This is a genomic window from Pseudomonas fluorescens (assembly GCF_000968015.1).
Classification (GTDB): domain Bacteria; phylum Pseudomonadota; class Gammaproteobacteria; order Pseudomonadales; family Pseudomonadaceae; genus Aquipseudomonas; species Aquipseudomonas fluorescens_W.
The window spans coordinates 57672-105571 of the sequence record NZ_LACH01000061.1 but is presented as its reverse complement, the minus strand read 5'-3'; the positions used below and the strand labels follow the sequence as shown (position 1 = coordinate 105571).

The following is a 47900-nucleotide window of genomic DNA, read 5'->3' as shown; positions in this document are numbered from 1 at the left end:
CGGTAATCCGTGAAGAACCAATAAAAAGCCCCACCAGACTCATCACCTGGCGGGGCTTTGGTAACTCAAGAACCGCTGCTTAAGCGACGTTCATGGTCTTGTGCGTATCAATCAAATGCTGCACCACACCCGGATCCGCGAGGGTGGAGATATCCCCCAACCCATCGTATTCAGCCGTGGCAATCTTGCGCAGAATCCGGCGCATGATTTTGCCCGAACGGGTTTTCGGCAGGCCCGGCGCCCACTGGATGACATCCGGCGAAGCAATCGGACCAATCTCTTTACGGACCCAGTTTTTCAGCTCCAGACGCAGCTGCTCGCTCGGCTCTTCGCCACCGATCAACGTGACATAGACATAGATGCCCTGCCCTTTGATGTCGTGCGGCACACCGACCACCGCTGCTTCGGCGACTTTCGGGTGGGCGACCATCGCGCTTTCGATCTCGGCGGTGCCCATGCGGTGGCCGGACACGTTGAGCACGTCATCCACGCGACCGGTGATCCAGTAGTAACCATCTTCGTCACGACGCGCACCGTCACCGGTGAAATACATGCCGCGGAAGGTCTTGAAGTAAGTATCGACGAAGCGGTCATGGTCGCCGTACAGGGTGCGCGCCTGGCCTGGCCACGAATCGAGAATCACCAGGTTGCCCTCGGCAACGCCTTCGAGGATGTTGCCCAGATTGTCCACCAGTGCCGGCACCACGCCAAAGAACGGACGTGCCGCCGAACCCGGCTTGAGGCCATGAGCGCCCGGCAGCGGGCTCATCATGTTGCCGCCGGTTTCGGTCTGCCACCACGTGTCGACGATCGGGCAACGGGATTGGCCGACGTTCTTGTAGTACCAGTCCCACGCTTCCGGGTTGATCGGTTCACCGACCGAACCCAACAGACGCAAGCTGCTGCCATCAGCGCCTTCAACAGCGGCTTTGCCCGACGCCATCATCGCGCGGATCGCGGTTGGCGCGGTGTAGAGGATGTTGACCTTGTGCTTGTCGACGATCTTCGCCACCCGGGTGATGTCCGGATAGTTCGGCACGCCTTCGAACAGCACGGTGGTCGCGCCGTTGGCCAATGGGCCGTAGACGATATAAGTGTGGCCGGTGACCCAACCGACGTCGGCGGTGCACCAGTATATTTCGCCCGGGCGGTAGTCGAACACGCGCTCGTGGGTCATCGCGGCGTAAAGCAGATAACCGCCGGTGGTGTGCTGCACGCCTTTAGGCTTGCCGGTCGAACCGGAGGTATAAAGGATGAACAGCGCTTCTTCAGCACCCATTTCTTTTGGCGCACACACAGTGCCCGCCACTTTCATCAGGTCTTCGAACCAGATGTCGCGATGCTGGTTCCACTTAATGTCGCCACCGGTGCGCTTGCACACGATGACTTTCTGAATGCTGCTGGTTTCCGGGTTGGTCAGCGCGTCGTCGACGTTGGACTTGAGCGGGATCTTCTTGCCGGCACGAACACCTTCATCAGCCGTGATCACCACTTTGGATTTGCAGTCGATGATCCGGCCAGCCAGGGCTTCCGGCGAGAAACCACCGAACACCACCGAGTGAATCGCGCCGATCCGGGTACAGGCCAGCATAGCGACCACGGCTTCGGGAATCATCGGCATATAAATAGTCACCACGTCGCCGCGGTGCACATCCTGGCCACGCAGGGCGTTGGCGAACTTGCAAACTTCTTCGTGCAGCTCGCGATAGGTGATGTTGCGGCTTTCGGCTGGGTCATCCCCTTCCCAAATAATCGCGATTTGATCGCCGCGCTCGGCCAGATGACGGTCGAGGCAGTTGTAGGAAACGTTCAGGGTGCCGTCGGCGAACCATTTGATGTCGACATGGTGATCGTCGAAAGAAGTCTGTTTCACCGTGGTGAAAGGCTTGATCCAGTCGAGGCGCTTGGCTTGCTCGCGCCAGAAGCCGTCCGGGTTAACGACGGACTGCTGGTACATGGCCTTGTAGGTCGCCTCATCAGTCAGCGTGTTGGCCGCAACCTCGGGACGAACGGGATACAGAGAAGCCGCACTCATCTTTGTTACCTCGGTGGAATAGTTGTTTTTGTATGACCCAGTTGTAGCCGGGCCGGGCCTATAGAACCATTCGACGATGGTAGTAACAAGCCCCTACAAAATGTGGCTATACCTCGCCGACGCGCTCAAGCTTGGCTATTTAGGGCCCCTGTAGGAGCTGCCGCAGGCTGCGATCTTTTTGATTTTCAATGGCCGCCAAGATCAAAAGATCGCAGCCTGCGGCAGCTCCTACAGAGATTGTTACGAAATTCGCCAATAGTGTTTATCAAAAGCACGCCTATATGAATGTAAACCCCACGCCTAAAATCAGCCTCGCCAACAAGGCAACGTGATTAACCAAGTTGCAGCCCCCACGAAGGCAGTTAATCCAAAACCAGTACTTAAGTTCTACACGCAACCCCAAAAAGGTTGCGTGACCCCATTCGACCTCTAAAAGGTAAATCTGAAATGAAAGCTTTATTAGTTCTGGCCCTCAGCAGCCTGTGCGCAACCGCCATGGCAGACGAGGTCCCGACTGATGTCGCGCAGCAACAACCCGCCATCGAGGAATACACTTACTCCACTCACCTGGACATCGCCAAAGTTATCTCCATGAGCGAAATCCCGAATGTGTGTGAAGTTGTTCCGGCGAAAATGGAATACGACGACTCCAAAGGCCAACGCCACATTCTGCGCTACAGCGTCATGGGTAACGGCTGCTCTAACGGCTAATCACCCGTTCTTACTCTCCCAAGGTTCGACCCACCCGCCCGCTATTAAGGCAGATGAAGCGCCGAACCTTACATATCGATAAATACGATTTATTTAAGCGTTTATTTGCGCTTTTTAATCAATTTTACTGGCGTAGTATCAATTCCACACCCAAGGCACAAAACGCCAACGAACCTGGAGCCACTACCATGAAAACCAAACTGATCCTCGCCCTGACCCTCTCTGTCCTGGCCGCTAACACCTTCGCCGCTGACGGCTACGACCGCACTGGCTCGGCTGCTTACACCACGCAAGCGGCTGTCGCTTCTGACGGTTACGACCATACCGGCTCGGCGTCTTTCGCCTCCGATGGCTCCGATCACACAGGCGCTGCCAAGCTCGCTTCTGACGGTTTTGATCACACCGGCGCTGCCAAAGTCGCTGCCGATGGTGCGGACCACGTGGGTGCAGCTCGCCTCAGCTGATCATCAAGCGTGACTTTACAGCCCGACCTCGGTCGGGCTTAGTTGTGTCTGGAGCCATCGAAAACCGACTCAAAACACAACATGTAGTGAAAAAGGCGATTTTCTGGCTGTTTTTTGAACAAAAAAATTGCCCGCCAAATTTTATGAAAAAAAATCTGCACCTGCGACATCCAGCCAAAGCCCTGTAAACCCTCGCTCCGACCGAAAAACCCGCCTTCTCGTCCGCCCCATGCGCGGATTCGCCCCACCACGAGCGCAAAAATTTCCCTATAATGCCGCCTTAAACGGGCCTGCAATATTCCCTTACAGGGATAACAGCCAGTCTGAAGCCCACGCCGAAGTCTTCACCGATTTCTGCGCCCCTCAGAGGCTCTCGGAACCCCGTACAAAATTATGTTTATTTGCCTGCGTGTACCGCTGCAAAAAACGCTATCCAACGCGGCCAGTAAGGTCGTGTGAAAAACCAACCTATCAGTTTTCACACGAGCATCTGGCCCTCACGCAGGAGACGACACGTCATGCTGAGCTGGGACGAATTCGACAAAGAAGACAGCGGCGAAACCGTTGTAAAAGGCGCCAACGCTGGGCACGCAACTGAAGCCAACATGGACCGCCTCGACACCGCTGGTGGCGTCGCGGCTCAAGAAGCCCGCGCTGTAACCGCGTCCGACTCCGCCGCAATCGCCCGTGCAAAAGCTGCCCTGGACAACCTCGACATCGCCGAAGGCCTGGCCGAACTCGAAGGCGCCTCCGCCCGTGTGGCTGTCGACGAAAAGCGCATGATCAACTGCCGCGCCGACCTCAACCAGCTCGTACCCTTCAAGTACGACTGGGCCTGGCAGAAATACCTGGACGGCTGCGCAAACCACTGGATGCCGCAAGAAGTCAACATGACCGCCGACATCGCCCTCTGGAAAGACCCGGAAGGTCTGACCGACGACGAGCGCCGCATCGTGATGCGCAACCTCGGCTTCTTCTCCACCGCCGACTCCCTGGTTGCCAACAACCTGGTCCTGGCCGTGTACCGCCTGATCACCAACCCGGAATGCCGCCAGTACATCCTGCGCCAGGCATTCGAAGAGGCGATCCACACACACGCCTATCAGTACTGCATCGAATCGTTGGCCATGGATGAAGGCGAGATCTTCAACATGTACCACGAGATCCCATCGGTCGCGAAAAAAGCCACCTGGGGCCTGAAATACACCCGTTCGATCTCCGATCCGAAGTTCGAAACCGGCACCGTCGAAACCGACAAAGAGCTGCTGCGCAACCTGATCGCCTACTACTGCGTTCTGGAAGGCATCTTCTTCTACTGCGGCTTCACCCAGATCCTCTCCATGGGCCGCCGCAACAAAATGACCGGCGTCGCCGAGCAGTTCCAATACATCCTGCGCGACGAATCCATGCACCTGAACTTCGGCATCGACGTGATCAACCAGATCAAAATCGAAAACCCACACTTGTGGGACGCTGAAATGAAGGAAGAAGCTTCGCAGATGATCCTGCAGGGCACTCAGCTGGAAATCGAATACGCTCGCGACACCATGCCTCGCGGCGTGTTGGGCATGAACGCGGCGATGATGGAGGACTACCTCAAGTTCATCGCTAACCGTCGTTTGAGCCAGATCGGTTTGAAGGAAGAGTATCCAGGGACGACTAACCCGTTCCCTTGGATGAGCGAGATCATGGACTTGAAGAAAGAGAAGAACTTCTTTGAGACTCGGGTTATTGAGTATCAGACTGGTGGGGCGTTGAGCTGGGATTGATTATTTAATGTAAACACCGAAAGGGATTGTCGCAAGGCCGTCCCTTTTTTATATACATTCGATTCATCATTTAAATGTATAGCACAAAACCCTGATGGGTTTTCTAAGTCAGCAGAACAACTACGAAACATTGCAACACAGTTGATCCAGCCACGCACAAAAGCCAAACTAGGTTTTCGCCCCTCTTGCTAAAGTCTTGCGGACTGAAGCTCATCCTCTGTAATCTTGGTATGTAGTTGCCCGTCTATAAGCGCAGCAATTTTCTCCGCCACTCTTTCGACATTTGACAGTACTGACATCGAAAAAACTCGTCCACATAGAGAGTCTTATAATACACCTTGCTATTTCCATTTATACTTGTTTCAGCCGGGGCAGCCCTAGACTTACGCTTCAGAACTTTATCAATATAGAGTCGACTCAATTCGACACCCAATACATGTGCATTATCTCGGGCATTTAAATTTGAAAGCAGGTAAGCGCTTCCTATATTTTTGTTCCAGTAAGGCTTAACTATTATAGTGTGCAGTACCCTCATACCACAATCTATCAACTCACCGATCAGAGCGGCCTCTCCGTCATTTAAGCCGAATCCTGACCATTCCCCTTTGCCAAATGGATATTTGTGCTTCGCCTCCAAAATGATTATTTTCTCATCAACAAGAAGCACACGATCAATATTCCAAACACCCGAAAACCAAGGCTGAATAATGCAATTAACAAGATACCTGGTTAGGGCTACGCGTTCTTTTGTGCGCCCCGCATGCACATTGCTCAAATGACCGTAAAATGCACCAAGCTGCCTTGCCTGGTCTCTTACCGAATCATTAACTTTATGCTCTCTTAAACTGGCACTCCCAATCTTACTAACAATATCTATGAGCGGGGCATACTTATCCTCTTTTGCTACAGATGGATACGGCTTTGCGTAAAATATATTTTCGCTAGAATCCCAAACAACAACGTAGACCTCGCACTTTATAGCCAATGCACGCAAGTACCTCCGCAACCCGACTTCAGCCCCTCTATCCCATACAAAAGCAACAAGCTTATCCCCGCTATCTTTCGCCACGAACGTCTCAATATTTAATGTAACGACTTCTCTATCTAGATACCTCGAAACCCTTCCCATCACCTGATCAAAAATATCCTCGAACACCATTCCTTCAGCAATAGTATGCTTATCCAAGGATAGAAACTTGAAAATCTGTTCTAGCGTTTCGAAACTCAAGTCGACTTTATCAAAATTACTCACCCGCCCCTCCACACATACTATTAAAATTAAAGCACAACCACAGTTTTCAAACTTATTCAGCGCACTATATAAATAGCTTTAAAATTTCTCTATTGATACCGACCGTTCTCCATCTGGCCTTGCCCCTTGAATGGATGGCACTAAGGTGCGGGGAGATTTCAGCGAGCATGATGCCCTCGAGCGCTCTCTTAGTTAAAGGATAAATACCTAGACCGGTGCGATCTAGCCAGGCTATATCCGATCGAGGCTCAATCAAGGAAATATTGGCTAATTTCGTTTCATGGGCAGCTGAGTGCGACTTTGCCCCACCGGCTCTACTACACAATCAGGTAAGCGTGTAAAAAGCCGTTTGATAAACGATACATGTGTGGCAGCATGCCATCAACCTAGTTTTTGCTGACCGTTATTTTCAAACTCATCTGTGTGTGTAGGGATACCAATGTCAAATATTATGACGGAACCGCGATACGACCGGTGCAGGGACTATATCGACCTGTGCCGGCAGCAGAATCAGGAATGGCAAGAGTTACTGTCCCCCGGTAAGACCGAAGAGGAACTGGATCAGTGGCTGGACATGCAGATGAGGTTCTATTTCTGGCCTTCGCTTGGGAACACGTCGGCCGAACGACGCCAGTGCTGGCATGAGCTAGTGGCCGGCAAACAGGCTGCAGAACAGCGGGCCGTCGAGACGAGTCGTCCCCTGGTTGCGGTGGGGATTGAGGAAACTGAGCCGGACATCATGGTGGCTGCTTCGGCGAGATCGGCTTGGCAACTGTACCAGAAGCATCTCTTTGACCAAGGCTGGAAAAAGACAGCCGTCACTAACATCGGAGCCTCTGCACTGAAAACGCTGCGGTATATGCGGCGGAATAGCCCAGAGCCTGTAAAAGGGCTTATTGTCGGGCATGTGCAGTCCGGCAAAACGGCAAGCATGGCCGGGCTTATCGCAATGGCCGCTGACAATCGGTGGAACCTGTTCATTGTATTGACCGGGACGTTGGAGAATCTCCGCGTGCAGACACGCGACCGGCTCTTTAACGACCTTGTCCGTCCCGGCAATCTGAATTGGCGACTGATCAACCATCCAAGCCCCGACAGCCCCCCGGAATACCAAGCCCGGAACATGAACTTCACCAGCAACAGCGATGACCGCCATCTGATTGTGTGCCTGAAAAACCCCGCACGACTGGAGAGGCTGATTGGCTGGATCAAGGAGCTCCAAGCGGGCATGGGCAACATGCGTATTGTAGTAATCGATGACGAAGCCGATCAGGCCGGTATTAATACTGCAGACGTGTCCTCAGAGGAGCGCACGCGAATCAACAAGCTTATCGTCGAGCTTGTGAATTTGTCCGCGCAGAGCGTGAACTACATCGCCTATACGGCGACACCAGCGGCGAACTTTCTCAATGAAGGGCCTGGGGAAGGTCTGTATCCGGAAAATTTCATCATTGCCCTGAAACAGTCCGACGAACATTTCGGCCCGGTCCAGATTTTTGGAAACTCGGACACGGGGCAAGAGGCACTGGGTATCGTACGTACCGTCAGTAAAGATGATCTTGAGCGGATCAGTGCTGTGCACGATGGCAACATCAGTGAGCTCCCAAAAAGCCTAGAAGACAGCGTGTTGTGGTTCCTTTGCTGCGTAGCCGCCATGCGGGTAAGAGGCTTTTCCCGGCCTGTAAGCATGTTGGTTCATACCAGTTCAAGACAAGCTCACCACACCGGCGTGGACGAAGCGATAAAGTCGATGTTGGAGCGTTTTGCTACACAGCACGGAACTAACCCCGAAGGTTTCAAGCGACAGTGCCAGCAGTTCTGGGAACGGGTTACCGCAGATTTGGATGTCACGGATTTCGCAACTCGGTTTCCCCTGTATGGCCGGCTGGAGGCTATCGAAGCCTGCCCAGACTTTGATGAGATTTACCCAGAGTTTGAGGCTTTACTAGCTGAGGTGACCGCCATCCAGCTGGATAAAGCGGGAGCCCTCCGTTACCACCGTGGGGTGCATGTTTGCGTAGATAACTGCGCCAATAATGGAATCAATGATGAAAACGAAATGCGGCGGCTGTTTTATCCGCAGACACCAGCGAACGGCGGGCCCGACTTTGCTACCGCGTTCATTGTCATCGGTGGGGGCACGTTATCCCGCGGGCTGACAATTGAAAACCTAGTAAGCACCTTTTTCTTGCGTGGCTCAGCCCAAGCAGACTCGTTGATGCAGATGGGCCGATGGTTTGGCTACCGAAAAGGCTACGAACTGCTCCCGCGTATCTGGATGCCGGAAGAGACGCTCGGAAAATTCGAATTCATGGCGCAGGCAGAAGAGGATCTTCGCGATGAGTTGGAGCGTTGTGAGCGCCAAGGTACCAAGCCGTCAGAATTTGGCCCCCGGGTGCGGATCAATCCCCGGATGAGTTGGTTGCGCCCTACCGCCAAAAACAGGATGCAGCGTGCCATCGGCGCCATGTATGACTTTTCCGGCGTTAATCGGCAAACAACCCTATTTCACGATGGCGCCGGATCCGGAAATATTCACCGCGAGAACTTCGAGTTTACTGGGCGCTTCCTGCGTGCCCGGGGCAAGGGCACCATTGGTGGATTTGGCAGCCAGGTGTGGAGAGGTGTGGAGGTGAGTGATGTGTCGGAGTTCTTGCGCGGATTCACATTCCACCCTGCCAGTCAGTTCTTCTCGGATATTTCTCCATTTTTGGAGTGGCTGAAAGAGCACGCCAAGAAGGCCGGCTTTAATACTTGGAACGTTGTGGTTGCTGGCACTGAGGCCAAAGCTGGTGGCGGTTGGGGATTGCCGGGGGTGAATGTAGGGCGGGTGACTCGAACCCGTTTAGGCCAAGAGCGTAGTGATGGCGCCGTATCAATTGGTGCGCTGAGGGACCCGCGGGACTTGCTGGCCGATCTCGACAGTGAAGTATCAGATATTCCTTCAGGCAAGGCATTTACCAATACCTACATTGAAAGTCTCAGGAAAAAGCACGGAGTCGGCCACGTTCCTCAATTGCTGCTCTATCTCATTGACAAGGACAGCAAGCCAAAATCACGGCCTACTAGCGAAGCACCTAAAGATTCTGAGGTGCCGCAGTTCGACCGGTCCCGTCAGCCACTGGCGGCGCAGGCAGATATTGTCGGGGTCAGCATTTGGCTGCCCGGCGCCAACATCGGCAAACAGAAGAACTTTGTCACCCATGTCACCGTTAACATTCCCGCCGCGTTCACAGATGGCGAAGTCGAGCGGGCATAAGAAAATTCAGAGGAAAACTGAGTGTGAAGTACCACGGATTGACGTTAAGACCCATGCAGGAGTCCGGCGCGTTTTTGTTGCGGGCCATGCAGAATGAGGACATGCCACGCCTCGACCTACTGGTCAGAGAGTCTGTCCAAAATTCACTGGATGCAGCCGTCGATAAACTATCGGGAGGCCGTGTTTGTGTAGACTTTTCTTTCCGTGAGCATTCCACCGCCGCGGTGACGGACTGGTTCCATGATGGTATTGACGTACCAGCGCTGCATGAGCGCTTCCCCGCGGGTGGGCGCTTGTTGGAGATTCGTGACTCACGCACAGAAGGCCTAGGCGGTCCGCTCAGATTTTCGCAGGTGAATGGCGCTAGTCAGCATGGCAACTTGCTCAAACTGGTATTCGAGATCGGACGCACCAGGGATGACGAGAGCGCTGGCGGCTCGTGGGGATTGGGCAAAACATGTTACTTCCGCATGGCGCTGGGATTTGTCCTGTATTACTCGCGTATTCACACCGAACAGGGCTATCAGGAACGCTTGGTGGCGAGCATCGTAGAAGACGAAGCCAGCCAAGCGAAAATCCAGCGAAATACGCAAACCGGGATTGCTTGGTGGGGCGAAGATAACAGCCAGGAACCGGTCCCGGTTACGGACACTTCACACATCGCACCCGTGTTGGCTGCACTAGGCGTACGTCCCTTTCAGGGGGAGGAAACTGGGACGGTGATCGTCATTCCGTTTCTTAAAGACGACCTGATTGCCGATGAGGAGCCTAGAGAGGATGGGCAAGTGCCACGCACACCTTGGTGGTGTGAAAGTTACGACACTTACACCGAAGTTGCGCTGCAGCGCTGGTTCGCTGCAAGGCTCAACAACCCCTCGTTCCCCAATGGGCCATGGCTGGATGCACGGGTAAACGGCCGAGCAGTGCTCCGTGCCGAAATGCTCCCTGTCTTTCAGGTGATGCAGTCGCTTTATAACCGCGCCGCGGCAGATCAAGTTCTCGACGACGACTACCTAGAAAGGCTGGCATTGGAGGAGTCTGATCTAATGTGCAGGCCCGTGAACGTTCGTAACGAGTTCGAAGGTACTAGTCGTGCAGGTACGCTGGCAGCGGTAATTCTGAGCTGTGACCAATTGGGCATGGGGGCACCGAATAACGAGCCTGGCCCTGGGGCCTGCGTATTCGGGCGCATGGACACCTCCCCGCCCTATCGCCCGATTGTCACTTACGTGCGAAAACCGGGCATGAACATATGCTGGGACGACAGCACGGAAAGTCGAAGCTGGTCTGGTGGCCTGCCTAGCGCTGCCGCTGGGGGGCATCTGATTGCTGTGTTCGTGCCGTTCCATGACCAAGTGCTGGTGAAAAGGAAGCTACTGCCAGTTGCAGAAAGCCGCGCACTGACCCTCGAGGCATATCTGCGCAGTTGTGAGCGCTCGGACCATACCGAGTGGGTCGATAAAAGTGGGGGGCGAATTGTCGAGAGAATCCGCACCAACACCGGGCGAGCGCTTAAAGACTTCGGTGGCAAATCTGTTCCAGTTTCCGATGTAAAACCGGCTGTACGGCTCGCGCGCAATCTGGCTGACCTTGTAATGCCCAAACGCGGCTTCGGCCTTGACGGGCGCTCTGGCCGTCCTCCACAACAGAACAGTCCGCGATCCGGAGTGCACCCGAAAACTTCGAACCCTACTATCTATATCGAGCACATTGAACACTCTGGAGGCAGTATCGTTGTCTATTGGTCGCTTACGTGGGGGTCTGCTAACCCATCCAGCGACCGTGTGATTGATCTGCGCATCGATTCCGAGGCCGGCACGATTACAGACAGACAGTGGACCGACGACGCCTTGGGTGAATTTCCATTTCGGATCGGAGACTGCACGATCGAATCAAAGGGCGCTATAACGCAGGTAACTGCGTACGCTCATATTCGGATTCAGGCAACGGCTGCGCAGCCTCCTGCTTCCGTAACAGGCCATCTTCGTATAGACATCGCGGCACCCTCTGGAGGCACTCTACGTCCGACACTACACGTGAGCCTTGCAGAGAATGCAGAGGTGATGCTGTGAGCAGACTAATCATGCCGTACCGGATTCTACCGGCTAATCTGCCTGCCGACTTCCAGCTGGGTGCGCAATTCACCTTCACCTCGCAAGGGCCCAACCCTAAAGCAGAGGAGATCCGTGACCGCCAATACTCACTTGGAAAAGACAGCGACTGGAGTGCGGATGATCATGATCTGGTTGTTCACTGCCAGCTGGAGAACATCCATCCTCTGGCGGCACTGTTCGGAAAAGAAGGCATAGCTGCGCCCGACGCCGAACTGGTAATCGCGCTGGAGTGGACTTCGGCGGATTCAGGGTGGCGGCAATTTAGCGCCCCCCTCCGCCTAACCCACGAGCAGTGTATACAAAGGGACGTAGCGCGACTCATCAGGCTCCAGATTGAGCGCGCGACAATGCGTGGCTGCGGACACCTGACGCTTATGCTAATGCTTGGGCAGCCAGGCAGCGCCGCGACCAACCCTGCTTGGGCGCAAGTAGCCGGCGCTCACTTGGGCGCGTTGACTGAGCGTGTGGAAGTGGTAATTGATGGTGACGGCTCACTGTTTCCAGTTCTGGAAGAGGCTCGGACCGCCGAAGGCGCGCTGTGGGAGTTGCGCGCCAACTGGACCGACGCGTTCGAAGAACCGTTTTCCAGTGAATACATCGCCCTTCTGCTGAACCGGGACCATGAGCTGTACAACGCGCTTTATGAGCGAAAGTCTGAGTCTGGCCGCCAAACACCCTTGATGAGGCAAGTACTTTCATCATGGATCGCGCTGTTTGTGTACAAAGTCAAAGATGAAATTGGTGACGAACTTGAAGCGCTGGTCGGGCGCCCAGACATCACAAATGAACTAGGCAGCGTTGCAGATGCCGCGGCAGCTTTTGTCCGGCTCGGGGCCTTGGATACGACATCGCCAGAAAAACTGTTTGCATCAGCGCAGTGCTGGCTCGACCGGCGTGTAGCACCGGAGGTTGAACAATGAAATGGCCCACACTTAGTGTGACCATGGCACAGCGGCGCTTTAGCGAGATGGCAGAGCACGATGGTTTCGAGGCCGTGGGGCTTACCGCAGAGCTCGAGGCGTTCCGTGATGAGCTCCTGCGTGAAGTAGAGCCCTTTGAAGGCTTATTGAAACAGAACCCTGGTGCATTCGATGTGGCGTGCGGTCTTGTGCTGTACCGAGTCTTGGGCCAAGCCGGGTTTGACTTGCGAGCAGCTGCCGACAACGGAGTATGGCGCTTTCTTTCGGTCAAGCTGTTGCCTGATCTGGTAGCAAAACGGTGGGAGCATACGCCGGAAAGCCGGTTCTTCAGCGGTCGTAGCCGCATCTGGTTGCGCGCTATCTGGTGGACGGTACACCTGACTTGGCAAGGTTCAGAAGCGCGGACGCGGGAGATTCTCGCGACGGTGACAACCGATACCATCGTACAACTGGTAGAACGGCCTGGCAGGGCTGGATTCAGGGTTGAGCTCACCCGGCAGCTGTTCGCGGAACGCAGCCAACGCAACCCCTCGCAGGAGCAGTTCCGAGCAATCATGAGGCTGAACACCGCCCGGATCCTGATCCTTGAACCTTCGCTTCATGAAAGCGGGACACTAGGTTATGTCCGTCGGCTGTTCAATGATGCAGGCTGCCCAAACCTTTTGAAGGTCCGAGCATATCTAAAAGGTGAATCCCCCCATGAACCTGCTTGAAGAAATCCGTTTTGGTTTTGCCAATTTAGGCAAAAACGGCTTGATGTTACCGATCAACCACATGCCCGGTAGCGCGCCTGCTTGGGTATTCAGTGAAGGATCAGTGTTTGGCGTGGCTGTCGAACTGAATGATGACCGACTGGTGGCTGAGACTTTTACCGGATCCCAATTGATATCGGTCGATCGAATCGTTGGCGGGGAGGCACGCCGCTTGCTGCGCCTTGAGTCCAGCCTTCAGTCGTTGCGAAACGAATTCGCGGTCATTTGTGCCCATATGATTACACCGGGGGAGAATGACTGCTTGCGAAGGGAATTGCTTGCCGAGCCTTCAGCGTGGTGGAAAAAATGGCGCCACCTGCTGGGTAATTCGCTAGCAGCCAAGAGCAGCTACGGGGCGCTTGCCGAGATGCTCACCATCGAGAAGTTGATGAACCAAGGGATGGAAGTGCAATGGCACGGTCCGTCCGGTGGTGTGGTCGATGTGTGGACGCCATCTACTGGGTACGAAGTAAAAGCAACCGTCAGCCGGTACGATTCCTGTATTCACGTGGCTGGGCAATTCCAATTGGCGCTGGCTTCTGTAGGTCTGCTGAATCTGATCCACTACCGTTTCGAACCGTCCACGTCCGGCGACTCCATTGATTCTGTTGCGCAGCGTCTGATCAACGCTGGGTTCGACTCAGAAGAACTGACCCAGTCACTGGCACGAATTGGCTTCCATCCTGGCAGTTCAACACGACGTGAAACTTTCATAGTGCTGGAATCGCGGGTATTTCCGGTGGACGCCGACTTTCCAAGAATTGTCCCGGATAGCTTTTCAGGTGGAAACTTGCCCGCGGGGATCGTGCGTGTTGAGTACCAAGTTGACCTAGCTGGGCTTGTTCACCAGCCGTTTTAATACATGTAAGAGGTTGGCCATCCTTTTTTGGCAACTCATAGAGAACGGCCAACTCTGCATATTCGACATTAAGTTGCTGCTGGCTGACTTCATGCTATTAGGCCTTTGCCGGTTTCGACGCACGAATTGCAAGTACCACTCCACATTAGTCAAAAAAAGAACACCCGATTTACATAAAAAAATAAAAGCAATATTAATAAATCTTACACCGAAGCCTGCCTAACCAACTCTACGAACTCGCCAAGACACATCAACCACTTTTTTTGCGTGTCCGTATATGTCGCTTTAATTTTTTCCGGTACTACCAGGTTCAAACGATGAGATTGCATTTCCATAGTCTGATGTTCACTAATTGCCGGCTCCATAGTAATCAGGTGTTTTACGGGAATTCTGTGCGCCTCGGTCAAGACTTGGCGCCAACGATCTTTACATGTTGTCTTCGCGCCTAGCATTATTAGTTTCCCAACAGGAAACTCAGGGTCGCGATACTCAGAAAATCCCGGAAAAATAAAATCAGGTCTAGAATTATTTTCGGTTACGAAACCTTTACCTCGCCCCTGTTGAAAGCGCAAACCGTGCAATCGGAAGATTTCGTCTAAATGCCCCTCAAACGCGTGTCCTACCCTGGATTTCCGACGGTTTTGCACGCTCAAAGAGAAACTGATGAACTCATCAACATCGTCACCCTCCTCGCCAAAGCCACTGCGAAGTTGCTCCTGAACCAAATGCCGCTCGTAGATACGAAATAGTTTTTCTTCATGCTCCATCCAATCAACAATGGTCTGATCAGGGCAAGCTAGAGGGTCGACTATCTCTTCAATAGACTTTCTCGCATAAACCGAGAATGCAGATGTTGTTGGAAAAGCCTTCCCACCAAACAAATTAACGAGTTGTTCAAGCCAAACGTCATCACCAGTTTCAACTGGACTTACTTCAACACCTAACTCCTCTAACATTAATCGTAATGGTAAAAGCAACTGAACAGAGTCCAGCGTTCCCGAGGTGAAGCTTTCGTCTACGTGATTCAGGCCGAACAGAAACCGCAATTGACTTTCAATCGTGCTACCTGCTGGTGTAAATATCATTAGCAATGAACCGTCACGCATTTTCGCTACAAGATGGAAATCTCCCTCTTCGAGCAGCTCGGTTACCGCATTCGTATTGTAATAGAGTCGAAACTCAGCACTTCGATGAGGCTGCTTTCGCCGACAGTCGTACCAAGTGACCATACCCTCGCTGATGTCGGGCGCAACAGACTCATCTGTGAAATAAATTTGCTTTGCTTTGAATCGATATTCCTCGTTCTTCCCGGGAGTACCTAGATATTGCTTAAATCCTGCAGCAGGAAGGCCGCCAATTTCATGTTGATGAGAACGCCCGGGATCTGCATCCACTGCGCTCAAATATTTGGCAGCTACACCTTCGAAGTAATCGCTAATGCGGTCGCTGAACATGCGTTTTCATCTATCTGTAAATGTTCATTACCGTTTATCAGCCACTCAGCTATGAGGTCAATCAATAAAAGGGATTTTTCTCTCGTCATTGACCTTACCGCACACTCCCAAACGACAAGAACCCTCCACCCTTGGTCCAACAGGGAGGCCTCCTGAGATCTGTCCCTGATCTGATTTTTACCTATTTTCTCTAGCCAAAAATCAGGTCGTGTCTGGGGGATTTTGAAATATCGACAGGTGTGTCCATGCCAAAAGCAGCCGTGTACAAATACTACTGCATTGTATTTTGGTAGAACCAGATCAGGCTTACCGGGAAGGTGTTTAACGTGCAAGCGGAAGCGAAAGCCCCGCGCATGCAATGCTTTACGGACTAAAACCTCTGGTTTGGTGTTTTTACCATGAATGCCAGACATCATTCTGGAGCGTGTAGCTACATCCACGACGTCGACCAAGACCCTACCCCTAATGTCATCGATAGCTCAATGCCTTTGTATACCTTGAGGGGTAATACCCTCAAGGTTGGATTTGAGCTATTTGATGCATCAGCGAATACCGACTACATCGAGCCGGCGCGCATACGCGCCAGATCTACGGTCGGGGCTAAACGCATCCCTCAGTCAGGAAGGGCAAACTCCAGCTGTGGTCGCTCCGCGTCACCAGTCTTTTCCTTTGCAGCCAAAATACGCTCCTTCATCAGACGAGCAACAGCTTCAAAAACCGGGACCGCTACCGAGTTACCGAATTGACGGTACGCTTGGGTGTCGGATACAGGTATCACAAAGGTGCTTTCGCCAGGCTTGTCGAATCCCATCAAACGAGAACATTCGTGAGGAGTGAGTCGACGAGGGCGATTGATCTGATTCAGCTCGCTGTTGAAATCCAGGCTTTCCACAAAACCGCGGTCAACCAGGATTTCCGAACCGTCCTTGTGGTATCTCGCCGAGAGCGTGCGAGCCACGTCGTTTGGACGGGTCAAGCCAAAGCCAAAGCCATTGCCCTTCTCCCGGTGCTTCGCGGCGTAGCGATAGAGATAGTCCCAAAGCTTCGGCGTGAGGATGTATTTTTCATCCACATGCTTATCAAGCAAATCACCAAAGCTAGGCCGCTGCTTTGGTATCAATTTGCTGATGTCACGCAACGTGAAGCCTTGGTGAACATTCAGGTCACGACGGAAACCTACCAGCACAATTCGCTCACGATGCTGCGGCACGAAATGCTTGGCATCAATGACCTTGGGGTCTGAACCCTTCGGCGCGTTTACATCTGCGACCTCATAGCCCAACTCATCCAACGCTTCGCAAATGATGCGAAACGTATTGCCCTTGTCATGGCTTTTCAGGTTTTTCACGTTTTCAAGCAGGAATGCGGCTGGCCGCTTCGCGGCAATGATCCGGGCCACGTCGAAAAACAGAGTGCCTTGGGTCTCACACTCGAAACCGTGTTTACGCCCCAAGGAGTTCTTCTTGGAAACACCTGCAAGGGAGAATGGCTGGCACGGGAAACCAGCCAACAGGACATCGTGATCAGGGATTTCGCGATCAATGTTCTTGTAGGCTTCCTCGTCACTGATCTCGGGCTTGTCTGAAAGCGTGACCGAGCGAATATCGAGATTGAAGCGATGGCGAACCGGATCACAAAAGTGGTTCGCCTTGTAGGTTTTCACTGCGTACTTGTTCCACTCGGATGTGAACAGGCATTCGCCACCGATGGCTTCAAAACCTTTTCTGATGCCGCCGATGCCGGCGAAAAGATCGATGAAGGTAAAGGAGGGTTTGTGATTCAAACGCTTGGGTAGCAGCGCTTCCAGACGAGTGAATTCAATGTGGGAAAGCTTCGGCGAAGCCTTGCCTTTGACCCACCGATTGATCGTTTCACGGCACCAATGGGTTGGGCTGACATCGTTGAGAATCTCGGCGAGCTGACCTTGATCGTAAATCTCAAGCAGCTTGTGCAATAGCGCAAGATCAGTCACGGGATGAGTGTCCGGTTCATAGGAGCCCGAAGTCATTTCGCTCAAGGATTCAAAAGATGGCGTTTCAAAAAGATTCATGAGCCCGAAATTCCTCTGGGTCAAAGCTGTGACGAATGGTCACCATTCTAGCCCTGTAAACCTCAAAGTAAATGAAATTCCTTCGGATCCGTGACATGCGGCTTAGCAACACGGATTGGGGCAAAAATAGAAATTAACAGCGACCAAACACTGGATATAAACACAGCATAATTTACTCTCAGCCGTTGTCCAGATTTCGGTTTTGTTTCTTTAAAGGTAGGAAAAGTCGCTGGTTGACGATTCCCCCTGATCAACCTAACCTCGCCTCCGAGCCTAAGAAACTCTACAAACCAGAGCGGTCCTCCGCACCCGACAGTCATGCGGCTTTTTTTCGTCTGCGGTTTCTCTACGTCTGCGAGAAAATCCCCGTTATGTCGGGAGTGGGCGAATACAAGACCCGAAAGGGGAATATGTCCGGCCCGTCTCTGGTGGGTTTCTTAGCTCCCGACACCCATAACGAATGCCCTAAGAAAGCAGCCAGAGGTAAAGGAAATGCCTGATTTCACAACCTTCACGATGAAGGTGAATCGCTGTATCTGTAGATCTGTTCCCATGCTTCCGCGTCAGGAGGCACGCCATGTCTGAACCACTTTTACCAACTCTGTTCACCCGCCATAAATCGAACCTGCATGCGCTTCTGGTAGAGAACCAGGCGTGGTTCTGTGCTCATGAGCTAGGCCGGTTGATGGGCAAATATCTAGATGAGCGCATGCTGCGCAAACTCGACGCGGATCAGCGGCAGATGATGTGCGTGCAGACCTATGACACGGCCGCCGAACACTTGATGGTGAGTGAGTCCGGTGTGTATGCACTTTTGGTCTATCACTACTGTCCCGAGTATCGCCAGCTTCGTGAGTGGCTGACGCATCAGGTTGTGCCTGCGTTGCGTGATGCCCGTCCGGTGCGTTCGGTCGAGCGTCCGACGTTGAGTGTGCTGAGTTGGCCGCAGATGTCGCTCAGCATGCTGCATTGGCAGGATGAGCCGTGGATTCGGTTGCGGGATATGCCCTGCTTGTTAGCGGACGATCCGTTCAATCGTAAGGAATCCTGGTGGCGCAGGACTTCGCGGTTGCTGCGAGGATATTGATTGTTCACAAATCCGCTGTTTTGAGTTTTCAGGCAGCGGATTTTTATTGGATGAGTAAACTGGGGCTGCTGCGCAGCCCAGCGGGAGCAAGCTCCCTCGCCACAGTGAGTTGTGTTGCCACTGGGTCAGCGCGGGGTATTTAGACCGAGCTGGTGTTGGGAATCGCGAGCAAGCTCGCTCCCACAACGTTTGGTGTGATGCCGCTGATTTTGCGCTGTGTTGAAAACAGTAAATGCAACCCACCCCGCCTCCCGCTATTAATACCCTTCCCACTCAAGGACCCGAGCCCACCATGAAATTCGACCTCGCCTACTGCCTCAGCCTCGACGACAAGCTGTCGATCTATGACGTGCGCGATTTGAATTTCGACGAAACCATGGAATTCGATTCCGCCAAGGAACACTTCCAATGCCCCAACGATGCCTGTCGTTTGGCGTTCGATGCGGCGAATGTGTTGACGACGTTCAACGCCAAAAACGTGAATTACGTCCGCACCCCGCACTTCAAGAACACGCCCAGCACCCGGCATGTGGCGGATTGTCCTTATGTCAGTCTCAAGGCGTCGGCGTCAGGTGTGGATGCGGACGGTGCGGAAACGGATGACAGTCGCGAGGAGCATTTCCCGTCGGAGTTGTTGCTGACGCGGCGTGAGTATGTGCGTAAGCCATCGAACCCGGCGGTGGGGGCTGACGTGATGCGGGACGATCCGAAACCCTCTTCAGCGGCCAGTGACGTCGAGCACCCGAGCCGCGAATCAGCGCCGGACAAGACCAGTGTCTTCGCCCATCCGGTGGAGTGTTTTGTGTCGAACTTCGAGGACAAGGAGTTGCTCAAGCGCATGCCGCTGAAGATTGGCGAGCACACGGCGCCTTATGGGTCGTTCTTCAAGAAGATCGAGTATCTGCAGGACAACAAGGGGCTGATTTACTGGGGCAAGATCAAGGAGATCAAGGATTACACGCAGAGCTTTCGCATCGACTTCGAACAAAAGGTCTGGTTCAAGCAAGCAGACGAGACGAAGAAGCCTTATTCAGTCAACGTTTATCTGAGCAAAAAGCTGATCGACAACTACCGCAAGCGCAAAGCGTTTCTGGAAGAGATCAAGCACGCCAGCGAGAGCGGGAAAGAGTTGTATTGCTTCTTTTACGGTGTGACGCCGGAGTTGAAGCAGGTGCCGAGCAAGAAAAACCCCGAACAGACGTTCGGGGTGTTCAGTGCAAATATTGAGAACCTGGATCACTTTATTGTTCGGGAAGCGCCGGGGTTGGAGGCGAAGTAACTGCGATTAACTCAGGCACAGGCTGAGCACCACCACCACCAGCAAACCAACATACACCCGCGCATGGGTTCGATCCGGTATCCGCCCAATCCAAGGCGTCGCCACCCGAATCCCCACCAGCGATCCCACCGTCAAAACCGCAAACGCCAGCACATCCACATAACCGACAAACCACGGCCCCAGATCAAACTCGGTGAAACCGGCCATGGCCATGTAAGTCAGCGTCCCGGCCAGCGCCACGGGCAAACTCAGCGGGTTGGCCATGGACGTCGCCTGGGACATGCTCAACCCACAACGCCGCAATAACGGCACGGTCATGACGCTGCCGCCTACGCCGAGAAACGTGGCGATGGTGCCGATTCCTACACCACCGCCAGACGCTTCTGCCCTTCGCAATCGCCGTGGGATGGCTGTGTCGGACGCTGTGAGAAAGCCGCGTCGCAACAGGCAATCCGCGATGGTCACGGCCAGGTATGCGATGAAGGCATAGCGAATCACCTCGCCACTTGCCCACATCGCCGCGACGGCGCCGACTACCGCGCCCACGCCGATAAACCCGCCCAACGGCCACAGGTAATGACGAATGAGATTACCGGCGCGGCGGTGTTTTCCGGTGGCGATCGTTGCGTTGACGATCATCACGCAGGTCGAGGTGGCCACAGCAATATGCATCGCCGATTGGCTGACAGGGTCGTCTGTGCCGTGGCTGGTCATTAGCATGCGGTACAGCAATGGCACGACGACGAAACCGCCGCCGAAACCGAACAGCACCGCGGTGATGCCGGTCATGCAGCCGAAGAATGCGAGCAGGAGATAGAACATGGGTGTCGTCCGTTAGTTGAGTGCGGTCGACGATAGAACGATGCGCCTTGGCCTGCTTCAGTAAGTCAGCCAATAATGTTCGCGTTTACGCCAACCGCTGGGACTGCTCGATGCGCAATGTTTCGATTGATCTGCTGGACCACACGCCACGGCCGGTGGTGGCCATCGGTACGGATTATTCCCACGGCCAATTGTTGCCTCGTCATACACATCGGCGGGCGCAATTGTTGTACGGCGCCACCGGGGTAATGCAGGTCAGCACGCTCGACGGCAGTTGGGTGGTGCCGCCGCAGCGGGCGGTGTGGATTCCGCCGGGGGTGGCGCATGAGGTGCTGATGCTGGGGGTGAGCACACGCAGTGTGTATATCGAGCCGGGGGCGGTGGATCTGGGGGATCGTTGCCAGGTGATCAGCGTTTCGCCATTGATGCGGCACTTGCTGATGGAGGCGGTGGAGATCCCGCTGGCGTATGACGAGCGCGGGCGCGACGGTACGCTGATCGGCTTGCTGCTGCATGAACTGGCGCGCAGCACTCACCTGCCGTTGCACATTCCGCTGCCCGTCGATGCGCGGCTGCTCGCGTTGTGCCAGGGCTTTGTGCAGCGGCCCGACGCTCACCAGTCGCCACAGCAATGGGCCGATCAATTGCACATCAGCCTGCGAACTTTCAATCGCCTGTTCCGCCAACAGACGGGTCTGAGTTTCAGCCAATGGCGGCAGCGGGCCTGCGTGGTACTGGCTCTGGCGCGGTTGGTGGTGGGCGAACCGGTGACGCGCATTGCCCTGGATTTTGGCTATGACAGCCCGGCGGCGTTCTCCACGATGTTCCGCCGCGTACTAGGACAGGCGCCGACGGCCTGGCTGGACGGGACGAGATAGAACCGATCAAAAAATGAGTTTGATTCGGGCTCAAAACAACTGTACAAAAACACAGTATTTTTTGAATCAGCACTCTTGAGCCCGGAGAACACCATGGCCTCTCTTGCGATGAAAATCACCCTGGAACGTATCGCCCTTTTCCAATTCACCCCCGCGCATAGCGTTCAGGCCCGAGCGATGCTGGGTTGGAGTGTGAAGGAACTGTCTCGGGAATCCGGGGTTTCGGTGGACGCAATTCAGCGATTTGAGGATGAACGCGATGTGCTGGATGTTACGCGGCTGGCGTTGGCCTATCGGTTTGAATCGGAGGGGTTGGTGTTCTTCCCAGGGTTCGCGCCGGGTCGAGGGATGAATGTGAAAGGGTCTACGCCTGATCCAGTGGGGCGGGCGGATTATGCGATGGTTGAGTGAGGTGTCAGCGAATGAATGAAGTCGATGGAAGCGACAGCTGTGTTTATGAGGCGCTGGGATATCCCGATGCGAGTGAGATGCGGGCCAAATCTGAATACGTTATGAAGATTGGCATATTTCTCGAAACTGGTCGGCTGAGCAAGACTGAGGCGGCACAAAAGCTCGGACTGTCTCAGGAGGAGCTGAATGAAATGCTCCGCGGAAAATTTCGCGATTTGACCGTGGCAAAGATCTCGGAATATCTAAACCTGCTACTGGATGAACGCAGCTAGTTTAGTTGTGAAATTCGGGCCGCTCCCGTGGGTCGGCCCGGCCGCACATTATCAGGCGTTCTGAGGCTCAACCTGCTCGCCAACATTTTCCATCTCCGACCACCAGGCACTACCCCGCTGCGGATACATCACATTGAACGCCTGACCCATCTGCGGCGTGGTGATTGAGACATTCCGCTCCCAGGCCAACGCCAGAATACGGTCGAAGGGTTCAAACCAGGCATGCATCGACAAATCGAACGTGCCGTTGTGAATCGGCAATAACCAGCGACCTTTGAGGTCGATGTGCGCTTGCAGGGTTTGCTCCGGCTGCATGTGCACATGCGGCCACTCGACGTTGTAGGCACCGGTTTCCATGAGCGTCAGGTCGAATGGGCCGTACTGTTCGCCGATGCGTTTGAAGCCATCGAAATAACCGCTGTCGCCGCTGAAGAAGATTCGCGTGTCACCGTCGATCATCACCCACGAGGCCCACAGCGTGCTGTTGCCATCGAACAGACCGCGACCGGAAAAGTGCTGCGAAGGGGTGGCGATGAACTGAATACCGTCGACCTCAGTGCCCTGCCACCAGTCCAGTTGTCGGACTTTGCTGGCGTCGATGCCCCATTTGATCAGCGTGTCGCCCACGCCCAGCGGTGTGAGGAAGTACTGGGTCTTGTCCGCCAGTTCGAGCACCGCTTGATAATCGAGGTGGTCGTAGTGATCGTGGGACAGGATCACCGCTTCGATCGGCGGCAGTTCTTCGAGGCTGATTGGCGGCTGGTGAAAGCGTTTCGGGCCGGCCCATTGCACCGGTGAGGCGCGCTCGGCGAAGACCGGGTCGGTGATCCAGAATTTGTCCCGCAGTTTCAGCAGTACGGTGGAATGACCAAGTCGGTAAACGCTGTGGTTGGGGGCGGCGATCAACGCTGCCTGAGTCAGGGTTTGCACCGGGACAGACGCCGTCGGGCGGGTGTTACGCGGTTTGTGGAAGATCATGTTCCACATGATGCGCACCATTTTGCGAAAGCCTTCGCGTTGCACGGGCGCATGGTTTCGGAAGTGCCCTTCTGCCTGACGGGAGGCTTCAGGTGTGGAGGCGTTGTCCGCAGGGGAAGTTGAAGTGGCCATGACTGAATGACTCCAGGAAAACCTCATGATTCGCAGTTTTCCGCTTGGGACGATAAATGGCCAAGGCACGCACGCATCAGCCGGAGATTCTATTGTTCTCTGCGCAGGATTAAGGAAGTATTACACTGCACAGTGTAGTTTCTAGGTTGCATCAAAGCCGATCACAAGTAAACTGCCAAGTGTAATTCTCACTTCTTCCTGCCGAAGCGTACTTATGACAGCTCCACAGCGCCTCACCGACCGAAAACGCGAAGCCATCATTCAGGCTGCGATTGCCGAATTCCGTGCCAACGGTTTCGATATCACCAGCATGGACAAGATCGCCGCCACCGCTGGCGTGTCGAAGCGCACGGTGTACAACCATTTCCCCAGCAAGGAAGAGTTGTTCGCCGAAATCCTCAATCAATTATGGGCGCGGGTGACGTCAGAACAAGAAACGCCCTACCACCCTGACCAGCCGCTGCGCGACCAGATGCGCCGGATGCTGATTGCGAAATTGCAGATGATGGGCGATGACAATTTTCTCGACCTGGCGCGAGTGGCCATCGCCGCCACCATCCATTCCCCTGAGCGCGCGCAGAACATGGTCGCCCGAATGGGTGAGCGCGAAGAAGGCCTGACTGTGTGGATCCGCGCCGCTCAAGCCGATGGCCGTTTGAAACCGGTCGCCCCCGAATTCGCCGCCCAACAGATTCAGGGAATGCTCAAATCCTTTGCGTTCTGGCCGCAGATTTCCATGGGCCTGCCCGGCCTGTCAGCCGAGATGCAGGCCACGGTGGTGGATTCGGCGCTGGACATGTTCCTGGCCTGTTATCAGCTCTGAATCGAGTTGCAATAAATGACAAGGTCTACCGATTTACCGATCACAGGTCGCGATGAATAAAACACCGCAATGTGTTTCAGAATGAAACTGACGCTGGGGCTATAGTGAGCCTCAGTCCCAGCGCCATGCAGAGAGCACCATGACCACCACGACTTCCGACACTCAACCCGCCCTCCCCGTCGACCATCTGCGCTTTCATCGCCCCCACGCCCACCTTGCGCCCACGTTCGGCAACGACAAGTTCGCCCTGCGTGCCGAGGCCTTTGCGCGGTTCTTCGGCACGCCGACCTTTCTCGGTGCGCAAACGCTGATCGTGGTGTTATGGGTTTGCCTCAATCTGTTTGGCGTGGCGCACTTCGATCTCTACCCGTTCATCCTGCTCAACCTGGCGTTCAGCCTGCAATCGGCGTATGCCGCGCCGTTGATTCTGCTGGCCCAGACCCGTCAGGCCGCGCGGGACAAAGCCCAGTCCGACGCCGACGCCCTGCACCGCGAAACCCTGGCCGTCGCCAACAGTGAACGTCAGGCGCAAGCGGCACAGAACACCGCGCAACTGCTGGAGTTGCTCGAACAAAACACCCGACTCACCGAAATGACCAAGGCCCTCACCGAACGCATCGAAAGCCTGACCTCGGAAATGCATCAGCACTTCGTGCGCAAGGATCAGCCGAAGGTTTAGCACTCGATCAAGGCAATCGAAGCGCCCGCCCCAATTCATCGAACAACGTCACCACCGAGCGCAAGGCGCGGCAGTCCGGGCGGGTCAGCAACCAGAGCGCCGTGTCGTAACCGTATAGCGGCTCGCTCAACGGTTGCAGCCCGTCACCGATGAGGAAGTCCGGCAATGCCGCGACACCAAGCCCGGCCCGCACCAACTCAGTCACCGACAACATGCTGTTGCAGCGATAACCCGGGGTGACGCCGGGCAACTGCTGACGGCGCCACACGACGGTGGGGTGATCGGGGAGGAAGTCGTCCGGGGCAATCCAGATCAGCGAGGCCAGGTCTTCGGAATCGACCGATTTCAGGTACGCCTCGCTGGCGCAGACTCGATAGGAAACCTGGGCCAATCGCCGCCCCACCAAGTGCTCGGGCGGTGTGCGAGTCAGGCGCAAGGCGATATCGGCATCCCGGCGGCTGAGGTTGGCGAAGTCATTGGAGGTACTCAACTCGAGGGTCAGCGCCGGGTAGCCGGGCATGAACGTCGCCAACGCCGGCAGCAGCAAGCCTTGCAAGACAGAATCGGTGCAGGTCAGGCGCACCGTGCCGCTGATGACTTCACCGCCCTGCTCCACGCCAATGCGCGCCGCCTCCAGCGCCTGTTCGGCCCGCTCAGCTTGCTCGGCCAAGGTTTGCGCCAAGGTGGTGGGCAAGTAGCCGGCGCGGCTCTTTTCAAACAGCTGCTGGCCCAGCGCGGCTTCCAGTCGGCGCACCGCGCGAAATACTGTCGAGACGTCGACCTTCAACAGCGTCGACGCCCGGGCCAGAGAGCCGCCGCGCACCAGCGCGAGGATCAGGGACAGGTCGGGGTAATCCAGTCGATAGTGCGTCGATGCATTGATCAATTGGGATAACGCCAATATTGAGTGCGTGAACGCCAATCTATAGTGGGTGCCAGGAATCAACAAGCGTGGAGCGCACTCATGGAAAACCGCCCAATCCGCATCGCCCTGATCGGCGATTACGACCCGCACGTCACCGCTCACCAGGCCATCCCCATCGCCCTCGGCATGGCCGCTGAACAGGCGAATACAGACGTGCAGTTCCAGTGGTTGGCCACCGACCGCATCAGCGCCGATGCGCCATTGGCTGATTTCGACGGTTTCTGGTGCGTGCCCGCCAGCCCTTACCGCGATATGGACGGTGCTTTGCGGGCGATTCGGTTTGCCCGCGAACAGCAACGACCCTTCCTGGGTACCTGTGGCGGTTTTCAACACGCCGTACTCGAATACGCCCGACATGTTCTGGGCTGGGAAGATGCCGAACACGGCGAGACATCGCCCGATGCGACGCGAGCGCTGATCACGCCACTGACCTGTTCTCTGGTGGAGGCCGTCGACAACATTCATCTGGTTGAAGGCTCGTTGATCGCCGAGGCGTACGAAAGCGCCGAGATTGTCGAGGGATATCACTGCCGCTATGGCGTTAATCCAGCGTTCGAACGTGAGTTGTTGACCCAACAGCTGTGCGCCGTTGGACACGATGCTTCGGGCGACTTGCGGGCGGTGGAACTCAATGGGCATCCGTTTTTCGTCGCGACGCTGTTCCAACCTGAACGCGTAGCACTCAAGGGCAAGCTGCCGCCGCTGGTCCGTGCGTTGGTCGCAGCTTGCAAGAGGCAGAAGTCATGATCGCCAAGACTCCGCCAGCGCCTTACTACGCGGTGATTTTTACTTCTCTGCGCACCGACGGTGATCACGGTTACGAGCAGGCCGCCAAGCGCATGGTCGAACTGGCCCGTGAGCAACCTGGTTTCCTGGGTGTGGAATCGGCTCGGGGTGAAGACGGGCTCGGGATAACGGTGTCCTACTGGGCCAGCGAAGCGGCGATCCTGGCGTGGAAACATCATCCCGAACACAGTGAGATACGCGAGCGCGGGCGGTCGACCTGGTATTCGTCTTGTCATACGCGGGTGTGCAGGGTTGAGCGGGCGTATGCGTTCAAGCAGTGAGTGGTTGTGGTGTTCTCAGGGCCGCCATCGCGAGCAAGCTCGCTCCCACATGGGTTATGTGTCGATCACAAGACCCATGTGGGAGATTCTATGTTGCAGAGCCACCACAGCCACCGCAACAGCTCTGCACCAAACTGCGCACCGCCGAAATCTCTGGCACTTCCCGCCGATTCATGTACACCCGCAACGGCTCGGTGATGTTGATCCGATCATCGATGTTCTGATCCAGCAACAACTGAATCAACTCACGCTTGAGCGTCATGACTTGCGCGGAACCTGGGGCCCAGACGAATTCGCTGGTGGGAATAATGCCGTCATCCGCCACGTCCATGCCGAAGGCGTCTTCGCTGAAACGAACGATGTACTGGCCGGTCTTGCGATTGAGGCCGACGAAGCCTTTGAGTTGGTCGGCGGCCTGGCAGATGAGCTCGGAAGTGATGCGCATGATAAACCTCACAGAAGGTCGCAAAGGACCGGTGATCGATGGTTTACACGCAGGGCAAGCGGATGGGCGTTCCCTCTGCCGGGGTAACTGCCGGGGCCAAGAGTACTGCAAAGAAGCGCACAAAAGCGCTGAAAAAATCTGCTTTAAACACGTTTATGTCGGTCTGGCGATAGCGCAAGCGGCGCTCAGTTGTTAAAAGATACGTCTTTGAAAATCTGCGAAAGGACCTCGACCATGCCTGTTACCTTCACCAAGAGTGCCCTGCTGCTGAGTCTGATGCTGGGTCTCGGCCAGGCACAGGCCGCCAGCGAGCCAAGCCCCACCGCACTGGCCACCCGCATGGGCATTCCGCATCCGGCCGTGATCGCCCACCGTGGCGCGTCCTTCGATGCACCGGAATCCACCGCCGCCGCCTACAAACTGGCCCGCGATCTGGGTGCCGATTACCTGGAGCTGGACCTGCAACGCAGCAAGGATGGCGTGCTCTTCGCCCTGCACGACAACAACCTGCAACGCACCACCGACGTCGCCAGCAAATTCCCTGAACGCAAGGACCGCCCGGCCAACGAGTTCACCCTCGCCGAGCTGAAAACCCTCGATGCCGGCAGCTGGTTCAACACCGCCTACCCGGATCGCGCGCGTCCTGCGTACGTCGGTCTGAAAGTTCTGACCCTCGACGAAATCATCGATATTGCCCAAGGCAACCCGCTGCACAAGCCTGGCCTGTACATCGAAACCAAAGAGCCGAAGCAGTTTCCCGGGATCGAGCGCGACCTCAAGGAAAAACTCCAGGATCGCGGCTGGTTGAGCCCGGCCGGTTCGAAACTGGCGAAGAGCGATCTGGCGGTCGGCCAGGGCAAAGGTAAAGTCGTGCTGCAAACCTTCGAGAAGAGCAGCCTCGAACTGCTCGAGAAAGAAATGCCGAAAGTGCCGAAAATCCTGTTGTTGTGGGTCGGTGAAGGCAGTATCGAGCCGAAATCCAAGGTGACGTTTGCCGAGTCCGGCGACAAGGACAAAGCCACTTACTACGCCAAACAGCAACCGAAAGACAAAGCCGAGTTCCAGCAATGGGTCGAGTACGCCAAAGCCCAGGGCGCGATCGGCACCGGCCCATCTGCCGCGCTGACCAAGGGTGGCGATCAGAGCTATTCGGACCTGGTGCAACCCTGGATGAACCAGTACACCCACGATCAGGGCTTATTGGTGCACGTGTACACCATCGACGATGCCGTGGATTACCAGAAAGTCATGGACGCCGGCGTCGACGGCATCTTCACCAACCGCGCCAGCGAACTGCTCAAGTTCTACAAACGCCCGGCGGCGGCCAGTGTTGCGCAGTTGCTGCAGAACAACGGTTACTGATGAAAGAGGGAGCGATCTTCGCTCAGTCGCGCTCGGAGAATTAAGGGTGGATTAAGTTGCGCCGGTTAGCCTGATCCCACTTAAACAGCTCATCCAAGGATAGAACCTCATGAACACCCTGACTGCCCTGTTCACTGCCGCTGCGCTGACCCTCACCGCTGGCCTGGCCCAAGCCGATGTCCGCGTCGACCAGATCCCCGAGCTGGTCAAAAACGGCAAGATCAAGCCATTGGAAGAAATGAACCAGGCTGCGCTGAAACTGCATCCGGGTGCGACCATCACCGACACGGATCTGGATAACCATTTCAACAACTATAAATACGAAGTCGAACTGAAAGCCGCTGACGGCACCGAGTGGGACGTGGATTTCGATGCCGCCACCGGCAAAGTCCTGAGCGACAAACAAGACACCTGATGCACAAACACCAAGCCGCACGATCTTCGGATCGTGCGGCTTTTTTGCACGTCAAATTCAGGTAATCAAGTTGCGCCAACGCCGCGTCAGCCCGCTAGAATCCCACCACACTGTTCATGCAGGGATAGATTGAAATGGGGCAAGCAGCGGCAGCAGATATCGCCACGATCGGTCGGATCAGCGCGGTGCCAGCGATTCTTCAAGTGATCCGAGAACTGACGGGGCTGCGCTTCGCCGCCGTGGCCCGGGTCACCGAAAATTCCTGGACGGCGTGTGCTGTGTTTGATCAACTGAATTTCGGTTTGCAGGTCGGCGGCGAACTGGATCTTGTCACGACCCTGTGCCACGAAATTCGTCAGTCGCATCATTCGGTGGTCATCGACAAGGCCAGTGAAGACCCGCTTTACCGCGATCACCACACCCCTCGCCTCTATCAGTTCGAAAGCTACATCGCCGTGCCGATTTTCCGCACCGATGGACGCTTTTTCGGCACCATCTGCGCCCTTGACCCCAACCCTGCGAACCTCAAATCCAGCACGATCCAGAGCACCATGGAGTCCTTCGCCCGAATGTTGGCGCTGCAGATCGAGGCCGAAGAAAACCTGCAAAAGACCGAAGCAGCGCTGCGCAAGGAACGGGAAACCGCCGAGCTGCGCGAACAGTTCATCGCCGTGCTCGGGCATGATCTGCGCAACCCCTTGTTCGCCATCAGCGCCGGCGCCGAAATGCTCCTGCGCAAACTACCCGATCCGGCGAATCAGCAGCGGGCTAGGCAAATTCTCACCAGCGCCCGCCGTGCGGCCAAACTGGTCGATGACGTTCTGGATTTCGCTCGCGGCTCTTTGGGTCGTGGCATTCCCGTGAACATCGAGCCGTGCCCGGATCTTGAGGATGCATTGCGGCACGTGATTTCTGAAGTTCAGAGCGTCCATCCCGACCGCCCCCTTCAATCGTCCATCGACGACCTGCACGGCGTTCAGTGTGATCGCGAGCGGGTCGCGCAGTTACTCTCCAATCTGGTGGCGAACGCGGTTGCTCATGGCGATCCCGACGGCCCGATCGAAATCAGCGCGCAGATCAATGAGGGACAATTCGTGCTGAGCGTGAACAATCAGGGGGTGATTGCGCAGGATACGCTGCCCCATCTGTTCCGGCCCTACTCGCGATCGGCCAGCGGAAAACCGCAGGCCGGCCTCGGGTTGGGGTTGTACATTGCCAGTCAGATTGCGCAGTCCCATGGCGGAAAACTGGATGTGGTCTCGACCGAGCAACAGGGCACGACGTTTACTTTCAGCCTTCCAGCACGGAGTTAAGCGCTCGTACTGACCAAGGAGCCGGAGGTACTGCCACCTTCATCCTGCAACGCCTGCAACAACGCCGCCGTCGCGGTCTGCAACGAAGCTGAAGTGGCCGCCATCTGCGACTGAGCCGCCGCGACGTCCGCCGCTTTGGCTTCGGCGCTTTCCTGTTTGGCCTGGGCCGCTTGCAGTTGCTGTTGTTGTTCCTGCAATTGCTTTTGCAGCTCGGCGATCTGCTTGCGCAGTTCTTTCACCGTATCGGATTCTTCGCTGCTGCTGGCACTGCTGCCGCTCGCTGCAGGGGCGCCGCCGGCGGATACCTTGGTGGTGTCGCTGGACGCCTCAGCGGTTGCCGTGACTGACGTGTCTTCGGTGCTGTCGCTGACGGCAGTCTTGTTCGAAGCAGTCGTGGCTGTCGGGGTGATCGAAACAGAAGTGATGCTGACCATGGCGGTTTTCCATTGGGTTTATGGGATTACCGTGGTCATCGACATCGATACTGCGGACTTGAGATCGACTGTGTACCGACTCGGTAAGTAAACCGGTACACAGCCCTTCCCGTTACGCGCTTAAACGTGCCGTTACTTCATTCAACTGCCCCGACAACCCGTGCAGGTTGTGGCTGGCCGCTTCGGTGCGCTGCACGTTATCCAGATTGGTGCTGGCGATGCTGGTGATCTCGGTAAGGTTGCGCGAGATGTCTTCGGCCACCGACGTCTGCTCTTCCGCGGCGGTGGCGATCTGGCGGTTCATGTCGCGGATGGCTTCCACGGCAAGGGTGATGCGCTCCAGCATGGCGCCGGCCTGAGTCACTTGCTCGACACTTTCCTCACTGCGCGACTGACCGCTTTCAATCGCCTGAGCGGCGTCCACCGCACCGGTTTGCACCGTTTGAATGATCTGGTTGATCTCGATGATCGACGCCGCCGTGCGCTGGGCCAGGCTGCGGACTTCATCGGCCACCACCGCAAAACCGCGCCCGGCTTCACCGGCACGGGCTGCTTCGATGGCGGCATTGAGCGCCAGCAGATTGGTTTGCTCGGCGATGCCGCGAATCACTTCCAGCACCTTGCCGATGCGCCCGCTGTCGGTTTCCAGACGACGGATGACCGTGGCGGTATTGGCGATTTCGCCGCGCATTTGGGTGATGGTGTGAATGGTGCCCTGCATGACCTTTTCGCCCTGCTGGGCTGACTGGTCGGCATCATCGGCGGCACGTGCCGCATCGGCAGCGTGACGTGCGACTTCTTGCGCGGTAGCGGACATTTCGTTCATCGCCGTGGCCACCTGATCGGTGCGGTTGAACTGTTCGTTAGTGCCGCTGGCCATCAGGGTGGCGATGGAATTCAGTTCACCGCTGGCACTGTCCAGATCCGAGGCGCTGCGCTGCAAACGGCTGAAGGTTTCGGCAAGAAAATCGCGCAGGGTATTGGCGGCCATCGCCAGTTTGCCCAGTTCGTCCTGACGGGTGCTGGCCACGCGTTCGGCAAACTTGCCTTGGCTGAGTTGCGCCACGTACTCGATCAGTTTGCGAATCGGTTCCACCAGGTTGCGGTTGATCAGCCACAGACTCAACAGGCCGATCAACAGACCCGAGGCGAGCATCACTATGATCCCCAGCAACACGGTGCGTTCGGCGTCGGCGCTGATCAGTTTCGATTGCTCGGCACCCTGCTTGCGCAATTCGCTGACCAACTCGCTCATCTGATCGCTGGTTGCGCGATCCACACCTTTGACCGCCGTGTCACCAGCCGTTGGCTCGGCGCCTGCCGCCACGTAGGCGTCACGGCCCTTCTGATAAGCCGCGCCCAACAGACGATGTTCGTCCCGCAGGCGTTCGATACGAGTCTTGAATGACGGCTCGATACCCTTCTGTCCGGCCAGTTCACCGAGGATGCCCTGCACGTCGCGCTGACGGTCTTCGAATTGCTTCCAGTATTTGTCCAGATCCGCAGGCTGCTTGCCGCGTAGCAGGACGTTTTTCCACTCCTGTACCTGCACCTTGAATTGCAGGTTGGCTTCATCGATCAATTGCGAGGTGTGCAGCGGGCCTTCGATCAAATTCGCGTAGCTCTGAACACCGCTGGACAGAAAGTGAAAGCAGGCCAGGGCGATCAACAGCATCGCGAACAGACTGCCGCTCAGCAGGGCGAGAATTTGCGTTCTCAAAGACTTTTGCAAAAACATCGGGAGGTACTCATGACAGGAATGAGGCACGCCGGGTGAGGCGTGAAAGAAGTCCGGACATCCCTGTCTGCGACCTTGGTTCGTGACCAAAGCCGTGCAAGTTAACGTCAGCGTAATCGGCGTCCCAGAGCCGTTCTTGAATGAATTCCGACCATCGGTACGGCCACTATTTAGCCGCCATCCAACTGTCACAAAACCGTCAAAACTCCTTGCGATGATGCGGCTCAAGTGAACCTGTGAAACCCGCGACAGGCGCCTCCTCACAGCGAGACCTCATGAACCACAGCATCGACCAAAGCCATCGCGACACGGACCTGTTCGGTCTGCTGTACGGTTTCAGTTTTCGCCCCGGCGAGCGCGGGCGGGAGCTCGATTCGGCCAAGGCCTTGCAGTGTCTGCAGCACCCCGGCGACAACGACGAATTTCTCTGGCTGCACCTGAATCTGGCCCACGCCGCCTGCGAACGCTGGATGAAAAGCCATCTGGAATTGCCCGACGAATTTTTCGAAGCGCTGCATGAGGGCTCCCGTTCGACGCGCATCGAGCATGTGGATTCGGCGTTGCTGGCGGTGGTCAACGACGTGGTGTTCAACCTCAGTAGCATGGTCTCGTCCGATGTGTCGACGTTGTGGGTCTGCGCCCGCAGTCGGCTGATCGTCAGCGCACGCCTGCAACCGCTGCACTCGGTGGACAAGCTGCGCTCGTCGGTGAAGGCCGGTGAGTGCTTTCGCTCGCCGCTGGAGTTGCTGGTGCATCTGCTGCGCGATCAGGGCGAAGTGCTGACCCAGATCGTGCGCAAGACCAGCCTCAGCGTCGATCAGATCGAAGATGAGTTGCTGTCCTCGCGGCTGTCGACCAACCGGGCTGAGCTGGGCGCCAACCGACGGGTGCTCGTGCGCCTGCAACGCTTGTTGGCGCTGGAACCGGGTTCGTTGCTGCGCCTGCTCAATCGCCCGCCGCAGTGGTTGCAGAAGGAGGACGTCAAGGAGCTGCGCAAATCCACCGAGGAGTTCGCGCTGATCATCAACGACCTCACGGCGCTGGGCGAACGGATCAAGCTGTTGCAGGAAGAAATCGCCGCCAACCTCAACGAACAGAGCAACCGCACGCTGTTCACCCTGACCGTGGTCACGGTGCTGGCGTTGCCGATCAACATCATCGCCGGGTTCTTTGGCATGAACGTTGGTGGGGTGCCGCTTTCCGGCGACCCGGAAGGGTTCTGGATTCTGGTGGCATTGGTCGCGACGTTTACCGTGATCGCCGGGCGTTGGGCGTTTCGCAAGCGACAGGATTATTAGGATCAAAGGATCGCAGCCTCGTTTCACTCGACAGCTCCTACATTGGAATGCGATCCCCTGTAGGAGCTGTCGAGTGAAACGAGGCTGCGATCTTTTGATTCTGCCTTTAAAAACCCCAAACACTGACCCAGCGCAGCCTCTCTGTAACATTCAGCAACGATCATGGGCGACACTCCCTCTCCCCTCAGGATTGTCCGTCATGGCTACTCCTTCCTTCTCCGCCGCCCAGGCGCCCGCCAGTAGCGCCAAACCGCAACTCGATAAAAAGCCCGGCCTGCTGACCATCGTGATTTTCTTCGCCGTGCTGGGCAGCGGGCTGTTGTTCACCGCCTACAGCCTGATGCACGACATGAACGAACTCGGCACCGTGGTCACCACCTGGACGCCGTTTCTGCTGTTGGGCGTTGCGCTGCTGATTGCCCTCGGCTTTGAGTTCGTCAACGGTTTCCACGACACCGCCAACGCCGTGGCCACGGTGATTTACACCAACTCCTTGCCGCCGAATTTCGCGGTAGCCTGGTCCGGGTTCTTCAACTTCCTCGGGGTGCTGTTGTCCAGCGGCGCGGTAGCGTTCGGCATCATCGCCCTGCTGCCGGTGGAGCTGATTCTGCAAGTCGGTTCCTCCGCCGGTTTCGCGATGATCTTCGCCCTGTTGATCGCCGCGATCCTGTGGAACCTCGGCACGTGGTGGTTGGGCTTGCCGGCGTCTTCGTCGCACACCCTGATCGGCTCGATCATCGGCGTCGGCGTGGCCAATGCCCTGATGCACGGTCGCGACGGCACCAGCGGCGTAGACTGGGCGCAGGCAACCAAAGTCGGCTATGCGCTGTTGCTGTCGCCGCTGATCGGCTTCGCGTTTGCTGCGCTGTTACTGCTGGCTTTGCGGGCTTTCGTGAAGAATCGTGCGCTGTATAAAGCACCCAAGGGCGACACTCCGCCACCGTGGTGGATTCGCGGCATGCTGATCCTGACTTGCACCGGCGTGTCTTTCGCCCACGGTTCCAACGATGGCCAGAAAGGCATGGGCCTGATCATGCTGATTCTGGTCGGTACGCTGCCGATGGCTTACGCGCTGAACCGCACCATGCCGGCCGACCAGGCGCTGCAGTTTGCCGCCGTGGCTGAAGTCACCCAGCAAGCGCTGGTCAAAAGTGCGCCGCTGCCCGCGCCGGCCGACCCGCGTCCGGTACTGTCCGATTACGTGCGCAGCAAGGAAGTCACACCACAACTGATCCCCGCCCTCGCCGCGTTGACCGGCAATATCGGGAACGAAGTGAAGGGCTACGGCTCGCTCTCGAAAGTCCCGGCCGAGGCCATGGGCAACGTGCGTAACGACATGTACCTGACCAGCGAAACCATTCGCCTGATGGACAAAAACAAGGTCGGCAACTTCGACGCCGACACCACCAACAAGCTGCAACTGTTCAAGCAGCAGATCGACAACGCCACGCGGTTCATTCCGCTGTGGGTAAAAATCGCGGTGGCCATTGCCTTGGGGTTGGGCACCATGGTCGGCTGGAAACGTATCGTGGTGACGGTCGGCGAGAAGATCGGCAAGACCCACCTGACTTACGCGCAAGGCGCTTCGGCGGAAACCGTCGCGATGCTGACCATCGGTGCGGCGGACATGTTCGGCCTGCCGGTCTCAACCACTCACGTACTGTCATCGGGGGTGGCCGGGACCATGGTCGCCAACGGCGGCGGCTTGCAGATGAAGACCATCCGCAACCTGCTGATGGCCTGGGTGTTGACGTTGCCGGCGGCGATTCTGTTGTCGGGCAGTTTGTATTGGTTGTTCACCAAGCTGTTCTAAGGTCAGGTGGTGTTTTTGTAAATGCCATCAATATCAAAAGATCGCAGCCTCGTTTCACTCGACAGCTCCTACAGGGATCGCATTCCAACGTAGGAGCTGTCGAGTGAAACGAGGCTGCGATCTTTTGCTTTTATCCCGAGACAGCCTGGCGCATCACCACCCGCTCGCGCACCACGTCATAGACCCAGTGGTAGACGTAGGTGTACGGCAGGAAAAACAGCAACACGCCGATATCCAGCACGAACGCTTGCCACAGACTGACCTTTAGCCACCAGGCGATCAACGGCACACCCACCGCGACCAGACCGCCTTCGAACAACAGCGCATGGACAACACGTACCCACGCGTTGTGCACGATGTCGTAGTGTTTGAGCGCACGGTCGAACAATCCGTTGAAGACCACGTTCCAGACCAGGGCAAGTGCCGCAAGTGCCATGGTCACGACGCCCATGTCGAGCATCGGTTTGTCCATGATCCACGCCAACAACGGGGTACAGATCAGGATGGCCAGCAATTCGAAACCAATGGCCTGGAAAATACGTTCAGTGATGGATTTGTGGGTGCTCATGGCCAGACTCCTCTGAGTGACTGTGGTTGCCATGATCCTTCTTCATACCGATACTTCATAACCAATAACCATCGATCAAGGCGATAGTTCATGGCCTCTCAAGAAGTGTTGCAGGCGTTTGTACAGGCAGCGACTCAAGGCTCGTTTTCCGCCGCAGCGCGCAAACTGGGCCGCAGTCAGTCGACCATCAGCGCCGCCGTGGCCAGCCTTGAAATCGACTTGAACCTGACGCTGTTCGACCGCAGCAGCCGCAAACCGAGCCTGACCCCGGCCGGGCACGTGATGCTGCAACGGGCCGAGGAAATCCTGGCCGCCACCAGCCGACTGGAAATGACTGCCAGCCAATTGTCCCAAGGGGTCGAGCCAAAACTGACCGTGGCGATTTCCGACACGTATCAGTCCGACCGATTCGAAGCGGCGCTCACTGCTTTCGAGCAGCGTTATCCGGATCTGGAACTTGAATGCCTGATCGCCGAGTGCGATGACCTGATGGCCTTGGTGCAACGGGGTCGGGCGCATGTGGCCTTCGCCGAAAAGCAAGACAGTTACCCGCCGGACCTGGTCAGTTCAACCGTCGAGGAACGGACCGAGATTGCTCTGTTCGTGTCCCGCGAGCATCCGTTGGCGGCGCTGAACCACATCGATCAAGACGTGCTGCAACAACACCGGGAGCTGCGTCTGGCGACGATCGTCAATCCGTATGAAAGCCGTGCGAAGGGGCGCGTCTGGTCGGCGCCGAGTTATCTGATGCTGCTGGAAATGGCCCAGGGTGGATTCGGCTGGGCACCGTTGCCGCGGTGGCTGGTGGAGCGATTTGGACCAGGGACGTTGCAGGAACTGGAGGTGCGCGGCTGGCCGAAACCGGTGTTCGTCGATGCACTGTGGTCGCGGCTGCACCCGCCAGGGCCGGCGGGGAGTTGGTTGCTTGGCAAGATGTTGGAATAGCGGTGCCACCATCGCGAGCAAGCTCGCTCCCACAGTTGACCAAGTTCCTTCAACAGAAATGCGGTCGAATGTGGGAGCGAGCTTGCTCGCGATGGGGCCCGCAAGATCACATCACTCCAACGCCCGCAACCGGCCCTCGATAAACCGCCGCTCCGGCACTTGCTGCGTCAACTCCAACGCCCGCTCATAAGCCGCCCGCGCCTCATCAATCCTTCCCAGCTGCCGACAAAACTCCGCCCGCGCCGCGTGCGCCAAGTGGTAATCCAGCAAATCCCCCCGCGCCAGAATCCCTTCAACCAACGTCAGCCCCGCCAACGGCCCATCCCGTTTGGAGATCGCCGCCGCACGGTTCAGTTCGATCACTGGCGAAGGCGCCGCCCGCAACAGCACGTCATACAGACCCACAATCTCCAGCCAGTCCGTTTCCGCCGCCGTGGGCGCTTCGGCATGCGACGCCGCTATCGCTGCTTGCAGGCAATACGGACCGAATTGCCGAGTCGTCAGCGCCCGCTCCACCAATGCGCAACCTTCTTCGATCATTGAAGCGTCCCACAACGAACGGTCCTGCTCATCCAGCACGACCAACTCCCCGCTCGCCGACGTCCGCGCCGGGCGTCGGGACTCGTGCAACAGCATCAGCGCCAGCAGCCCCATCACCTCGGGTTCGGGCAGCAGTTCCATCAACAGACGACCGAGCCGAATCGCCTCGCGGGTCAAATCCTCACGGGTCAGTTCCGCGCCCATGGACGCCGAATAGCCTTCGTTGAACACCAGGTAAATAACCCGCAGCACGCTGTCCAGGCGCTCGGGCAATTCCGCCAGGGTTGGCACTTGATAAGGAATTTTTGCGTCACGGATTTTTGCTTTAGCCCGCACGATACGCTGGGCAATGGTCGCTGGCGCCGACAGAAAGGCCCGGGCGATTTCTTCCGTGGTCAGGTCGCAGACTTCCCGCAGCGTCAACGGCACCTGGGCGTCCGCCGCGAGTGCCGGGTGGCAACAGGTGAAGATCAGGCGCAGGCGATCGTCTTCCACGTCTTCGTCACTCCAGTCGGCCTGCTCCAGCGCCTCCAGTTGAGCGATCAACATCGGTTGCGACGCGATGAAGCGTGCACGCCGACGCAACACATCGATGGCCTTGAAGCGCCCCGTGGACACGAGCCAGGTGCGCGGATTGTCCGGCACACCGTCACGCTGCCAGCGCTCGACCGCGACGAAAAACGCCTCGTGCAAGGCTTCTTCGGCGAGGTCGAAATCGCCGAGCAAACGGATCAGGGTCGCCAGAATCCGCCGTGAGTCCTCGCGGTAAACCTGCTCAACCTGCGCTCGTACCGACTCGGCCGACATCAGGCGCCGGGATTCAACTGGCGAACGGGACGTACCTCGACACAGCCGACCCGGGCCGCCGGGATGTTGCCGGCGACCTGGATGGCTTCATTGAGATCCTTGGCATCGATCAGGTAAAAGCCGGCCAATTGCTCCTTGGTTTCGGCGAACGGGCCGTCGGTGATAGACATTTTCCCGTTGCGCATGCGCACGGTGGTCGCGGTCTGCACCGACTCCAGCGCCTCGGCGGCGACCATTCGACCGCTGCCCTGGATCGCCTCGGCGTAGGCCATGCATTCAGCGTCATTCGGGCTTTCGGGCAACGAGTGCAACTCGTGCTCGTTGCTGTAGACCAGGCATAAATACTTCATGGGGCTCTCCTGAATCGAACGGATCAACTATGGCTGCTGATTGACGCTTTCGCGACATTCCCGACGAATCGGCCTGACGCTCAGGGTTCCAGGTTGAACAGCACCGTGCCGCTCATCATGTCGAACGGGGCCGACCAGTGTTCGTGGACGATGCGCCAGTGCCCATCGTCGCGCCGATAGCAGGCAGTTACGCGCATCCAGCAGGCCTGGGTTTCGCCCTTCTCGTTGGTGCCGCCGCAATGGGCCAGCCAATGGGCGAAGGCGATGTGCTCGTCCGCGACGATGTTCATATGGTCGAAGTCGAACGTGTGCGCGCCCTGGCACATTTCCATGCATTCCTGCCAATGCGCGCGGTAGGCAGCTTTGCCCCGAAATTGCAGGGCTTTGACCGCGTCATAGGAGACGATGTCCTCGGCATACAGGGGCATGAGTTTCTCGACATCCTTGGCGATGACCGCCTGACGATAGGTGTCGATCAAGGCCTGGATTTCGTGGGTAGCGTTCATGGTGGTTCTCCGTGGTTTTTGTTGTGAAGACACCCTTAGTCGTCTGGCAAAAAGCCAAATCGACAGTCAAATAAAAAATAATCCATGGACGCAAACTCGTTAGAATTCGAAACACATTTTGTTGGAAAAAGGACACTCCAGTGACAGCCCGACTCGTGCCTTACGACAGCCTGAACGCGCTCCAGCGCCAGCAGGTCGAGGCCATTGAAGTTCATAAAGAACAAATCAGGTTCTCCGGCGACATCCACGGTGCGTTGCACACCTTGCTGTCCAAACCCGGCCCCGGCGTCAAAGGATTCGCCCTGCTGGCCGAGGATGTTCCCGTGGCCTTTCTGCTGCTCAAGCGCCCGCCCGTGCTGCCGGCGTGGGCCGATGAACACAGCGCCACCCTTCACGCACTGCAAGTCGATCATCGGGCTCAGGGCAAAGGCTATGGCAAGGCCTGTCTGCAAGCCCTGCCCGACGTGGCGCGTCAGGCGTTTCCGGAAATCAAGGGGCTGGAGTTGTCGGTGGATGCGGATAACGCATCGGCCATCGCGCTCTACGCAAAATTCGGCTGGGTCGACAGCGGCGAAGCCTACAGGGGCCGGATCGGTTACGAACGGCGCATGGGTCTGATTTTCTGAGGTGCTTATGCTCAACAGCAGCGCCGGCTCGGGTGCGCGACAGCCTCTACTGACACAACGCAAATCAATGTGGGAGCGAGCTTGCTCGCGATGACGATGGCACATACAACATTGATGTGACTGTCAGATCGCCATCGCGAGCAAGCTCGCTCCCACAGGGATCTGCGGTGTTCGAGAGATTGTGGTTACAACTCCAACACCATCTCATGCCACGCCATCCCGCCATGGTCAGACGCTGAAGGCTTGATGTAGGCAAACCCGAACCCGGCATACAGCGGAATGTGCCGCTCCTTGCACATCAGATGGATGCTGGTCTTGCCCAACGCCCGCATCCGCTCGATGAATTCGCCCATCAGCCGTTTCGCCAGTCCCAGCCCCTGATAATCCGGGTGCACCACCACCGACATGATCACCACGTGCGGGCCGGCCGGGTCGTGGCCGATCAGTTCCTTGAACGCCTCGTCCGACATTTCTACCTGATACGCCGCACCGGAATTGATGAAACCGGCTACAACGCCATCGACTTCGGCCACGATGAAACCTTCGGGCCAGGTGGCAATGCGCGTGGCGATTTTTTCGCGGGTGGCGGCTTCGTCGCCTTCATAGGCAACGGTTTCAATGGCGTAGCAGCGGTCCAGATCAGCAGGTGTGACGTGGCGGATGACGGTGTTCATGGCAGCTCGAAATCAGCGAGAGGAAGGCTGGGGATCATAAATCAGCGCCACCACGACATCGAGAGGCGAATCACCGATCCGCCTCCCAATGCACAATGCAGTCATTACGGTTTGAGCGGCAGCCAGATTTCCAGCACACCGGTATTGAGCTTCGGGTTGAAGTCTTCGCTGTAGCGTTCGAATTCCGGCGCGTCCGCCGCTTGATAACCGGACTGCGGCAGCCAGGTTTTCCAGATGTACTGGAAGGTCTGGGGCAACTGATCGAGAGAGCCCTTATGCTCGAACACCGCGTAATGCTGAGGTTGAACCTCAACCCAGCGGTACTTTTCGGGCAGGTCGTCGAGCTTGCTGATTTCAACGCCAGCAATGTATTCGAAGCCGCCCTTGCCATCCGGATTGCAACAGATGCCGTAGGTCACTTCGTTTTTTTGACCAGGAATTTTGCCAATCTCGGGAATGAATTTCTCCCAGAGATCGGGAATGCCTTTAGTGGTGCCTGCAGTAAATCGTCCGCCAAGCCCTGCAATGAGCAGGAAGTGCCCGTGCTCGAAGCGTGGCTTGGCGGTTTCGACGCCTGTTTGCTCATCCATGGCTCAACTCCTGGAACAAAAAAGTGGGTTCGGCTGGGAGTATAGAAGCCAAACCCGATTCGCCCAATTACAGTGCGTGCAACTGCTCGACGGCACCTGCACCGACGAACTCGTTATAACCCGATAGGATCACGTAGACCGCGAAATAGCAGAAGATCGCTGCCGATGCCATATAGGAGTAGCGCAGCAGTTTGTCCCCCAGCAACTTGCCGCCGTGACTCGCTGCGAAGCACAAAGCCACGCACCAGAGCAACCCGGCGCAGAGAAACCCGCCGAGAAACAGCGCCGAGCTGAGGGCGCCACCGCCGCCGGAACGAGCGATCAATGTGCCGCCCACCGCCGCGAACCAGAGAATGGCGCTGGGAGACGACATGGCGAGGAAGATTCCGCGGAAAAACTCGCGCCGATGGGAGTTCTGACCCACGTCTTCGGCCTGCGCCAGGACCGCCTCATGGTGAATCGCCGAATAGATCATCTTCGCCGCGAAGTACAACAACAGCGCCGAACCTCCGATCCACAGCACCCAGCGCACCGTTTCGTATTGCAGCAAAACGGTCATCCCGGCCAAGGCCAGCACGGCGTAGATCAGGTCGCCGACGCACGTCCCCAAACCCAGCGCAAAGCCTTGAAAATAGCCGCGCTGCATCGCCAACGTGATCATCGCGATGTTGGCCACGCCGATGTCCAGGCACAGCGAAAGGCTCAACAAGAAGCCACTGGTAAATTCCATCAACCGATTTCCTTCGGACAAATTTGTTTACATAGTCGCTGGACAGTTTGCCACATCAGCCCTTACATTCCGCCACAGGCCACCGCAGTGGCCAGCGTCGCTCGGACGGTTCCGGGCGCTCACGTTATCCGAGGCAACAATGGCCAACCCAGGTTCGCCGCGCCGCTTTGCGCGCATAGATCGACTCCCCCCTTACGTATTCAACATCACTGCCGAGCTGAAGATGGCCGCCCGTCGTCGTGGCGAAGACATCATCGACTTCAGCATGGGCAACCCTGATGGCCCTACTCCGCCGCACATCGTCGAAAAACTGGTGACCGTCGCCCAGCGCGAAGACACTCACGGTTATTCGACATCCAAGGGCATTCCGCGTCTGCGCCGGGCGATTTCCAATTGGTACAAGGATCGCTACGAGGTCGACATCGACCCGGAAAGCGAAGCCATCGTCACCATCGGTTCCAAGGAAGGCCTGGCGCATTTGATGCTGGCCACCCTCGACCAGGGCGATACCGTTCTGGTGCCGAACCCGAGCTACCCGATTCATATCTACGGCGCGGTAATTGCCGGCGCTCAGGTGCGTTCGGTGCCGTTGATTCCGGGCGTGGACTTCTTCGCCGAACTGGAAAGCGCCATTCGCGGCTCGATTCCGAAACCGAAAATGATGATCCTCGGCTTCCCGTCGAATCCCACTGCTCAATGCGTGGAGCTGGACTTCTTCGAGCGAGTGATCGCCCTCGCCAAGCAGTACGACGTTTTGGTGGTGCACGACCTGGCTTACGCCGACATCGTCTACGACGGCTGGAAAGCCCCGTCGATCATGCAAGTGCCGGGCGCCAAGGACATCGCGGTGGAGTTCTTCACCCTGTCCAAGAGCTACAACATGGCGGGTTGGCGCATCGGTTTCATGGTCGGCAACGCCGAACTGGTCAATGCCCTGGCGCGGATCAAGAGTTATCACGACTACGGCACGTTCACCCCGCTGCAGGTCGCGGCGATTGCGGCGCTGGAAGGCGATCAGCAGTGCGTCAAGGACATCGCCGAGCAGTATCGTCAGCGTCGCAACGTGCTGGTCAAAGGCCTGCATGAACTGGGCTGGATGGTCGAAAATCCGAAAGCGTCGATGTACGTCTGGGCGAAGATTCCCGAGGCTTATGCGCACTTGGGTTCGCTTGAGTTTGCCAAGAAACTGCTGGCCGAGGCCAAGGTTTGTGTTTCACCGGGCGTAGGGTTTGGTGAGTATGGGGATGATCACGTGCGCTTTGCGCTGATCGAAAACCAGGACCGGATTCGTCAGGCCATACGCGGGATTCGCGGGATGTTCCGGGCGGATGGGCTGGTACCGAAAACTAACGGTTAACACATAACCTGTAGGAGTGAGCCTGCTCGCGATGAGGCCATCACCTCCAATTGAAGTGTGAACTGGCCCCACCGCTATCGCGAGCAGGCTCACTCCTACAAGGGTGATGTGTTGAGTCATGAAATCATCACCCACAAAAAACCGCATTGCTGCGGTTTTTTTGTGTCTGCAGTGTGCTTAGACGAACAGCGACAACAGCAGGATGAAGCCCAGGCCCACCACGGACAGGATGGTTTCCATCGCGGTCCAGGTCTTGAAGGTTTCCGCCACAGTCATGTTGAAGTACTGCTTCACCAGCCAGAAACCCGCATCGTTGACGTGAGACAGGATCAACGAACCGGCACCGGTGGCCAACACCAGCAGCTCACGGTTCACACCTGGAATCATCCCCACCACCGGCACCACAATGCCCGCGCCGGTAATGGTGGCCACGGTTGCCGAACCGGTGGCGATACGGATCACCGCTGCTACCAGCCAAGCCAACAGGATCGGCGAGATCTGTGCGTTCACCGCCATGTGGCCGATTACATCACCCACGCCGCTGGTCACCAGCATCTGCTTGAAGCCACCACCGGCACCGATGATCAGAATGATCGCGGCGGTCGGCGCAAGGCTTGCGTCGAGCAACTTGAGGATCTTGTTCGAGCCCATGCCCTGACGGTGGCCGAAGGTGTACAGCGACAGCAGCAACGCCAGCAGCAGCGCCGAGATCGGGTGACCGATCAGGTCCATGAAGGTGCGGAAGAAATTGCCGTCTGGCAGGACCACGTCGGCAAAGGTCTTGAGCAACATCAGGAACACCGGCAACAGCACGGTGATCAGGGTGATGCTGAAGCTCGGCAGTTCAGCCGCCTCTGGCTCGCGCGCCAGTTGATCGACCAGTTCCTGGTTAGGATGACCCGGGATGTACTTGGCAATGAACGTGCCGTAGATCGGGCCGGCGATGATGGCCGTCGGCAGCGCAACGATCAGGCCGTAGAGAATGGTTTTACCGATGTCGGCACCGAACACGCCGATGGCCAGCAACGGGCCCGGGTGCGGTGGAACCAGACCGTGCACGGCGGACAGACCGGCCAGCAGCGGGATACCGATCTTGATGATCGACACACCGGTACGCCGGGCGACGATGAACACCAGCGGGATCAACAGCACGAAGCCGATTTCGAAGAACAGCGGAATGCCGACCAGGAAGGCCGCGAACATCATCGCCCACTGCACCTTGTCCTTGCCGAACGCTCGAATCAGGGTTTGGGCAATCTGATCCGCCCCGCCCGACTCGGCCATCATTTTGCCGAGCATGGTGCCCAGCGCGAGGATGATCCCGACGAAACCCAGCACCCCACCGAAGCCGTCCTGGAACGCCTTGATGATGGTGCCGATCGGCATGCCGGAGGTCAGCCCGAGAAAAGCGGCGGCGATGATCAGGGCAATGAACGGGTGCAACTTGAACTTGGTGATCAGGACGATAAGCCCGATCACCGTGACCACTGCATCGAGCAGCAGGAACGTCTCGTGGGACATGCCAAACATTAGGGGTGTCTCCTGGTTGTTGTTGTTATTAAAGCGGGTAATTCGCACGCCAACAGGACAGCGCTATCTCTTCTGGCAAAACTCATACGGCGTGTTTCAGGCCATGAGCCTGCCACCAGTCATGAGCTTGCTTCGCCAATTGGTCGACGCTGTGAGCCGAAGCGTCCAGAGCCAGGGTCAGGGGCTCGCCAACGGGCGATTCAAGGGTGGCGAACTGGCTGTCGATCAATGTTGACGGCATGAAGTGGCCCGGCCGATGGGAGACACGATCAGCGGCGACTTCAGGGGTCAGTTCAAGGAACACGAAGCCCAGGCCCGGCAAGGCGCTGCGCAGACGTTCACGGTAAATGTGTTTGAGGGCCGAGCAGGTCAGCACCGGGCGTTCGCCCTTGGCGTCGATGCGGCGCAATTCATCGCACAGGCTGTCGAGCCAGCCGGCACGGTCGTCGTCGTTCAGGGGGATCCCCGCGCTCATCTTTTCGATATTGGCAGCAGGGTGGAAAGTGTCGCCTTCAATGGCGGTCGCGCCGCTGAGTTGGCACAAGGCCTCGCTGACGCAAGTCTTGCCGCAACCGGCAACGCCCATGATGACCAGGGCGGTGATGGGATGATTCATGTAACACCTCAGCGCGCAGACAGCGCTACCTTTGCCGGTTATGACACTAGAACAAAGGTAGAAGTTGCCGACGCCTTCTTGTCATTTTTGTGGGTTGCAGCATGTTCGTTCCCAACGCCAAAAAGCGGGGATCAGGCAAACCCCGCTCACGCATTTGCAGCTGCGTCGAGACAGCGCTACCTTAGTGCCTCGAATTTTGTTTGGCAAGCCGTCCGATGATCTCCCCTAAAAACGATAAAAATACGCGCACCACTGGCCGCCCCACTTTGAACGAAGTCGCACGCCTGGCCGGTGTCAGCCCGATCACCGCCTCTCGCGCCCTGCGCGGGGTCAGCACGGTGGCCACCGAACTGGTGGAAAAAGTCCAGAAAGCTGCCCTCGACCTCAACTACGTGGTCAACCCCGCCGCCCGCGCGTTAGCCTCGGCCCAGAGCCATTCGGTGGTGGTTTTGGTGCCGTCGCTGTCCAACTTATTGTTCATCGACACGCTGGAAGCCATTCATCAGGTTTTGCGCCCAAAAGGCTTCGAGGTGCTGATCGGGAACTTCCATTACTCACGAGATGAAGAAGAAAACCTGCTGCGCAACTACATGGCGTATCAGCCTCGCGGTTTGCTGCTGACCGGTTTCGACCGCACCGAAAGTTCGCGACGGATGATCGAGGCGAGCAACATTCCGTGCGTGTACATGATGGAACTGGACAGCGCCGCCGGCCTGAATTGCGTGGGCTTTTCGCAACTCGCGGCTGGCGAGACAGCGGCCGGGCATTTGCTGTCGCGCGGTCGTAAGCGCCTGGCCTACATTGGCGCGCAACTCGATCAACGCACATTGCTGCGCGGCGAAGGGTTCCGCAAAGCCCTGCAAAAGGCCGGTTTGTATGACCCGGATCTGGAAGTGCTGACCCCTCGCTCTTCCTCCGTCGGCCTCGGTGGCGAACTGTTCTTGCAACTGCTCGCCAGTCATCCCGATGTCGATGCGATCTTCTTCGGCAACGACGATCTGGCCCAGGGCGCACTGCTCGAAGCCATGCGCTGCGGGATCAAGATCCCCGAACAAGTGGCGATCCTCGGTTTCAACGACCTGCCGGCCTCGGCGCACATGGTGCCGCGCCTGAGCAGCATCAGCACCCCGCGAGAAGCCATCGGCCGGCGTGCGGCGGAGCAGATGTTGACGTTGATGGCTGGCAACACGGTCACCAAACCGGTGCAGGACATGGGGTTTGAGTTGAAGGTGCGCGAGAGCACCTGACACTGGTTGATCGTTCCCACGCTCTGAACTGCCCCCCAAAGGTTGTGTCCAGCTTTTGGGGGTCAGTTCACTCTGCGTGGGAACGATCGGTGACTAAGCGCGTCGGCTTATCATCACCCCGGCAAACACGCCCACCCAAAGGATTGACACCCCGTAGTTGATCCGCTGATACAAACCGAACCCCTGCCCCGCCTCAACGGCCTGGCCCATCAATGGCAGCACCGATAACGCCCCAAGCGTGCACACCAGGGAAAACCAGGCGAACCACTTCAAGCCCAATATTCGCGACGCCAGATAGATCCATAGCGCGTTGGCGATCAGCAGCGTCAGAAACATCGCCAGACCCGAAAGGTTATGCAACTTCTGACTGTCGGAGGGATTCGCCAGGGCACAGCCGATATCGCAGGAAAAATACCCGGTGCCGAAACTGGCAACACCGTGCAGCACAATCAGCACGGCGCTCAGTCGAGCGAGTTTCGAGGTATGGAAAGTCGCGAACGCGGCCAGACCGAAGACGATAAACAACACACCCAACGGGAAGTTGTTGATCTGTGGCGACAGGGCGTGAGTCGGTGCCCCGATGGCACCCAACTCACTCATCGCCTGATTGAGATGGCTATATCCGGGATACAAGCTGCCGGCAATCACTACACCGACCAGCAACCAGATCGGCGCCAACAAACCTGCCACATAGCCCCACTTGAGCATTCCCTTGTTCACTCGCCGTCACTCCCTTGATAGAAAACTGAGCGAGAAGACCCGTCGCAGTGCCATCGACCGGCAAAAGCAGATCGAACTGGCCAAGGCTCGCAACCTGCCTCACCCGATCGGCTACAACTACAAGCAAACCCCTTCCGAGGCTTGAACCATGTCCGTGCATCGAACAAAAGTCACCCCTGTCCGAGCATCAACGCTCCTCGCCCGTTGGCAGTGATCATCACCACCATCGCGGTGACCTGGAACTTCATCTACACCACACTGTTCGAGCGCTGGGAAAGTCGTCA

At 56.9% G+C, this 47900-nt stretch carries 47 protein-coding genes and 2 pseudogenes (1 of these 49 only partly in view); 28 read left to right on the top strand and 21 right to left on the bottom strand.

The genetic code is table 11. From position 1 onward, the window contains the following. Positions 1-79: 79 nt before the first annotated feature. Positions 80-2035, bottom strand: coding sequence for an acetate--CoA ligase (gene acs / locus VD17_RS25415; protein ID WP_046056219.1), 1956 nt, complete (start codon positions 2033-2035; stop codon positions 80-82). A gap of 447 nt (positions 2036-2482) precedes the next feature. Between acs and VD17_RS25410 the strand changes: the two genes are divergently transcribed. From VD17_RS25410 to VD17_RS25400, 3 genes are all read left to right on the top strand, one after another. Next, positions 2483-2746: a DUF2790 domain-containing protein gene (locus VD17_RS25410; RefSeq protein WP_038979415.1), complete on the top strand. Its 264-nt coding sequence runs from the start codon at positions 2483-2485 to the stop codon at positions 2744-2746. A gap of 188 nt (positions 2747-2934) precedes the next feature. After that, positions 2935-3210, top strand: a complete 276-nt coding sequence (locus tag VD17_RS25405) for a hypothetical protein (protein WP_033056747.1) — start codon at positions 2935-2937, stop codon at positions 3208-3210. 518 nt (positions 3211-3728) lie between these two features. Next, positions 3729-4979: a ribonucleotide-diphosphate reductase subunit beta gene (locus VD17_RS25400; protein WP_008034875.1), complete on the top strand. Its 1251-nt coding sequence runs from the start codon at positions 3729-3731 to the stop codon at positions 4977-4979. Positions 4980-5223: 244 nt separating this feature from the next. Here VD17_RS25400 and VD17_RS25395 read toward each other — a convergent pair whose 3' ends face one another. Then, positions 5224-6231 (bottom strand): hypothetical protein, encoded by a 1008-nt coding sequence (locus tag VD17_RS25395; RefSeq protein ID WP_046056218.1) that lies wholly within the window; start codon positions 6229-6231, stop codon positions 5224-5226. 439 nt (positions 6232-6670) lie between these two features. Between VD17_RS25395 and VD17_RS25390 the strand changes: the two genes are divergently transcribed. From VD17_RS25390 to VD17_RS25370, 5 genes are read left to right on the top strand one after another with little or no spacing between them, the layout of a single operon-like run. Then, complete coding sequence (locus VD17_RS25390; RefSeq protein WP_052962736.1) at positions 6671-9490, top strand: Z1 domain-containing protein; 2820 nt, start codon at positions 6671-6673, stop codon at positions 9488-9490. A 23-nt stretch (positions 9491-9513) separates the two neighbouring features. Continuing rightward, positions 9514-11562, top strand: a complete 2049-nt coding sequence (locus VD17_RS25385) for a hypothetical protein (protein WP_185753216.1) — start codon at positions 9514-9516, stop codon at positions 11560-11562. An 11-nt stretch (positions 11563-11573) separates the two neighbouring features. Next, entirely contained in the window at positions 11574-12524 is a 951-nt protein-coding gene (locus VD17_RS25380; RefSeq protein ID WP_185753215.1) for a hypothetical protein, read from the top strand. Beyond that, on the top strand, positions 12521-13237 hold the full coding sequence (locus VD17_RS25375) for a hypothetical protein (RefSeq protein ID WP_052962735.1): 717 nt from the start codon (positions 12521-12523) through the stop codon (positions 13235-13237). The genes VD17_RS25380 and VD17_RS25375 overlap by 4 nt, the downstream gene beginning before the upstream one ends. Further along, entirely contained in the window at positions 13224-14135 is a 912-nt protein-coding gene (locus tag VD17_RS25370) for a PD-(D/E)XK motif protein (protein ID WP_046056215.1), read from the top strand. Before VD17_RS25375 ends, VD17_RS25370 begins: the two co-directional genes overlap by 14 nt. 203 nt (positions 14136-14338) lie before the next feature. On the opposite strand, the gene VD17_RS25365 is transcribed toward VD17_RS25370, so the two are convergent. From VD17_RS25365 to dcm, 3 genes are all read right to left on the bottom strand, one after another. Further along, complete coding sequence (locus tag VD17_RS25365; protein ID WP_046056214.1) at positions 14339-15589, bottom strand: type II restriction endonuclease; 1251 nt, start codon at positions 15587-15589, stop codon at positions 14339-14341. Further along, entirely contained in the window at positions 15550-16029 is a 480-nt protein-coding gene (locus VD17_RS31840; RefSeq protein WP_311132810.1) for a very short patch repair endonuclease, read from the bottom strand. Before VD17_RS31840 ends, VD17_RS25365 begins: the two co-directional genes overlap by 40 nt. Before the next feature lie 173 nt (positions 16030-16202). Continuing rightward, on the bottom strand, positions 16203-17639 hold the full coding sequence (dcm, locus tag VD17_RS25360) for a DNA (cytosine-5-)-methyltransferase (RefSeq protein WP_046056213.1): 1437 nt from the start codon (positions 17637-17639) through the stop codon (positions 16203-16205). Positions 17640-18216: 577 nt separating this feature from the next. On the opposite strand from dcm, the gene VD17_RS25355 reads away from it, so the two are divergent. Together VD17_RS25355 and VD17_RS25350 are read left to right on the top strand one after the other, a co-directional pair. After that, positions 18217-18726, top strand: a complete 510-nt coding sequence (locus tag VD17_RS25355; RefSeq protein WP_046056212.1) for a BRO-N domain-containing protein — start codon at positions 18217-18219, stop codon at positions 18724-18726. Positions 18727-19018: 292 nt separating this feature from the next. Continuing rightward, entirely contained in the window at positions 19019-20005 is a 987-nt protein-coding gene (locus tag VD17_RS25350) for a hypothetical protein (protein ID WP_046056211.1), read from the top strand. A gap of 6 nt (positions 20006-20011) precedes the next feature. Here the strand turns inward: VD17_RS25350 and VD17_RS25345 are convergent, their stop codons facing one another. Next, entirely contained in the window at positions 20012-20827 is an 816-nt protein-coding gene (locus VD17_RS25345) for a sulfite exporter TauE/SafE family protein (RefSeq protein ID WP_046056210.1), read from the bottom strand. 110 nt (positions 20828-20937) lie between these two features. On the opposite strand from VD17_RS25345, the gene VD17_RS25340 reads away from it, so the two are divergent. The 3 genes from VD17_RS25340 (at position 20938) to VD17_RS25330 (ending at position 22388) form a co-directional block, all read left to right on the top strand. Beyond that, on the top strand, positions 20938-21705 hold the full coding sequence (locus VD17_RS25340) for an AraC family transcriptional regulator (RefSeq protein WP_046056209.1): 768 nt from the start codon (positions 20938-20940) through the stop codon (positions 21703-21705). A gap of 93 nt (positions 21706-21798) precedes the next feature. Next, positions 21799-22116 carry a helix-turn-helix transcriptional regulator gene (locus tag VD17_RS25335; protein ID WP_046056208.1) on the top strand — a complete coding sequence of 106 codons (318 nt, stop codon included), beginning with the start codon at positions 21799-21801 and terminating at the stop codon, positions 22114-22116. 11 nt (positions 22117-22127) lie between these two features. Then, positions 22128-22388: an XRE family transcriptional regulator gene (locus VD17_RS25330; protein ID WP_080932067.1), complete on the top strand. Its 261-nt coding sequence runs from the start codon at positions 22128-22130 to the stop codon at positions 22386-22388. A 51-nt stretch (positions 22389-22439) separates the two neighbouring features. Here VD17_RS25330 and VD17_RS25325 read toward each other — a convergent pair whose 3' ends face one another. Then, a complete protein-coding gene (locus VD17_RS25325; RefSeq protein ID WP_046056207.1) occupies positions 22440-23498 on the bottom strand; it encodes an MBL fold metallo-hydrolase in 1059 nt (352 codons plus the stop codon). 214 nt (positions 23499-23712) lie between these two features. Here VD17_RS25325 and VD17_RS25320 point away from each other — a divergent pair, with 214 nt between their 5' ends. Continuing rightward, on the top strand, positions 23713-24321 hold the full coding sequence (locus tag VD17_RS25320) for a TetR/AcrR family transcriptional regulator (protein WP_046056206.1): 609 nt from the start codon (positions 23713-23715) through the stop codon (positions 24319-24321). A gap of 139 nt (positions 24322-24460) precedes the next feature. Then, positions 24461-25000, top strand: coding sequence for a DUF1003 domain-containing protein (locus tag VD17_RS25315; protein ID WP_046056205.1), 540 nt, complete (start codon positions 24461-24463; stop codon positions 24998-25000). 7 nt (positions 25001-25007) lie between these two features. On the opposite strand, the gene VD17_RS25310 is transcribed toward VD17_RS25315, so the two are convergent. Then, on the bottom strand, positions 25008-25949 hold the full coding sequence (locus VD17_RS25310; protein ID WP_080932066.1) for a LysR family transcriptional regulator: 942 nt from the start codon (positions 25947-25949) through the stop codon (positions 25008-25010). Between the two features lie 15 nt (positions 25950-25964). Between VD17_RS25310 and VD17_RS25305 the strand changes: the two genes are divergently transcribed. Together VD17_RS25305 and VD17_RS25300 are read left to right on the top strand one after the other, a co-directional pair. Further along, positions 25965-26672, top strand: a complete 708-nt coding sequence (locus VD17_RS25305) for a CTP synthase C-terminal region-related (seleno)protein (protein ID WP_046056203.1) — start codon at positions 25965-25967, stop codon at positions 26670-26672. After that, positions 26669-26992, top strand: coding sequence for an antibiotic biosynthesis monooxygenase family protein (locus VD17_RS25300; RefSeq protein WP_046056202.1), 324 nt, complete (start codon positions 26669-26671; stop codon positions 26990-26992). The genes VD17_RS25305 and VD17_RS25300 overlap by 4 nt, the downstream gene beginning before the upstream one ends. A gap of 88 nt (positions 26993-27080) precedes the next feature. Here the strand turns inward: VD17_RS25300 and VD17_RS25295 are convergent, their stop codons facing one another. Beyond that, entirely contained in the window at positions 27081-27437 is a 357-nt protein-coding gene (locus tag VD17_RS25295; protein ID WP_046056201.1) for a DUF2025 family protein, read from the bottom strand. Between the two features lie 234 nt (positions 27438-27671). Between VD17_RS25295 and VD17_RS25290 the strand changes: the two genes are divergently transcribed. The 3 genes from VD17_RS25290 to VD17_RS25280 all read left to right on the top strand — a co-directional run bounded on the left by VD17_RS25290 (position 27672) and on the right by VD17_RS25280 (position 30527). Beyond that, positions 27672-28799 (top strand): glycerophosphodiester phosphodiesterase, encoded by a 1128-nt coding sequence (locus VD17_RS25290; protein WP_046056200.1) that lies wholly within the window; start codon positions 27672-27674, stop codon positions 28797-28799. Between the two features lie 109 nt (positions 28800-28908). After that, the gene (locus tag VD17_RS25285) at positions 28909-29214 is read left to right on the top strand and encodes a PepSY domain-containing protein (protein ID WP_046056199.1); all 306 of its coding nucleotides are present in this window, start codon (positions 28909-28911) and stop codon (positions 29212-29214) included. 134 nt (positions 29215-29348) lie between these two features. Then, positions 29349-30527: a GAF domain-containing sensor histidine kinase gene (locus VD17_RS25280; protein WP_046056198.1), complete on the top strand. Its 1179-nt coding sequence runs from the start codon at positions 29349-29351 to the stop codon at positions 30525-30527. Here the strand turns inward: VD17_RS25280 and VD17_RS25275 are convergent. Next, positions 30524-30961, bottom strand: a complete 438-nt coding sequence (locus VD17_RS25275; RefSeq protein WP_046056197.1) for a hypothetical protein — start codon at positions 30959-30961, stop codon at positions 30524-30526. The genes VD17_RS25280 and VD17_RS25275 overlap by 4 nt on opposite strands. Positions 30962-31073: 112 nt before the next feature. Beyond that, positions 31074-32699, bottom strand: coding sequence for a methyl-accepting chemotaxis protein (locus VD17_RS25270; protein ID WP_046056196.1), 1626 nt, complete (start codon positions 32697-32699; stop codon positions 31074-31076). A 275-nt stretch (positions 32700-32974) separates the two neighbouring features. Between VD17_RS25270 and VD17_RS25265 the strand changes: the two genes are divergently transcribed. Next, positions 32975-33997: a transporter gene (locus VD17_RS25265; protein ID WP_046056195.1), complete on the top strand. Its 1023-nt coding sequence runs from the start codon at positions 32975-32977 to the stop codon at positions 33995-33997. 199 nt (positions 33998-34196) lie between these two features. Further along, entirely contained in the window at positions 34197-35810 is a 1614-nt protein-coding gene (locus tag VD17_RS25260; protein ID WP_046056194.1) for an inorganic phosphate transporter, read from the top strand. Positions 35811-35940: 130 nt separating this feature from the next. Here the strand turns inward: VD17_RS25260 and VD17_RS25255 are convergent, their stop codons facing one another. Then, positions 35941-36378 carry a multidrug/biocide efflux PACE transporter gene (locus VD17_RS25255; RefSeq protein ID WP_046056193.1) on the bottom strand — a complete coding sequence of 146 codons (438 nt, stop codon included), beginning with the start codon at positions 36376-36378 and terminating at the stop codon, positions 35941-35943. Between the two features lie 90 nt (positions 36379-36468). Between VD17_RS25255 and VD17_RS25250 the strand changes: the two genes are divergently transcribed. Further along, positions 36469-37323, top strand: a complete 855-nt coding sequence (locus VD17_RS25250) for a LysR family transcriptional regulator (protein ID WP_046056192.1) — start codon at positions 36469-36471, stop codon at positions 37321-37323. Between the two features lie 111 nt (positions 37324-37434). Here VD17_RS25250 and VD17_RS25245 read toward each other — a convergent pair whose 3' ends face one another. From VD17_RS25245 to VD17_RS25235, 3 genes are all read right to left on the bottom strand, one after another. Then, complete coding sequence (locus VD17_RS25245; RefSeq protein WP_046056191.1) at positions 37435-38670, bottom strand: RNA polymerase sigma factor; 1236 nt, start codon at positions 38668-38670, stop codon at positions 37435-37437. After that, positions 38670-39020 carry a YciI family protein gene (locus tag VD17_RS25240; RefSeq protein WP_008151161.1) on the bottom strand — a complete coding sequence of 117 codons (351 nt, stop codon included), beginning with the start codon at positions 39018-39020 and terminating at the stop codon, positions 38670-38672. Before VD17_RS25240 ends, VD17_RS25245 begins: the two co-directional genes overlap by 1 nt. 80 nt (positions 39021-39100) lie before the next feature. Continuing rightward, entirely contained in the window at positions 39101-39526 is a 426-nt protein-coding gene (locus tag VD17_RS25235) for a YybH family protein (RefSeq protein ID WP_046056190.1), read from the bottom strand. Between the two features lie 140 nt (positions 39527-39666). Between VD17_RS25235 and VD17_RS25230 the strand changes: the two genes are divergently transcribed. Next, positions 39667-40152 carry a GNAT family N-acetyltransferase gene (locus VD17_RS25230; RefSeq protein ID WP_046056189.1) on the top strand — a complete coding sequence of 162 codons (486 nt, stop codon included), beginning with the start codon at positions 39667-39669 and terminating at the stop codon, positions 40150-40152. Between the two features lie 185 nt (positions 40153-40337). Here the strand turns inward: VD17_RS25230 and VD17_RS25225 are convergent, their stop codons facing one another. From VD17_RS25225 to VD17_RS25215, 3 genes are all read right to left on the bottom strand, one after another. Next, complete coding sequence (locus VD17_RS25225) at positions 40338-40826, bottom strand: GNAT family N-acetyltransferase (protein ID WP_046056188.1); 489 nt, start codon at positions 40824-40826, stop codon at positions 40338-40340. A gap of 104 nt (positions 40827-40930) precedes the next feature. Continuing rightward, entirely contained in the window at positions 40931-41416 is a 486-nt protein-coding gene (locus VD17_RS25220; protein WP_046056187.1) for a GyrI-like domain-containing protein, read from the bottom strand. A gap of 67 nt (positions 41417-41483) precedes the next feature. Continuing rightward, complete coding sequence (locus VD17_RS25215) at positions 41484-42146, bottom strand: LysE family translocator (protein WP_046056186.1); 663 nt, start codon at positions 42144-42146, stop codon at positions 41484-41486. A 139-nt stretch (positions 42147-42285) separates the two neighbouring features. Here VD17_RS25215 and alaC point away from each other — a divergent pair, with 139 nt between their 5' ends. Continuing rightward, the gene (gene alaC, locus VD17_RS25210) at positions 42286-43503 is read left to right on the top strand and encodes an alanine transaminase (protein ID WP_046056185.1); all 1218 of its coding nucleotides are present in this window, start codon (positions 42286-42288) and stop codon (positions 43501-43503) included. 177 nt (positions 43504-43680) lie between these two features. On the opposite strand, the gene VD17_RS25205 is transcribed toward alaC, so the two are convergent. Continuing rightward, complete coding sequence (locus tag VD17_RS25205; RefSeq protein ID WP_046056184.1) at positions 43681-45033, bottom strand: GntP family permease; 1353 nt, start codon at positions 45031-45033, stop codon at positions 43681-43683. Between the two features lie 82 nt (positions 45034-45115). Further along, a complete protein-coding gene (locus VD17_RS25200; protein ID WP_046056183.1) occupies positions 45116-45649 on the bottom strand; it encodes a gluconokinase in 534 nt (177 codons plus the stop codon). A 215-nt stretch (positions 45650-45864) separates the two neighbouring features. Here VD17_RS25200 and VD17_RS25195 point away from each other — a divergent pair, with 215 nt between their 5' ends. Beyond that, on the top strand, positions 45865-46896 hold the full coding sequence (locus tag VD17_RS25195; RefSeq protein WP_046056182.1) for a LacI family DNA-binding transcriptional regulator: 1032 nt from the start codon (positions 45865-45867) through the stop codon (positions 46894-46896). Between the two features lie 93 nt (positions 46897-46989). Here the strand turns inward: VD17_RS25195 and VD17_RS25190 are convergent, their stop codons facing one another. Continuing rightward, positions 46990-47604 carry a DUF998 domain-containing protein gene (locus tag VD17_RS25190; protein WP_046056181.1) on the bottom strand — a complete coding sequence of 205 codons (615 nt, stop codon included), beginning with the start codon at positions 47602-47604 and terminating at the stop codon, positions 46990-46992. Between the two features lie 34 nt (positions 47605-47638). Between VD17_RS25190 and VD17_RS32315 the strand changes: the two are divergent. Next, positions 47639-47761: pseudogene (locus VD17_RS32315) on the top strand (rhodanese-related sulfurtransferase); the annotation flags it as partial. 56 nt (positions 47762-47817) lie between these two features. Beyond that, positions 47818-47900 (top strand): annotated as a pseudogene (locus VD17_RS25185) (PACE efflux transporter); its annotated part runs 235 nt beyond the window's last position; the annotation flags it as partial.

Bases quoted from the DNA above. Each gene is read 5' to 3' on its own strand.
- acs (WP_046056219.1), bottom strand. From the start codon at position 2,035: ATGAGTGCGGCTTCTCTGTATCCCGTTCGTCCCGAGGTTGCGGCCAAC.
- VD17_RS25410 (WP_038979415.1), top strand. From the start codon at position 2,483: ATGAAAGCTTTATTAGTTCTGGCCCTCAGCAGCCTGTGCGCAACCGCC.
- VD17_RS25405 (WP_033056747.1), top strand. From the start codon at position 2,935: ATGAAAACCAAACTGATCCTCGCCCTGACCCTCTCTGTCCTGGCCGCT.
- VD17_RS25400 (WP_008034875.1), top strand. From the start codon at position 3,729: ATGCTGAGCTGGGACGAATTCGACAAAGAAGACAGCGGCGAAACCGTT.
- VD17_RS25390 (WP_052962736.1), top strand. From the start codon at position 6,671: ATGTCAAATATTATGACGGAACCGCGATACGACCGGTGCAGGGACTAT.
- VD17_RS25380 (WP_185753215.1), top strand. From the start codon at position 11,574: ATGCCGTACCGGATTCTACCGGCTAATCTGCCTGCCGACTTCCAGCTG.
- VD17_RS25375 (WP_052962735.1), top strand. From the start codon at position 12,521: ATGAAATGGCCCACACTTAGTGTGACCATGGCACAGCGGCGCTTTAGC.
- VD17_RS25370 (WP_046056215.1), top strand. From the start codon at position 13,224: ATGAACCTGCTTGAAGAAATCCGTTTTGGTTTTGCCAATTTAGGCAAA.
- VD17_RS25365 (WP_046056214.1), bottom strand. From the start codon at position 15,589: ATGTTCAGCGACCGCATTAGCGATTACTTCGAAGGTGTAGCTGCCAAA.
- dcm (WP_046056213.1), bottom strand. From the start codon at position 17,639: ATGAATCTTTTTGAAACGCCATCTTTTGAATCCTTGAGCGAAATGACT.
- VD17_RS25355 (WP_046056212.1), top strand. From the start codon at position 18,217: ATGTCTGAACCACTTTTACCAACTCTGTTCACCCGCCATAAATCGAAC.
- VD17_RS25350 (WP_046056211.1), top strand. From the start codon at position 19,019: ATGAAATTCGACCTCGCCTACTGCCTCAGCCTCGACGACAAGCTGTCG.
- VD17_RS25345 (WP_046056210.1), bottom strand. From the start codon at position 20,827: ATGTTCTATCTCCTGCTCGCATTCTTCGGCTGCATGACCGGCATCACC.
- VD17_RS25340 (WP_046056209.1), top strand. From the start codon at position 20,938: ATGCGCAATGTTTCGATTGATCTGCTGGACCACACGCCACGGCCGGTG.
- VD17_RS25335 (WP_046056208.1), top strand. From the start codon at position 21,799: ATGGCCTCTCTTGCGATGAAAATCACCCTGGAACGTATCGCCCTTTTC.
- VD17_RS25330 (WP_080932067.1), top strand. From the start codon at position 22,128: ATGAATGAAGTCGATGGAAGCGACAGCTGTGTTTATGAGGCGCTGGGA.
- VD17_RS25325 (WP_046056207.1), bottom strand. From the start codon at position 23,498: ATGGCCACTTCAACTTCCCCTGCGGACAACGCCTCCACACCTGAAGCC.
- VD17_RS25320 (WP_046056206.1), top strand. From the start codon at position 23,713: ATGACAGCTCCACAGCGCCTCACCGACCGAAAACGCGAAGCCATCATT.
- VD17_RS25315 (WP_046056205.1), top strand. From the start codon at position 24,461: ATGACCACCACGACTTCCGACACTCAACCCGCCCTCCCCGTCGACCAT.
- VD17_RS25305 (WP_046056203.1), top strand. From the start codon at position 25,965: ATGGAAAACCGCCCAATCCGCATCGCCCTGATCGGCGATTACGACCCG.
- VD17_RS25300 (WP_046056202.1), top strand. From the start codon at position 26,669: ATGATCGCCAAGACTCCGCCAGCGCCTTACTACGCGGTGATTTTTACT.
- VD17_RS25295 (WP_046056201.1), bottom strand. From the start codon at position 27,437: ATGCGCATCACTTCCGAGCTCATCTGCCAGGCCGCCGACCAACTCAAA.
- VD17_RS25290 (WP_046056200.1), top strand. From the start codon at position 27,672: ATGCCTGTTACCTTCACCAAGAGTGCCCTGCTGCTGAGTCTGATGCTG.
- VD17_RS25285 (WP_046056199.1), top strand. From the start codon at position 28,909: ATGAACACCCTGACTGCCCTGTTCACTGCCGCTGCGCTGACCCTCACC.
- VD17_RS25280 (WP_046056198.1), top strand. From the start codon at position 29,349: ATGGGGCAAGCAGCGGCAGCAGATATCGCCACGATCGGTCGGATCAGC.
- VD17_RS25275 (WP_046056197.1), bottom strand. From the start codon at position 30,961: ATGGTCAGCATCACTTCTGTTTCGATCACCCCGACAGCCACGACTGCT.
- VD17_RS25270 (WP_046056196.1), bottom strand. From the start codon at position 32,699: ATGTTTTTGCAAAAGTCTTTGAGAACGCAAATTCTCGCCCTGCTGAGC.
- VD17_RS25265 (WP_046056195.1), top strand. From the start codon at position 32,975: ATGAACCACAGCATCGACCAAAGCCATCGCGACACGGACCTGTTCGGT.
- VD17_RS25260 (WP_046056194.1), top strand. From the start codon at position 34,197: ATGGCTACTCCTTCCTTCTCCGCCGCCCAGGCGCCCGCCAGTAGCGCC.
- VD17_RS25255 (WP_046056193.1), bottom strand. From the start codon at position 36,378: ATGAGCACCCACAAATCCATCACTGAACGTATTTTCCAGGCCATTGGT.
- VD17_RS25250 (WP_046056192.1), top strand. From the start codon at position 36,469: ATGGCCTCTCAAGAAGTGTTGCAGGCGTTTGTACAGGCAGCGACTCAA.
- VD17_RS25245 (WP_046056191.1), bottom strand. From the start codon at position 38,670: ATGTCGGCCGAGTCGGTACGAGCGCAGGTTGAGCAGGTTTACCGCGAG.
- VD17_RS25240 (WP_008151161.1), bottom strand. From the start codon at position 39,020: ATGAAGTATTTATGCCTGGTCTACAGCAACGAGCACGAGTTGCACTCG.
- VD17_RS25235 (WP_046056190.1), bottom strand. From the start codon at position 39,526: ATGAACGCTACCCACGAAATCCAGGCCTTGATCGACACCTATCGTCAG.
- VD17_RS25225 (WP_046056188.1), bottom strand. From the start codon at position 40,826: ATGAACACCGTCATCCGCCACGTCACACCTGCTGATCTGGACCGCTGC.
- VD17_RS25220 (WP_046056187.1), bottom strand. From the start codon at position 41,416: ATGGATGAGCAAACAGGCGTCGAAACCGCCAAGCCACGCTTCGAGCAC.
- VD17_RS25215 (WP_046056186.1), bottom strand. From the start codon at position 42,146: ATGGAATTTACCAGTGGCTTCTTGTTGAGCCTTTCGCTGTGCCTGGAC.
- alaC (WP_046056185.1), top strand. From the start codon at position 42,286: ATGGCCAACCCAGGTTCGCCGCGCCGCTTTGCGCGCATAGATCGACTC.
- VD17_RS25205 (WP_046056184.1), bottom strand. From the start codon at position 45,033: ATGTTTGGCATGTCCCACGAGACGTTCCTGCTGCTCGATGCAGTGGTC.
- VD17_RS25200 (WP_046056183.1), bottom strand. From the start codon at position 45,649: ATGAATCATCCCATCACCGCCCTGGTCATCATGGGCGTTGCCGGTTGC.
- VD17_RS25195 (WP_046056182.1), top strand. From the start codon at position 45,865: ATGATCTCCCCTAAAAACGATAAAAATACGCGCACCACTGGCCGCCCC.
- VD17_RS25190 (WP_046056181.1), bottom strand. From the start codon at position 47,604: ATGCTCAAGTGGGGCTATGTGGCAGGTTTGTTGGCGCCGATCTGGTTG.